This is a genomic window from Cyanobium sp. N5-Cardenillas (assembly GCF_024345515.1).
Taxonomy (GTDB): Bacteria; Cyanobacteriota; Cyanobacteriia; order PCC-6307; family Cyanobiaceae; genus Cyanobium.
In genome coordinates, this window is the sequence record NZ_JAGQBG010000001.1 from 1 (window position 1) to 43849 (window position 43849).

The window sequence follows — 43849 nt, forward strand, 5'->3', positions numbered from 1 at the left end:
GGATGGCGTCGATGGCGTCGATGGCCTCGAACTTCTCAATCTTGGCCACCACCGGGGTGCAGTGGCCCTGGCTGCGGATCAGCTCGCGGATCTCCAGCATGTCGGAGGGATTGCGCACGAAGCTGAGGGCCACCCAGTCGACGCCCTGCTGCAGGCCGAAGGCCAGGTCGCGGCGGTCCTTGGGGGTCAGGGCCCGGATCGACAGCTGCACGTCGGGGAAGTTGACCCCCTTGTTGTTGGAGAGCACCCCTCCCACGGTGACCCGGCACTTCAGGGTCTGTCCGGGGCCGTCGACCTCCACCACCACCATTTCCACCCGGCCGTCGTCGAGGAGGATGCGACTGCCGTTGGTGACCTCGTCCGCCAGCCGGTCGTAGGTGACGGTGGCGATCGTGTTGTCGCAGTTGACGGCGCGGGAGGTGAGCGCGAAGGGATCCCCCTTGGCCAGGGTGATCGGACCAGCCTGGAAGCGACCCAGGCGGATCTTGGGACCCTGCAGATCCTGGAGGATGCCGATGTGCACGCCCAGTTCGTGGGCCACCTGGCGGATGGTGGCGATCCGATCGGCGTGGTCGCTGTGGTCGCCGTGGGAGAAGTTGAGACGGAAGGTGGTGGCACCGGCGGCGATCAGCTGCCGCAGCACCTCCGGCGACTCGGTGGCCGGACCGATCGTGGCCACGATCTTTGTGCGACGCATGAGATCGTGAGGGGCCATTGGACGACCGTGTACAAGGGCGGAAACTACCATCCGGACTTGCCCTGAGCGCGCTTGAAATGGACTTTCAGGACTACCAGCAACGCTCCCGTGAGACGGCGCGGTACCCGGACGTGGGCGCCAACATCCTCGACCCGACGCTGGGATTGTGCGGTGAGGCCGGCGAGGTGGCCGACAAGGTCAAGAAGGTGCTGCGGGATCGGGGCGGCGACTTCGGCCCCGACGTCCGTGACGACCTGCGGCTGGAGCTGGGCGATGTGCTCTGGTACGTGGCCCAGCTGGCCACGGAACTGGGACTGGATCTCGACGACGTGGCCGGGGCCAATCTGGCCAAGCTGGCCAGCCGCGCGGACCGTAACGTGATCGGAGGCAGCGGCGATCGGCGGTGAAGCAAAGAGGAATCGCCGGGACCACCCTGGTCCGACGGGTGGCAGGTCTGCTCCTGGGACTGTTGATGCTCCTCAGTGTCCCCGCCCTGGCGGCCGCCACCGACCTCAAGGTGTCGGAGGTGGTGCTCGAGCCCTGCCCCGCCGATGACCTGGGCACCCAGCCGGAGCTGGCTCGCCCCAGTGGCGCCAGTTGCTGGGCCCTGCGGGGGGTGGTGCTGAACCCCGGTACCAAGCCCGTCATGGACACCGATGTGTTCGGCCTGATCCTGGATGCCAGCGGCGAACCGGTGCTGCCGAACCGCACCCGGGTGGGTTCGATCGGCGATGTGCCGCCCGGCCGCTCCAGCTTCGCCCTGCGCCTGGCCGTTCCGGCCGGCACGCCGGGCCCCCTCGGCACCCGCAGCGTCAAGGCGAGGGGCTTCAGCGCCCCGGTGCGCACCCGGGCCGGGGTGGACGATGAACTCCTGCCCCTGGAGGAGGCCCTGGGCGCCTCCGACGCCCTGTCGGCTCAGTAGGGCAGGCCGCCCGAGAGGGTGGCGATCGAGGCCCCCAGCAGGCTCTGGGCCAGCTGCAGGGCGATGAAGGCGACCAGCGCCGACAGGTCGATGCCGCCCAGCGGGGGAATCAGGCCGCGGAAGGCGTTGAGGTAGGGGTCGGTGATGGCGCTGACGCTGGAGAGCAGTGGGTTGCTCCAGTCGAGGTTGGGGAACCAGCTCAGCAGCACCCGGACCAGCAGCACCAGGAGGTAGATGCTGAGGGTCTGGGCCAGCACCTGGAGCAGGAAGACGAAGATGTTCATGGAAAGGGTCGAGGGGTGGGCTGCAACCGTCAGCCAACTCTATGGATCTGGTTCATCCTCGGGCGTCGGCGGGCTCGCGTCTGTCTCGGCGGCCGCCAGGCGCGAGCCGAGGGCCGCCAGGTCGTCGGCCTTCAGGGAGAAGGTGCGATGGAACTTCTCACTCAGGCTGAGCCAGTAGGAACGGCCGTCACTCTGGCGGCGGCGCTCGATGAAGTCCTGGGCCAGCAGTTCCTTGATGTGCTCGTAGGCCCCCGAGCCGCGCAGCTCCACCAGCTCCGACTGCAGCAGACGCTTCTTGAGGGCGATGGTGGCCAGGGTGCGCAGGGCGGCGATGGACAGATCCACCGGCAGCAGGTTCTGCACCAGATCCCCCAGGCCTGCCCGTAGCTGCAGCGCATAACGCTGCCCCTCCTGATGAATTTCCAGGGCGGTGTCCCGGTGGGCGTAGTCGGCCATCAGGGTGATCAGGGCCAGCTCGGCCGCGTCCCGCTCGATGCCGGCGATGGCGGCCAGTTCGCCCAGCTCCAGCGGCCGGCCCTTGAGGTAAAGGATGGCCTCCAGCCGCGCCGGCAGGGAGAGGCCGGAGAAGGGTTCGGGTTCAGCCATGGGGAGGGTCGGAACGGCGTGGCGGCAGGGTGCACCCCACTTCCCCCAGGAAGAGCCGGTAGGCAGGGTTGTGGGTCTCCTCCCAGTGCTGGTAGGGGAGATCGGCGAGGAAGGCCTGCCAGGCCTCCAGCTCCGCCGGCGGCACCTGCACCCCCACCACGATGCGGCCCACGTCGGCGCCGTGGTTGCGGTAGTGAAAGATGCTGATGTTCCAGTTGGGATGCAGGGCGTTCACGAACGCCATCAGGGCCCCGGGCCGTTCGGGGAACACGAAGCGGTAGAGCCGCTCCTCTCCCTGGTTGAGGGCCGCCCCGGCGCTGGCCGGCAGCCGTCCCCCCACCATGTGGCAGAGGTGGAGCTTGGCCAGCTCGTCGCCGCTCAGGTCGAGGCAGGGAAACCCATGGGCCTCAAGGGCTTCCATCAGCTGGTGGGTGTCCTGGTGGCCGCTGATCTGCACTCCCACGAAGATGTGGGCCAGCTGGGGGTCGGCCAGGCGGTAGCTGAACTCGGTGAGGCTGCGCTGGCCGAGGACGGCGCAGAACCGCGCCAGGCTCCCGGGTTGCTCCGGGATCTCCACCGCCAGCAGGGCTTCCCGTTCCTCGCCCAGCTCGGCCCGTTCCGCCACGAAGGCCAGCCGGTCGAAGTTCATGTTGGCGCCGCAGGCCACCGCCACCAGGGTCCGGTCCCGCAGCTGACGCTGGGCCACGTCCTTCTTCATGCCGGCCACCGAGAGGGCGCCCGCCGGCTCGAGGATCGAGCGGGTGTCCTCGAAGACGTCCTTGATGGCGGCGCAGATCTCGTCGGTGTCCACCGTGACCATGCGATCGACGCAGCGCTGGGCCAGGGCGAACGTGTGCACGCCCACCTGGCGCACGGCCACGCCGTCGGCGAAGAGGCCCACCTGCTCGAGCCGGACCCGCTCACCCGCCGCCAGGGATCGGGTCATGGCATCGGCATCGCTCGGCTCGACGCCCACCACCTCCACCTGGGGCCACAGGCTCTTGACGTAGGCGCCGATGCCGGCGATCAGTCCGCCACCGCCCACCGCCACATAGATGGCGTCGGGGGGGTCGGAGCACTGGCGCAGGATCTCCAGGCCGATCGTGCCCTGGCCGGCGATCACATCCGGATCGTCGAAGGGATGGATGAAGGTGAGTCCCCGCTGCCGTTGCAGGCGGTGGGCTTCCTCGCAGGCCTCGTCGTAGGTGTCGCCATGCAGCACCACGTCGGCGCCGCGGGCCGCCACCGAGCGCACCTTCATCTCCGGGGTGGTGACCGGCATCACGATCACGGCGGTGCAGCCCAGCCGCTGGGCGGCCAGGGCCACCCCCTGGGCATGGTTGCCGGCACTGGCGGCGATCACCCCCCGGTCGAGCTCCGAGCGCTCCAGGCCCACCATTTTGTTGTAGGCGCCGCGCAGCTTGAAGCTGAACACGGGCTGGAGATCCTCCCGCTTGAGCAGCACCTGGTTGAGGCGCCGGCGGGAGAGGTTGGGGGCGGGATCGAGGGGGGATTCGATCGCCACGTCGTACACCCGGGCCCGCAGGATCCGCTGCAGGTAGGCGGTGGCCTCGGGAAAGGCGTCGTCGTGGGCGGCCAAAGTCATGGCCCCAGTGTCGCAACCCGACCCTGGAACGGTGGCGTTCGCCGCCGTGGGTCGGAGCGAACCCCGTAGATTGGCCATCTGGAAGCAAGGAAGGGCATGCATCTGAGCGAGCTGAGCCATCCGAATCAGCTGCACGGCCTGAGCACCGCAGAACTCGAGGCCATGGCTCGCCAGATCCGCGAGAAGCACCTGGAGGTGGTAGCCACCAGTGGCGGGCACCTGGGTCCGGGGCTGGGGGTCGTGGAACTTACCCTCGCCCTCTATCAGACCCTCGACCTCGACCACGACCGGGTGGTCTGGGATGTGGGCCACCAGGCCTATCCCCACAAGCTGGTCACGGGGCGCTACAAGGATTTTCACACCCTGCGCCAGAAGGGCGGCGTGGCGGGCTATCTCAAGCGCAGCGAGAGCCGCTTCGACCACTTCGGCGCCGGCCACGCCTCCACCAGCATCTCGGCGGCCCTGGGCATGGCCCTGGCCCGCGACCGTCGCGGCGATGACTTCAAATGTGTCGCCGTGATCGGCGATGGGGCCCTCACCGGCGGCATGGCCCTGGAGGCCATCAACCATGCGGGCCACCTGCCGCGCACGAAGCTGCTCGTGGTGCTGAACGACAACGACATGTCGATCTCAGCGCCGGTGGGGGCCCTTTCCACCCACCTCAACCGCATGCGGCTGAGCAAGCCGGTCCAGTTCCTTTCCGGCAGCGCCGAGGAGGCGGTCAAGCACCTGCCCTTCCTGCACGGGGAGCTGCCGACGGAGCTCAAGACGCTCAAGGAAAGCATGAAGCGGCTGGCGGTGCCCAAGGTGGGGGCCGTGTTCGAGGAGCTGGGCTTCACCTACGTGGGACCGATCGACGGCCACGACATCCCTGAGATGGTGCGCACCTTCCAGGCGGCCCACCGCTGCGAGGGCCCGGTGCTGGTGCACGTGGCCACCACCAAGGGCAAGGGCTACCCCTACGCCGAGGCCGACCAGGTCGGCTACCACGCCCAGTCAGCCTTCGACCTGGCCACCGGCAAGGCCTACCCGTCCAGCAAGCCGAAGCCGCCCAGCTGGAGCAAGGTCTTCGGCCAGACCCTGGTCAAGATCTGCGAACAGGATCCCCGGGTGGTGGGCATCACCGCCGCCATGGCCACCGGCACCGGGCTCGACCTGCTGGAGAAGGCACTGCCCCAGCAGTACTTCGATGTGGGCATCGCCGAGCAGCACGCCGTGACGATGGCGGCGGGCATGGCCTGCGAAGGCCTGCGCCCGGTGGTGGCCATCTACAGCACCTTCCTGCAGCGCGCCTTCGACCAGCTCATCCATGACGTCGGCATCCAGAAGCTGCCGGTCACCTTCGTTCTCGATCGGGCCGGCATCGTCGGCGCCGACGGCCCCACCCACCAGGGCCAGTACGACATCAGCTACCTGCGGGCCGTGCCGAACTTCACGGTGATGGCCCCGAAGGACGAGGCCGAACTGCAACGCATGCTGGTCACCTCGATCGCCCACGACGGCCCCTGTGCCATCCGCATCCCCCGCGGGGAAGGGGAAGGGGTGCCACTGATGGACGAGGGCTGGCAGCCCCTGGAGATCGGCCGCGGTGAGCTGCTCACCGACGGTGATGACGTGCTGATCGTGGCCTACGGCGCCATGGTGGCGCCGGCCATGGCCACCGCCGGCCTGCTCCAGGAGAAGGGGCTGCGGGCCTCGGTGGTGAATGCCCGGTTCCTCCGTCCCCTTGACGAGGCCCTGATCCTGCCGTTGGCGCGGCGGATCGGCCGGGTGGTGACGATGGAGGAAGGAGCCCTGGCCGGTGGCTTCGGTGCGGCGGTCGTGGAAACCTTCAACGACCACGAACTGGCCGTCCCGGTGCTGCGCATCGGCATCCCGGACCTCCTGGTCGACCACGCCAGCCCCGACCAGAGCAAGGAAAGCCTCGGCCTCACCCCAGCCCAGATGGCCGATCGCATCCACGAGCGTTTCGGCCCTGTGTTCCGCGCCACCGTCCCCACCGCCCTTGCCGTCTGAGTCGTCTGAGTCGTCCCTGTTCTGCCAGGTGCTGGTGGTGGGGGCCGGTCCGGCCGGCGGAGACCTGGCCCGGCGTCTGGCCCTCCAGGGGGTGGATGTCGTCCTGGTGGATCGTCTTCCCGACCTGACCCGTTCCGCCTTCAGCAGCGCCGCCCTGCCAGTCACGTCCATGGAGGCCTTCGGCCTGCCAGCGGAGGTGGTGGGCAGCCGCTGGCGGCAGTGGCAGCTGATCGGGCCCGGCAGCGCCAGCCGCACCTGGGCTTCGCCCCAACCCCTCGGGGTGGTGCTCGACTTCGGCGCCCTGCGCCGCTGGCAGGCCGACCAGTGCCTGCGCTGGGGCGGCAGGGTGCAGCTGGGGCTCCAGGCCTGCTCCAGCCACCAGCAGGGCGAGCGGATGGTCACCGTGCTGCGCCGCTCCGATGGCACCACGCTGCGCGTCAGCAGCGACTGGACCGTGGATGCCACTGGCCAGGCCAGGGCCCTGCTGGGGGATCCGCCGTCGGCACAGCACCCACGGGATGGCTTGGTGCGGGCCGCCGGCCTGGAATGGCTGCTGCGCGTGTCTCCCACCTGCTGGGAGCGCTGGGCCGACCGGCTCAGCTTCTGCCTGGGCAGCGACTGGGTGCCCCAGGGCTACGGCTGGATCTTTCCGATGCAGCTGGGCGTGCTGAAGCTCGGGGTGTGCCGGCTGGTGGATTCCAAGCGCCAGCAGCCACCCCTGGGGGGATTGATCACGGCGGTGGGCCGGCGCCTGCTGGCTGACGGAATGGCTGGAGAGACCTTCAAGGTCCTCGACCGCCATGGCGGTCTGGTGCGCAGCACGATCAGTCGCCTGGAACCCCATCAGCGGGGCCGGCTGGTGGGCCTGGGTGATGCGGTCAGCACCGCCAACCTGCTGGGCGGTGAAGGCATCCGCCATGCCCTCACCAGCAGCGCCGTGCTGGCTCCCCTTTTGCAGGAGGCCCTTGGTGGATCAGGGGGTTCTGTCTCGGCGCCGCAGGCACTGCGGGATTATGCGCCCCAACTGAGGCGAGCCCTGGGCTGGCGCTGGTCCCTCAGCGGCCGGCTGGCGCGACGCACCTGGCTGAGCCTGCACGCACCGAAGGCCGATGGCCGTCTCGACCAGGTGCTCCGGGGGCTGGAGGGTTGCAGGGCGGAGGATCTCTCGGCCCTGCTGTTCGGCTATCGCTTCGAGCGCTACGGCCTCAGGGCCCTGCCGTACCTGCTGGGCTGGCGCTGAGCCGTCAGAGGACGCCGCGGGAAGCGAGACCCAGGATCGCGCCCATGCCGAGGATGTGGCCCAGGCTGGTCGTGCCGAGCATGGCGCCATGGCTGAAGCCGCCGAAGAAGTTGTCGCTGGGCAGCTTGAGGCCGACGTTCTGCTGCTGGATGGTGGCCTTGCCGATGGCGATGGCGATGACATTGCACACGATCATGACCAGGGCCACCTTGGGAGACCAGCTGATCGACGCGGGAGCCATGGCCAGGAGGGGAGCGATCATGATGCACTTGCTGACGCCCCATCTTCCGGGTCAGGACGAACTGTGCCCCGCTCCCTTAAGACTTGTTCACCTGGAAGCGGCCCGTCTTGCCGGGGCCGAAATCCCAGCAGCACCACCAGGTTGCTGAGGGTCAGGAAGGCTTCGGCGCCGCCGTGCAGGGGATCCACGTCTGCCAGCTGACGGCCGTAGGCCAGCTGGGCCACCACGGCGGCGGCGATCGTGACGGCCACGAACAGCAACGTCAGCTGGAAGCCGCGTAACGCCAGGCGCGGAAAGGCCCGCACCTTCTGCGCCCACCACAGGAAGGCCAGATACGGCAGGAGCGAGAGCACGAAGAACGGTGCCGGATCCACGCCGCCGAGGCGCTGAAACCAATCAGCCAGGGACAGGCTCACGGTGTTCCGTCCTCCGGCGCCAGCCGCTGCAGCCGCAGCAGGTTCCAGGCGGCCAGGGCCAGGGCCCCGTTGCCAAGGGCGGTGAGACCGGCCTGCAACACCACCAACCCCTTGAGGGCCTCGCTGTTGTCGAACAGATGCCAGGTGCAGGCCGCCATCGCGCTCACCAGGGCCGGCACCATGGCCAGGGACAGCCAGCGCCAGCCCCCTTCCCGCCGCAGCCGCCCATAGGCCTGCACCGCCAGGATCGCCAGACCCCACTCGAGCACCGAGGTGATGTGGATCCACCAGGTGGGCAGCGATAGCGCGTGCATGGGGAAGGCCTGGTGTGATCCGTAATGTACGGAGCCGGAACCACCGCTGCGTCGGATGCGAGCTCTGATCTGCGGCTACTACGGGGAACACAACCTGGGCGATGACGCCCTGCTGGAGGTGCTGCTCGGCCAGCTCCCCGCTGGCTGCCAGCCGGTGGTGACCGCCCACGATCAGGAGCAGGTGCGCGCCCGCTTCGGCGTGGAGACCACCGACCGTCGCCGGCTGGGGTCGGTGCTGGCGGCGCTGGGCCACTGCCAAGGTCTGGTGCTGGGGGGCGGCAGCCTGCTTCAGGACGCCACGAGTTTCCGCAGCCTGCTCTACTACGGCGCCCTGATGCTGGCCGCCCGTGCCCGCGGCCTGCCCGTGCTGCTCTGGGGGCAAGGCCTGGGACCGCTGCGTCGCCGTCGCAGTCGTCTGTTGGCGCGACTGCTGCTGAGCCAGGCCAACGGCATCAGCTGGCGCGACCAGGCCTCCGCCCGGCTTGCCGCCGGCTGGGGGATCGTCGCCAGACAGGGCAGTGATCCCGTCTGGGCACTGCCGCCGCAGGAGTGGCAAGGCCAGGGCGGCCCGATCATCCTCTGCTGGCGGCCCGTTGCCAGTCTCGACGATCGTGGCTGGCGCTTGCTGCTGGAGGCCATCGACGCCGTGGCCGAGCGCCGCGACCGGCCGCTGCATTGGTTGCCCTTCCACCGGGACCAGGACAGCGATCTGTTTGCAGAACTCGACCGGCGCGGCCTGCTCAGCGCTTCCCTGCGACGCCGCAGCCTGGTGGTGCAGGCCAGCACCCCGGAGCAGGCGACGCAGCAGTTCCAGGCGGCTTCGCTGGTGGTGGCGATGCGCCTGCACGGCCTCATCCTGGCGGCCCTGGCTGGCAGCCCATGCGCTGCCCTCAGCTACGACCCGAAGGTGACCGCCGCCGCTGAGTCCCTCGGCTGCCCCTGTCTCGATCTGGGGTGTCTGCCGAACGGCGAGTCCGGCGCGGATGCTGAGGCGCTTGCGGCCAGCTGGCAGGGGCTGGTCGACCAACCTCCTGATCAGAGTCGCCGCGAGCGGCTCCGCGCCGAGACCCGCGTCCACGCCGAACTGCTGCAGCGGCTGCAGGCGATGGCCTGAGCAGCGCCGGGGCTAGATCAGGACACCGTTTCGGTTGAGCCTGGCCCTGTCAAGACGCTGGCCTTTGCTGCTCCACGCCTCGATCGTCAGGCTCTCGAGGTCGGCATGAAGCGAGGCGAACCCATAGGTGCTCACCGCCTTGGCGCTGTTGGGGCCGGGGACGACCGGTCTGAGGGCGGCCCCCCCATTGCCGACGGTGAGGTAGGTGGTGCCATTGATCGGGACGCTGCGCTCATAGTTGTGATCGTGGCCGTTGATGTAGAGCTGCACGCCATGGCGGCGCAGCAGCGGGGTGAGACGGTCGATCGCCTCCCGATCGTCGCCGTACAGGCCTGATGAATAGATGGGATGGTGGCCTACCAGCACCTTCCAGGGCGCACGGCTGGCAGCAAGGGAGGACTTCAGCCAGGTCATCTGCTCAGGCCAGTCGGCATTGCTGTCGTGCATGAAGAACTCCACAGGTCCCCGCCGCAGGGTGTACCAACGCCCCTTCATGCCGAAGCCCGGGTAGGCGATCTGGCCGGCACCGTTTCTGGTGCGGATGTCGTGGTTGCCGAGCACGGCGTGAAACGGGACACCGGCCTTGAGCAGCTCTCTGTAGGGCCTTTCGAACTTGGCGACCACCTCACGCATGTTGCCGTTGTCATAGATGTTGTCCCCTGCCATGACGACAAGATCCACAGGATCGCGGCGATGCAGGGCCGCCATGGCACTGCCGTTGGCGAGTTGGTGGCGGTCGCCGCTGCCGCTGTCGGCCGTCGCCAGCCAGTGCAGCCGATCTGCACGGGCGTCGTTTCCCGCCAGGACCCGGCGGTTGCCGGCGAGCAAGGCTGTGGCCGAGCCCAGGGCAAGATGCAGCAGGCGGCGGCGGCTGAAGGTCATCGGAGGGGGCAACGGGGGGATTCGGTCGGCGGAAGGTCAGGCAGCGATCGTGGCATCGCTGCTGTTCTGTATCCGTTGCAGTTCTGTCAGCACCTCCTGGGCATGACCGGCGGGCCGTACGGCCGTCCAGAGGCTGCGCAGCACGCCATCCGGGTCGATCAGGAAGGTGTGACGGGCTGAGAAGGGGGGCAGCCAGGATCCGTAGCGACGGCTGACGAGCCCGCCGGGATCCGAGAGCAGCGGATAGGCCAGGCCCTCGCTGCCGCAGAAGGAGAGGTGGGCCTCGGCGTCATCGGCACTGACGCCCACCACCTCGGCATTGAGGGAGTGGAAACTGGCCAGCTCACGCTGAAAGCCCCGGGCCTCCAGGGTGCAGCCGCTGGTGAAATCCTTGGGATAGAAGTAGAGGGTAAGCCAGCGGCCTCGGAACGCTTCGCCGCCCAGGTGGGCCTCCCTCACCCTCCCGTCGGCCCCAGGGGCCACGCCGTCGAGATCGAAGACAGGGGCTGGCTGGCCGATCTCCGGCAGGGTGCCACCCATGGCCCCAGCTCGCTCTGGACGGACCAGAAGGCCGAATCCGGCCAGGACGACGGCGCCCAGAAACTTGCGACGCTCCAAGAGCATGGTCTCAACAGGGGTCGAGCCTAGCGATCCTGCTCACCAGGCCAGGAGCGGCAACGATGGCTCAGATCTTGGCCAGGTTGACGCCCAGCTCCTTGGCGTAGGCACCGAGGCCCTTTTTCTGGATGGTTTTCAGGGCCTTGGTGGACACCCGCAGCTTGATGAAACGCTTGCCCTCGGCCCACCACAGGCGACGCTCCTGCAGGTTCACCTGCTGCAGCTTCTTGGTGCGCACGTGGGAATGGCTGACGGCCATGCCGTTGTTGGCGCGCTTGCCGGTGAGCTGACAGACCCGGGACATGACGTTGTGACGACGGTGAACAATGCAGGCCTGAGCCAGCCTGAGAGTTTAACAAATGGGGCCCGGCGGCAGCGGCCGGCCCATCAAGGGGGGAGCCTGGCGCCGCTGTCTGGATCGAACCAGAGCTCGTGCTGCCGCTGCCAGCTCAGGCGCGGTTCCGGGGGTGGCGGCGCCTCCGGGCCGGTGAGCACCCGCACGGCGCCCCAATGGGTCTGGAGCCAGAGAAGTTGCTGGTGGCCCCACCACTCCCGGCGCAGCAACCGGGCCGCGACGGTACCGTCGCCCCCCAGGTGAATGTGCTCGGGCCGCAGGCCGAGCTGACGCCCGGGCTCGACCGCCAGCAGGTTGATCGCCGGCCGCCCCAGAAAGGAGGCGACGAATCGGTTGGCGGGGTTGGTGTAGAGCTCCCTGGGGCTGCCCACCTGCTGCAGCCGGCCAGCTTCAAGCAGGGCGATGCGGTCGGCCATGCCCACGGCCTCCTGCTGGTCATGGGTGACATAAATCACCGGCTGCTCGCGGCCACACAGGAGCCGGCGCAGTTCCGGCCGCAGGTCCTCCCGCAGCTGGGCATCGAGATTGCTCATCGGCTCATCGAGCAGCACGATCCGCGGATGGCGCAGCAACGCCCGGGCCAGGGCCACCCGCTGGCGCTGGCCGCCGGAGAGCTGGGCGGGTCGGCGCTGGCGCAGCTCGCCCAGCTGGAGCAGCTCGAGGGTGGCGTCGATGCGCTGCTGGCGCTCGCGGGGGGGCAGGCCACGCACCTTCAGACCCAGGTCCAGGTTGCCCTCCACGCTCAGGTGGGGGTACAGGGCGTAGCTCTGAAAGACCATCGCCACCTGCCGTTCACCCGGGCTTCGGCCGGTGAGATCCACGCCATCCAGCAGCACCTGTCCCCCGCTGGCCGGATCGAGCCCCGCCACCAGGCGCAGGGTGGTGGATTTGCCGCAGCCGCTGGGTCCGAGCAGGGCGACACACTCGCCCGGGGCGACCTGCAGATCGAGGCCATCCAGCAGGCGCCGATCCCCCACCTTCCGGCACAGCTGCCGCAGTTCCAGACCGGCAGCGGAGCTGGTGCTCATCCCTTCACCGCCCCGCGGGTCAGTCCAGAAACGATCGACCGCTGGGCCAGCAGCACCAGCAGCAGCAGGGGCAGGCTGCCCAGCACGGTGGCAGCGGCGAAGGCCCCGTAGGGGATGGTGAACACCGAGCCGCCCCCGATCCGGGCGATGGCGATCGGCAGGGTGAGCAGATCGCTGCGGCTGATCCAGGTGAGGGCGATGGCGTACTCGTTCCAGCTGGCCAGGAACACCAGGATGGCCGTGCTGGCCAAGGCCGGCCCCAGCAGGGGCAGAAGCACGAATCGGAGCCGCTGCCCCAACCCCAGCCCCTCGAGTCGCGCCGCATCCTCCAGCTCCCCGGGAAGGTCGGCAAAGGCGGCCCGCAGCAGCAGCACCGCCAGGGGCAGGGAGAGGGCGGCGTACGGCAGGCTGAGGGCGAGCAGGTTGTTGGCCAGGCCGAAGTTTCGGGCGATCTCCAGCAGCGCCAGGAACAGCAGCACGGTGGGGAACATGGCCGCCGCCACCAGGGCCAGTCCCACCCCCCAGCGGATCGGGCCGCGCAGCGTCTGCAGGCCGTAGGCGCAGGGCACCGCCAGCAGCAGGGTGAGCAGGGTGGTGGCCAGACCTACCAGGGTGCTGTTGGCCAGGTACTGCCAGAAGGGGGGATCTCCGGAGAGCACCAGCTGGTAGTTGGCCAGGGTCCAGGGGTTGCCTTCGGGCAGTGGCGCCACCAGGGCCTCCGGGCGCAGCAGGGAGGTGCGCAGCTGCCACAGCAGGGGCCCCAGGCTCCAGAGCAGCGCGAGCAGCCTCATGCCGCCCGCTCCGTGGTGCGCGCCAGGCCGTGGCGCCGCAGCAGCAGCCAGCCGCCGCCCAACGACACCAGCAGCAGCAGGAAGGTGGCCAGCATCACGGTGCTGGCGTAGCCGAAGTCGAGGAACCGCATGGCGTTGAGGTAGGCATAGAGGGCCAGGCTCTCGGTGCTGCCGGCCGGCCCGCCGCCGGTGAGCACCTGGATGAGGTCAAACACGCCCAAGGCCTGGGCGAGCCGGAACAGCACGGCCAGGGAGATGTACGGCACCAGCAGGGGAAGGGTGAGGCGGCGCAGGATCTGGAGGCGGCTGGCCCCCTCCAGGCGCAGGGCCTCCTCCAGGTCCAGCGGAATCGTTTGCAGTCCTGCCAGCAGCAGCAGGGCCACGAACGGCATGGTCTTCCAGACATCCGCCAGCACCACAAAGAACCAGGTGGTGGCCGGGGTGGAGAGGAAGCCGTAGCTGCTGCCGCCCAGGGAGCGGATGGCGGCGTTGAGCGGCCCGTGGGGATCGTTGAGGATCCAGCGCCAGCCCAGGGCCATCACCGTGGTGGGCAGGGCCCAGGGCAGCAGGGTCAGGGCCCGCAGGGGCCCCCGGCCCCGCAGGGGGCGGTGCAGCAGCAGGGCCAGGGCCAGGCCCCCCACCAGTTCCAGGGCCACTGAGCAGAGGGCGAATCGCAGGGTCTGGCCCGCATCCGTCCAGAAACGGGCGTCGTCAAGCAGCCGCCCCCAGTTGGCGCCTCCATTCGGGACGGGCACCAGCCCGGTGAGCACCGAGCTGGCATGCAGGCTCAGCCAGCCGTAGCGCAGCAGGGGGTAGACGAACACCGCCGCCAGCAGCAGCAGGGCCGGCAGCATCAACACCAGGGCGACCGTGCGGCTTTTCATGGGCCTGCCGGTCCGCTCCCCGACGGCCCGGCCAGTGAGCGCAGCACCTGCAGGCTCTGGCGCTGGGCGGTGGCCATCGTCTGCTCGGCTCCCCCCTGGCCGGTGAGCATGCCGTTGACCTGACGGGCCAGCAGGTCGCTGAGCTGGGCGTAGGCCGGCGTGGGCGGCCGCAGCTGGGGATGCTGCAGAGCCTGCCGCTGCACTGCCAGCAACGGGGCGCCGCTCTGCAGGTCCTGGTCGTCGTAGAGCGCGCTCCAGGTGGGGGCGTAGCCCTGCTCAAGGGCGAGCTGGCGCTGCACCACCGGGCCGGTGAGCCAGCGGATCACCGCCACCGCCTCCTCGGGATGGGGGCTGCCCTTGATCAGGGACAGGCCCCAGGTGCCCAGGGTGCCCCCTCCCTGCTCCCCCGGGGCGCCCACCATCGCGGTGACGCCCACCTTGCCCTGCACCGGCCCCTCCCCCTTCTCAATTTCCCGCCAGGCGTAGGGCCAGTTGCGCAGGAAGGCGGCCTCACCGGCGGCAAAGGACTGCAGGGCATCGTTCTCGGCGTAATTGGCCACGGCCCTCGGGCTCACCCCATCGCGCAGCAGGCCATCGAGCCAGGCGGCCGCCGCCACCGCCTGCGGACTGTCCAGCTGTGTGCGTGCGGTGGCGGCATCCCACCAGCGGGCGCCGAAGCCCTGCAGCACCTCCACCATCACGCAGCTCAGCCCCTCGTACTGGCGGCCCTGCCAGAGGTAACCCCAGCGCACTCTGCCGCGGCGCTGCAGGTCGCGGGAGATGGCCACCAGCTCCGAGGTGTCCCTGGGCGGGCGTGGCATCAGATCGGTGCGCCAGTAGAGCAGGCCCGTGTCGCCCGTGAGGGGCAGCCGCCAGAGGTGGTTGCCCAGGCTGTTGCCAAGGCGGGCACCGGGCTCCATGGCCGCCAGCACCTCCGGGCCGAACCAGCGCTCCAACGGCAGGAACCAGCCGGCGGCCACGTACTTCGGCAGCCAGCTGACATCCACCAGCAGCAGATCGAAGGGGGCCTCCCCCAGCAGCAGGCTGCTGATGGCGAGGTCGGAGATGGTCTCGGTGTCCAGGGGGCCGCGGATCACCTCCACCGCCACCCCGGAGCCGCTGGCGTTGAAGCGTGCCACCGGCCCTGCCACCGCATCGGCGAGGGGGGCGGGCATCAGCACCCGGATCGGCACCGGCTCCGCCGCGACCGCCTGCAACGCCTTCTGGCCGCTGGCGGAGAGCAGCACCAGCAGCAGCACCGCCAGCAGACCCACAACGGCGGGCTGCCGCCGCAGGCTGGAGAAGGGGGGGCGGGCCGCCATGGGCCAAGGTTACGCGGCTCTTTGAGGACGGCTTCGTGGTCCCCCCCCCCGGGGTGGCTGGGCTCAGAGGCCCCGCTGCATCAGTTGGCCCATCAGGTCGGAGCTGCGTTGCTGGAAGCCGGCCAGCTGGTTCGGCTCCAGCCCCCCGACGGCCAGGCGGGCCACTTCATAGATGTGGCGGCTGAGGTCCTCCGCCAGCTGGCGGCTGGGGGAAGTGGTGTCGGAGCCGGTGATGACGGCACCGGCCGAGAGCTTGAGCAGACCCTCCACCAGGGGATGGCGGCGGTTCACCAGCAGCACGTGGTGGTCGGGCAGGCCCGGCAGCCGTTGCTCCATCAGGGCTCCCATGTCGTTGATTCGGCGCATCTGCTCCGGCAGCAGGATCAGGGCCGCCGGGGAACCTTCCCCCTTCAGCGACTGCACCTGGATGGTGATCTTGTTGTCGTCGATGGCGGCCCTGAACAGGTCGCGCAGCTTCTCGCCGCTGTCCTTGCCTTCGGCATCGGCCAGCTCGCTCTCGGGCTCCTGCAGGCTGGCGTCGAGCTCGGCGTCAACCCGCTGGAAGCGCAGGTCGCCATGGCGGGCTTCCAGCCAGGGGATGAACTGGGAATCGATCAGGGTGTCGGCCAGCAGCACCTCCGCCCCCTGTCCCGTCCACAGGGCCAGGGCGCCGGCCTGCCCGGCCTCATCGGTGCAGTAGAGGATCCGATCGGCGTTGTCGCCGCTCAGGCGGCCCCGGTAGCCGGCCAGGGTGGTGTAGGTGCGGCCATCGGTGCCGACCGGGTCGAGGCAGGTGGACTCCTCGCCGTCCTCGGCCGGCTGGGCGGCCGCCGCGGTGGTGCCGTACAGGATCAGGTCGGCCACCTGGTCGGCGAACTTCTCGTCCTCCATGGCGCCGATCTTGATGAACGGGGCCAGTGAATCCCAGATCGCCGCATACCGGGCCGGTTCGTCGCGGTGCAGCTCCTTGAGACGGTCGCCCACCTTCTTGGCCACGAAGCCGCCGATCGAGCGCACCCGGCGGTCGGTCTGCAGGGCGCTGCGGCTGACGTTCAGGGGAATATCGGGCGAATCGATCACGCCCCGCAGCGGCAGCAGGTAGCGGGGCACCACCTCCTTGATCGAATCACTGACGAACACCTGGTTGCAGTAGAGGCGGATCTCGCCCTTCTCCCAGTCGGCGCGGCCGGTGATCCTGGGGAAATAGAGAATGCCCTGCAGGTTGTAGGGGTAGTCGGTGTTGAGGTGCACCCAGAGCAGGGGATCGCCCTGGAAGGGGTAGAGATAGTGGTAAAGGTTGATGTAATCCTCATCGCTGAGGTCGCGGGGGCTCTTGCGCCAGGGGGCCTCCCGCTTGTTGACCGTCTCGCCATCGAGCTGCACCGCCACCGGCAGGAAGTCGCAGTAGGTGGTGATCAGGGTGCGGATTCTGGAGGGCTCGATGTACTCCAGCTCCTCCTCCATCAGGTGCAGGATCACGTCGGTGCCGGGTTCGGAGCGCTCGGCCCCCTCGAGGCTGAAGTTGGGGGAGCCGTCACAGCTCCAGCGAACCGCCTCAGACTCCGGCCTGGCGCTGAGGCTGACCAGCTCCACGCGGGAGGCCACCATGAAACTGGAGTAGAAGCCCAGGCCGAAGTGGCCGATGATGGCGTCGCTCTCGCTCTTGTACTTCTCGAGGAAGTCCTCGGCGCTGGAGAAGGCCACCTGGTTGATGTAGCGCTTCACCTCATCGGCGGTCATGCCGATGCCGTTGTCGCTGATGGTGAGGGTCTTCGCCTCCCGGTCGATGCGGATGGAGATCGTTCCTTCATCCCCTTCGCTGCAGTCGCCGGCCATGGCGGCCATGCGCCGCTTGCTGATGGCATCGACGCCGTTGCTGACCAGCTCCCGCAGGAAGACTTCATGGCCGGAATAGACGGCCTTCTTGATGATCGGGAAGATGTTTTCGGTGTGGATCTGAATCTGGCCCTGTTCCAGCACCGTCATGGCGAATGAGAAGAATCGCCCTGAACCTAGGTGGGGCCCCGGCGGCGGCTCAAGACCAGCGAGGGTGGGGTCCCCGAACCAGCGGACCTCAGCCGCCGGGCTTCTGCAGGTCGGGCCGCTCCTCCGGCAGGATCGCCCCCTCCACCGGACACACCTGCAGGCAGATGCCGCAGTCGATGCAGGTGTCGAAATCGATCCAGTAGAACGCCGTTCCCTTGCTGTTCGCCCCCGCTCCGGGGTGGATGCAGGCCACCGGACAGGCGTCGACGCAGTCGGCCACGCCCTCGCAGACGTTGGTGACGATCGAGTGGGCCATCGATGGGGAGACGCAGCGGCGGGATCCTAGGCAGCCAGCCACACCGCCCCACGGCAGCCCCGCTCCGCCGCCATCTGCTCGGCGGACGCCTGGTCGGCGCAGGGGTGGGTGCACAGCTCGGCGGGCTCCCCTTCCCGATGCAGCTCGGCCATGCGGCTGAGGGACTGAGCCAGGCCAGCGGCGGTGGCGCTGGCCACCAGCCAGGGACCCGGGGCCTGGTCCTCGGCAGCAGCAGCACCCTCCGATTCGAGCAGGTCGCGGATGGCTTCCACGTCGAAACCGAAGCCGGTGCCGGCCGCCACGGAGCTGCCGGCGCAGAAGCGTCCCACCAGGGCGTCGTAGCGGCCGCCGCTGGCGATGGCGACCGGAGCCTCCGCCCCCTGGCAGACCAGCTTGAACACCAAGCCGTCGTAGAGATCGAAGTGGGGCTGGAAGGTGGGATCCAGCTGCACCCGCACCCCCAGGGCGCTGGCCGGCTCCTGAACGCTGGCCAGGGTGGCGGCGAAGGACTCCAGCAACGGCACCGGTCCGAGCCACTGCTCCAGGTGATAGAGCACCTGGACCGGCTGCCCCCGCAGCCCGATCAGGGCCATCAGCCGCTGGCGCTGGCTGTCGGGCAGGGCCAGGGCCGCGAGGGCCAGGGGGTCGAAGTCGGTGAGGGCATGGCGCGCCGCTGAGCGCTGCTCCTCCGGGACCTGGCTCAGCAGGGCGCTGAGCAGGCCGTGGTGGCCCACCAGCAGGGTGGGCTGGTGCCGGGGCGGCAGCCCCAGGCTGGCCACGGCCGCCAGCAGCAGATGCAGCAGCTCCGTGTCGGCGGCGGGGGAGGGTTCACCGAGCAGTTCGACTCCGCTTTGCAGCTGCTCGCTGATGCGCTGACCGCCACCATCGCCGCTGAAGCTGCGGAAGGTGGTGCCGCTGGCCCAGAGCCGCAGGGGCCGGGGTCGGCTGAGCATCCGGGTGCTGGCGGCCCGGGCGATCGGAGCGGTGAGTTCCGGCCGCAGCCCGAGGGGCTCATCGGCCACCAGCCGCACCAGCTCCCGTTCGGCGATGGCACCGCCGGCCTCGAGGCTGTCGAGCCGCTCGATGGTGGGGGGCGCCACCTCCTGGTAGCCCCAGAGGCGGTACACGTTGGCCAGCAGGTCGCACAGGCGCCGGTTGCTGTCCACCTGACCCGGGTTCAGGTCCCGCGCGCCGGCGGCAGGTTGGAGGGCCATGGAGGGGAGTGTTCGGGCGGTGAGGTGGGGAGGGGCGGATCCTATGGAGCGTCGGCCGGGCCGCCGGCGAGGGCATCAAGCTCCGGGGCGCCGAAGCTGGCACCGCTGAGCGGCCGGCAGAGTGCCAGCCCTTCGATCAGGGGCTGGCGCAGGGCGGGGGTGCAGGCGATCACCCGGCCGTCGGCCAGGTCGAGACGGTTGCCGTCGTAGGCGCAGACCTGCCCGCCGGCCTCTTCCACCAGCACGACGCCGGCCACGAGGTCCCAGGGCGAAAGGCCCCGCTCCCAGTAGCCGTCGACCCTGCCGGCGGCGACGAAGGCCAGATCCACGGCCGCAGCCCCGGCACGGCGCACGCCGTGGCTGCGGTGGGTGAACCAGGCGAACTCGGCGTAGTTGTTGTCGAGGCGCCGCACCCGGTCGTAGGAAAAGCCTGTGACGAGCAGGGAATCCGCCAGCGCGCCGCAGTCGCTCACCTGCAGCCGGCGTTCGTTGCACCAGGCGCCCCGGCCCGGGGCGGCCCAGTAATGCTCCTCCAGCACCGGCACCTCCAGGGCACCGAGCAGCGGCAGCCCCTGCCAGCTGAGACCCACGGAGGTGCCAAAGAACGGATAGCCATGGGCATAGTTGGTGGTGCCGTCGAGGGGGTCGACGCACCAGAGCAGGTCGCCCTGGCCGGCGAGCTGGCCGCTTTCCTCGGCCAGCACGGCGACGCCGGGGGTGGCTGCCGCCAGCACCGCCAGCACGGCGGCTTCGGCCGCCAGGTCGGCCTCGGTGACCAGATTGCCCGCCATGCCCTTCTCCTTGACCTGCTCGAGGCGGCCAAAATGGTGCCGAAGCTCACGGCCCCCGGCCTCGGCCGCCTCGCGGGCCACCTGCAGCAGACGCTCCAGTTCAGCGGCGTCAAGGCCGGAGCCCGCCAGGGCCTGTTGACAGAGGGAGGTCATTCGTCGTCCAGGGGCAGGCCGGGACGCACCAGACCGCGGCCGAAGAAGCGGCCGAACTGGCGGTCGTAGACCTCGTCCTCGTCCTGGGTCTCCACCTCCAGCGGACCCGTGGCCCGGGCGACGCACAGGAGCCCGTAACCCTGCTGGCGCAGGTCCTTCGACAGGCCGAGGGCCTCCCGCTGATCGATGCTTCCGTCCAGCACCCGCACCGCGCAGGCGGTGCAACAGCCGTTACGGCAGCTGAAGGGGAGCGGCTCGCCCTGGGCTTCGAAGCTGCGCAGGATGTACTCCCCCTCCGGCACATCGAGTCGGATGACGCGGTTGGCCTGTCGCCAGTGGACCGTGATCGGGTGAGTGCGGGTCATGGGGACGTGGGCGGAGGGGATGGTGCCGTTGGGGCGCGGAGGCCAGGAGCAGCCCCTGCTACATTGCCATCTGCCCCATTTCGCCGCTGGAGAGGTGGCCGAGTGGTCGAAGGCGCAGCACTGGAAATGCTGTATAGGGGCAACTCTATCGAGGGTTCGAATCCCTCCCTCTCCGCTTTTGAAGTCGGTCCTCCGGGCCGACTTTTTTTTGGCTTGCAGACGCCTGAAAACCCTCCCAGTGCAGGCACCGAAAGGGTTCTGGTCGCCGCATTTCGTTTGACGACCCCAAAGCCAGGGGTCAGCCGAAGCGTCCGCTGACGTAGTCGAGCGTTGATTGCTGACTGGGGGAGTTGAAGATGTTTTCGGTCTCGTTGAATTCCACCAGATAGCCCACTTTCCCTGAACCCCCTTCGACGGCCTCGGCGTTGAAGAAGGCTGTCATGTCGGCCACGCGCACAGCCTGCTGCATGTTGTGAGTCACGATCATGATCGTGTAGCTGCGCTTCAGTTCGTGCATGGTCTCCTCGATCTTGAGGGTCGAGATCGGATCGAGGGCCGAGCAGGGTTCGTCCATCAGGATCACCTCGGGTTCCGTGGCGATGGCACGGGCGATGCAGAGGCGTTGCTGCTGGCCGCCCGAGAGGGAGAAGCCGCTTTCCTTGAGCTTGTCCTTGCACTCATCCCAGACGGCCGCCTTGCGCAGGGAGCGTTCCACCAACTCGTCCATGTCGCCCTTGTAGCCGTTGATCCGGGCACCGAAGGCGATGTTTTCGTAGATCGATTTGGGGAAGGGATTGGGCTTCTGGAACACCATGCCGATGCGACGCCGCACCTCCACGGGATCGACGCGCTTGTCGTAGAGATCGTGCTGATCAAAGATCACCCGGCCCTTGAGGCTGCAACCGGGGATCAGGTCGTTCATGCGGTTGAGCGCCCGCAGCACCGTGCTCTTGCCACAGCCCGAGGGGCCGATGAAGGCGGTCACCTTGCCCTTCGGCAGATCCATGTAGACGTTCTTGACCGCTTCGAAGCTGCCGTAGGAGATGGTGACATCCTGCAGGGACATGCAGACGTCGCTGGCCACGGTGGAGGAGGAAGAGGAGGAGGAAGTCATGTCAGGAACGAAGGGAAACGGAGCCGTTAGGAATGGACGGGGAGAGGGGTCAGGCGCGAGTGGCGTGGCTGATCCAGCGGGCCAGCAGGTTGGCTCCAAGAATCATGATCACCAGCACGAACGAAGCGGCCCAGGCCAGTTCGTTCTGCGCTTCGTAGGGCATGATCGCGAAGTTGAAGATCAGCACCGACATGGTGGCGATCGGGTTGAACAGTCCTTCCGGCCAGAAGGGGGAGAACAGGGCCGTAAAGATCAGTGGCGCCGTTTCACCGGCGGCCCTGGCAATCCCCAGCACCACGCCGGTGGCGATGGGCGTGAAGGCGGCGGGCAGGGTGATCTGGGTGATGGTGACGAACCGGGAGGCCCCGACCCCGTAGGCCCCCATGCGCATCTCCTGGGGAACGAGCAGCAGACCCTCGTAGGTGGTCTTGATGACGGTGGGCAGCATCAGCACCGAAAGGGCGATGCCGCCGGCCATGGCGCTGAAGCTCTGGTCGAAGAAGATCCGCGTGGCGACGATCAGGGAATAGATGAAGACGCCGCAGATGATCGATGGAACCCCGGCGAGCACGTCGTTGCCGAAGCGGACGAACTTGGAAAACCAGCCGTCCTGGGCGTATTCCGAGAGGTAGACGCCACCGCCCACGCCTACGGGGATGGCGATCAGGGAGGCAATCAGGGTCACCACGATCGTGCCGAGGATGGCGTTGCCGATGCCCCCGCCTTCCAGGCCAGGTGCCGGCGGCAGTTCGGTGAGCAGCTGCAGGCTGATCAGCCGACCCCCCTGGATCAGCACATAGATCAGCACCAGGAAGAGGGGAATCACTGCGAATGCGGAGAACGCGCCCGCAACGGCATTGGCGATCTGGTTCTAGCGATTGCGCTTCAGACCTGGGTCGTAATGCAGGGTGAGCCGCTCGGTGAACTGGCTGGTCGTTGGCGGGGACGTGACGGACATGGCCTGGGGACGTCGTTGGCGAGGTGGGGGGAATGGAAAGGAAGAACGGGCGTCAGTAACGCAGGCTGAGACGCCGCACGATCCACTGGGCCAGGACGTTGACGATGAAGGTGAGGATCATCAGGACGACGGCCGCGTACATCAGGGCCGAAACCTGAATCCCATCCGCTTCACCGAACTGGTTGGCGAGCATCGAGGCGATGGTGTTGCCCGGGGCCAGGAGGGACAGGCTGAAATTGAGGGAGTTGCCGATGATCATCGTGACGGCCATGGTTTCACCCATGGCCCGTCCGAGGGAGAGCATCACCCCGCCCATGATCGAGGAAACGGCCGCGGGCAGGATCACGTTGAAAATCGCACCCCAGCGGGTCGTGCCGACCCCGTAGGCCCCCTGGCGCAGCTCGACCGGCACCTGGTTGAGGGCATCACGGGAGATGGCAGTGATGATCGGCAGCACCATCACCACCAGGATCAGGATCGCCGGAGCCGTGCCGGGGCCCTGTGGCTCGGTGGAAAAGAACGGCGTCCAGCCCAGGGTGGAGTGCAGCAGGGAAAGGAACGGCCGGATGGCCGGTTCCATCACGAAAATCGCCCACAGGCCGAGAACCACGGAGGGGATGGCGGCGAGGAGCTCGACCAGCAGGCCGATCACATCTCTGACACTGCGGGGCAGCAGATCCTCGGTGATGAAGATTGCTGTTCCCAGGCCGATGGGCACGGCGATCAGCAGGGAGAGAATGGCGGTGACGAGGGTGCCGTAGATGGCGATCAGGGCGCCGTACTGCTCGTTGACCGGATCCCAGGCGGAGGTGGTCAGGAAGCGCAGGCCAAAGGTGGCCATGGCCTCCCTGGCGCCGGTGAAGACCGTGACGAAGATGGCCAGCAGGACGATTCCCACCGAGGCCGCCAGCACGAGGGTGAGCTGGCGGAAGCCGATGTCGGTGAGCTTTTCCTGGGGGGGACGCCGTCGAAGGGTGAACGCGTCGATGGGTGGAGCGCTCCTCATGCAGGGATGGTGCCGGTCGGCATGGACGTTCCACCTGATCTGAGCACGAGTTTCGGCCCCCGCGTTTAAGCTCGGTTTAACGGCCGTCAGGCTCCGGTAGCGTTGGGGCGCCATCAGGACATCCATGGGGCGCATCGTCGGCATCGATCTGGGCACCACCAACTCGGTGGTGGCCGTGCTCGAAGGCGGCAGGCCCCAGGTCATCGCCAATGCCGAAGGGGGTCGCACCACCCCTTCGGTGGTGGGGTTCAGCCGTGATCAGGAACTGCTGGTGGGCCAGCTGGCCCGGCGCCAGCTGGTGCTCAACCCCCGCAACACCTTCGCCAACCTGAAGCGGTTCGTCGGACGCAGCTGGGACGAGCTGGACGAGGGCAGCCTGGGGGTGCCCTACAGCGTGCGCGCCAACGACCAGGGCAACGTGCGCGTGATCGCGCCGGCCACCGAGCGGGAGTACGCCCCGGAGGAACTGGTGGCCTCCATCCTGCGCAAGCTGGTGGATGACGCCACCACCTACCTCGGCGAGGAGGTCGAGGCCGCCGTGATCACGGTGCCGGCCTATTTCAACGACGCCCAGCGCCAGGCCACCCGCGATGCGGGACGGTTGGCGGGGATCGCCGTGGAGCGGATCCTCAACGAGCCCACCGCAGCGGCCCTGGCCTACGGCTTCGATCGCAGCACGGTCAAGCGGGTGCTGGTGTTCGACCTCGGCGGCGGCACCTTCGACGTCTCGGTGCTGCGCATCGCCAACGGCGTCTTCGACGTGATGGCCACCAGCGGCGACACCCAGCTGGGTGGCAACGACTGGGACAGGCGCATCGTCGACTGGGTGGCCGAATCCTTCCTGCAGCAGAACGGCCTCGACCTGCGCCGCGACCGCCAGGCCCTGCAGCGACTCACCGAGGCCGCCGAGAAGGCCAAGGAGGAGCTGTCGGGGGTCCAGAGCACCCCGCTGTCGCTTCCCTTCATCGCCACGGGGCCCGATGGCCCCCTCCACATCGAGACGACCCTGGAGCGGAGCACCTTCGAAGGCCTCTGCCCCGATCTGCTCGACCGGCTGCTGCGCCCGGTCCAGAGGGCCCTGAGGGATTCGGGCCTGACGGCCGACGCTATCGATGACCTGGTGCTGGTGGGGGGCTCCACCCGCATGCCCATGGTGCAGGAGATGGTGCGCACCCTGATTCCCCGCGAGCCCTGCCAGTCGGTCAACCCCGACGAGGTGGTGGCGATCGGCGCGGCCGTGCAGGCCGGCATCCTCACCGGCGAGTTGCGCGATCTGATGCTCAATGACGTCACCCCCCTCTCCCTCGGCCTGGAGACGATCGGTGGGGTGATGAAGGTGCTGATCCCGCGCAACACCTCCATTCCGGTGCGCAAGTCGGATCTGTTCAGCACCTCGGAGGCGAACCAGTCGTCGGTCGAGATCCACGTGCTGCAGGGCGAGCGCCAGATGGCCGCCGACAACAAGTCCCTCGGCCGCTTCCGCCTCTCCGGCATTCCACCGGCCCCCCGCGGGGTGCCCCAGGTGCAGGTGTCCTTCGACATCGATGCCAACGGCCTGCTGCAGGTGTCCGCCACCGACCGCACCACCGGACGCCAGCAGAGCGTCTCGATCCAGGGGGGGTCGAACCTCAGCGAGGAGGAGATCAACCGCTTGCTGGAGGAGGCGGAGCGCAAGTCGGTCGAAGATCGCCGCAAGCGGGCCGTCATCGACCGCCGCAACCGCGCCCTGACCCTGGTGGCCCAGGCCGAACGGCGCCTGCGGGATGCCGCCCTCGAGCTGGGGCCCGCCGGGGCCGAACGCCAGCAGCGCGCCGTGGAGCTGGCCCTGCGGGATGTGCAGGATGTGCTGGCCCAGGACGACCCTGCCGACCTCGACCTGACCGTCAGCCAGCTTCAGGAGGCCCTGTTCGGGCTCAACAGGCGCCTGTTGGGGGAACGGCGTTCGGAGAGCGGCCCGCTCAAGGGACTCAAGAACACCCTGGGCTCCCTCAAGGACGAACTCTTCTCCGACGACGACTGGGATGACTGGGGCGGATCGGGCCGCTCCGATCCATGGTCCAGCCCGCCACGGTTGCCCCAGCGGGATCCCTACCCCCTCGGCCGCTACGCCGAGCGGGAGGGGGGGTACGACGACGACCTTCCCTCCCGCCGCTGGGAGAACGGCCGTTCCTGGGATCGGCAGGAGCCCCTGGATCGGGATCTGGCCGGCGAGCGGCACCGCCCCCGCCGTGGCGGCCGGGCCGATCAGGATGATCCCTGGGCCGACGGCTGAGGGTCGTGAGCCAATCCACCCGCTCGGATTCGGTGGCGACGGCCGCCCGCGACCACTGGGAGGTGCTCGGTCTGGCGGCGGGTGCCGACGCGGCGAGCATCAAGCGGGCCTTCCGCCAGCAGGCCCGCCGCTGGCATCCCGACCTCAACGGCAACGATCCGGTGGCCGAAGCCCGCTTCAAGCGGGTCAACGAGGCCTATGCGGTGCTCTCGGATCCGATCCGGCGCCGCGCCTGGGAGGCCGGCGAGGGCCAGGACAGCGCCGGCCTCGACAACGATCCCTTTGCCAGCGGCTTTCCCCATTTCGAGGACTACCTTGCGCAGCTCTTCGGCCAGGAGCGCCGCAGCGCCCGGAGCTGGGACGATGAACCCGAGCAGGAGCACCCCCCGGAGGCCGGCAGTGTCGCCACCGCGCCGGCATCGCCGCCACCGGTGATGGCCGCCACCGACGAGGAAACCCTGGTGAGCCTCACCCCGGAACAGGCGCTCAGCGGCCAGCGGCTGGAGCTGGAGTTGCGTGACGGCACCGTGGTGGAGGTCTGGTCGCCCCCCCTGGCGGGGGATGGCTGGCGCCTGAGGCTGGCCGGTGTGGCGGCCGGCGGCGCCGACCACTTCCTGCAGCTGCGGGTGCGCACCGAGGAGGGCCTGCGCATCGATGGCCTGCGGGTGCTTTACCAACTCGAACTCCACCCCGCCGATGCGGCCCTGGGCTGCCAGGTGGTGGTGCCCACCCTCGAAGGACCCGTGCGGCTGCGGGTGCCCCCCGGGTCCTCCAGCGGCCGGCTGCTGCGGCTGCGACAGCGGGGCCTCAGCCAGGGGGAGCAGCGGGGCGATCAGCTGGTGGAGGTGAGGATCGTGGTCCCGGCCACGCCCACGGACGCCGAGGAGGCCCTGTTCCGGCGCCTGCGGGAGCTCGACCGGGAGCAGAACGGTGCCAGCTCCGAGGCCTGAACGGCCCAGCGGCAGCCAACGGATGAGACACTGGCCTGCGCCCCATCCATGACGATGTGACTGCCAGCGGTTCCCCCCACAAGCCGGTGCATGTCCTGCTGTTCGATCCGGGCAGTGAACAGGAGGGCATCCATTCCCTCGAACTCGGGGGCCGCACGGTGGTGCTGCTGTTCGAGGACCCCGACGATGCCGAGCGCTATGCCGGCCTGCTGGAGGCCCAGGATTTTCCGGTGCCCTGTGTCGAGGCCCTGGATCGGGAGGAGCTGGAGAATTTCTGCGCCGAAGCGGGCTACGAGGCCCGTTTCGTTCCGGCCGGCTTTCTGCCCAAGAGCGAGGAGGAGCGGCTGCTGATCGCGCCGCCCGAACGCAACATGGATGTGACCACCTGGAAGGAGGAGCAGGCGGCGGCTGGTCAGTCCGGCGCTGGGGATCCCGACGGCGGCGGCAGCGATCCGGAACTGGAGGCCTTCCGTCGCCGCCTCGAAGGGCTGCTTTGAGCGATTCCGGCGGCGACAGGGGCCATCTGCTCACCGAGCGGCCCAACCCGGCCAGCGAAGAGCTCGACCGGCTGCCGACGGCGTCTTTGGTGGCGCTGTTCTGCGCCAACGACCTGCTGCCCCAGCAGGCGGTGGCGGCCGCTGCGCCGGCCCTGACGGCCGCCATCGACGCGATCGCCGCACGCCTGGCGCGGGGCGGCCGCCTCTTCTACCTGGGGGCCGGCACCTCCGGCCGGCTCGGGGTTCTGGATGCGGCGGAGTGTCCCCCGACGTTCTGCAGTCCGCCTGAGTTGGTGCAGGGGGTGCTGGCGGGCGGAGCGGCGGCCCTGCTGCGCAGCTCCGAGGGCCTGGAGGACCTGCGGGAGGCTGGCCGTGACGACCTCGTCCAGCGGGGCTTCGGCCCGGCGGATGCCCTGGTGGGCATCGCCGCCGGCGGCACCACCCCCTATGTGCTCGGTGGGCTGGCCCACGGCCGCGCCATCGGCGCCCTCACCGTGGCCATGGCCTGCGTGCCCGCCGAGCAGGTGCCGATGCCCTGCGACATCGACATTCGGCTTCTGACCGGCCCCGAGCTGCTGACCGGCTCCACCCGGCTGAAGGCGGGCACCGCCACCAAGATGGCCCTCAACATCCTCTCCACCGGCGTGATGGTCCGCCTCGGGAAGGTCTTCGGCAACCGCATGGTGGATGTGGCGGTCACCAACAGCAAGCTGGAGGACCGGGCCCTGCGCATCCTGCGGGACCTGGCCGGGGTTCCCCGGGAGGGGGCCCTCGACCTGCTGCAGCAGACCGGGGGATCGGTGCGGCTGGCCCTGCTGATGGCGGCCTCCGACCTGGGGGTCGAGGAGGCACGCTCGGCCCTGGATCGCCACGGGCCCGGCCTGCGCCAATGCCTCCAGGCCCTGGGGATCAGCCTGCCCCCGTCGATGCCGCCGTCGTCGTCGTCTCCGATGGCGTGAACGGTCCCCAGTAGGGGGCGGTGAACAGCTCGGTGCGGCGGCGGGTGGCCGGCGGCACCTGGGCGGCCGGGGTCATCAGGGCGTCCTTCAGGGCCTGGTGGGCCGGGCTGGGGGGCCGCAGGGCCTGCACCCGCTCGGCGGCGAGGCGCACGATCTGCTGGGCCAGGGCCGCATTGGCGCGCAGGTTGTCGATCACCAGTTCAACCGTCACCGCGTCGTGCATCGCATGCCAGCAGTCGTAGTCGGTGACCATCGCCAGGGTGGCGTAGGCCATCTCCGCCTCGCGGGCCAGCCGCGCTTCGGTGTGGTTGGTCATGCCGATCACCGCGCAGCCCCAGGAGCGGTAGAGCTCGGATTCGGCCCGGGTGGAAAAGGCCGGTCCCTCCATGCAGAGGTAGGTGCCGCCCCGGTGCAGCTGGCGACCCTCGGGCATCAGGCTGTCGCCCACGTCGCCGAGCAACCGGGAGAGCACGGAACAGTAGGGATCGGCGTTGCCCACGTGGGCCACCAGCCCTTCCCCGAAGAAGGTGAGCGGCCGCTGCATGGTGCGATCGATGAACTGATCGGGCACGAGCATGTCCAGGGGCCGCACGCTCTCCTGAAGCGAGCCGACGGCCGACACTGACAGGATCCAGCGCACGCCGAGGGAGCGCAGGGCCCAGAGGTTGGCCCGGTAGGGAACCTCACTGGGGGTGAAGCTGTGGTGCCGGCCGTGGCGGGCCAGGAACACCACCTCGAGATCGCCCATGCGTCCAATCCGCAGGCTGTCGGAAGGGGGCCCGTAGGGGGTGTCGACGGTCAGTTCCCGGACGTCCTCCAGCCCTTCCATGGCATAGAGACCGCTGCCACCGAGCACGCCGAGACGGGCACGGGCAAGGTCGGGGCTCGCCAGGCCGCCGGCCTGGGGGGAGGGAGACGTGGACTCAAGGGTGGCCATGGAAGCAGGGTGCCCTGGACGGATACAGTCGAAGTTTGCCTCCTCGACCGTGACCAAGGCCCTGATGGACACCGACGCCGGGCTGATCACCATTGATCTGTTCGACACCGAGGCCCCCGGCACCGTCGCGAACTTCGTCAAGCTCTCCAAGGACGGCTTCTACGACGGCCTCGCCTTTCACCGGGTGATCAATGGCTTCATGGCCCAGGGGGGCTGTCCCAACAGCCGCGAAGGCGCCCGCGGCACGGCCGGCACCGGCGGCCCCGGCTACACGATCCCCTGCGAGATCAACGCCCAGAAGCACAAGGCCGGCAGCCTGTCGATGGCCCATGCAGGCCGCAACACCGGCGGCAGCCAGTTCTTCCTGTGCCACGGCCCCCAGCCCCACCTCGATGGTCAGCACACGGTGTTCGGGCACACCGAAAACATCGATGTGGTGCTGGCGCTCAAGAACGGCAGCCGCATCCGCACGGTGACGATCGAAGACTAGGACCAGACGATGAAGGCGCCGGGGGTGAGGTTGAGCAGGGGGCAGGTGAGCGTCCTGGCCGGCTCCTCCCCCCCGGTATCGGCCCCTGGCGGCACGAGGTCGGCCAGCTGGCGACGCTCCGGCTCCAAGTCGATGCTGGGGTGACCCTTGCGCCGGGCATCCGGTGCCAGCAGCAGTTTCACCCCGGAGGTGCCCTGCCAGCGGGCCATTTCCATCAGCGGGCCCGCCAGGTCGGCGGCGGTGAGCTGGCGCCCCTGCTGGGCCGCCAGCAGCAGGGCCAGACCAGGGCGATGCAGCAGGGCCAGCAGGCGGGGATCCTCCTCACGCTCCAGCAGCAGGCCCTTGCTCCGGGCCCACTCCCGCAGGAGCTCAAGCCGGCTGGCCCCAAGGAGCAGATCCTCGGGGCCTTGCCAGCCCAGCACCGCAGTGAGTCCGTGGGACTCCACATCCATCAGGTGACCCATCTTGGTGCGCTTCACCCGCAGGTAGGCGGCGTTGTGGAGGCCCGGGTCCATCACCAGGGGGACCCGGTCGACCACCTGCAGGCCGTAGCCGCCCAGCCCGGCGATCTTGCGGGGGTTGTTGGTGATCAGCCGCAGCCGACGCACCCCCAGGTCGCTGAGGATCTGGGCGCCGACGCCGTAGTTGCGCAGGTCGGCGGCGAAGCCGAGCCGCTCGTTGGCTTCCACCGTGTCAAGGCCGCCATCCTGGAGGCTGTAGGCCTTGAGCTTGTTAACAAGGCCGATGCCGCGGCCCTCCTGGCGCAGGTAGACCACCACCCCTTCGCCGGCCGACTCGATCATGCGCAGGGCCGCCTCCAGCTGGGGGCGGCAGTCACAGCGGAGGGAACCGAAGGCATCTCCGGTGAGGCACTCGGAGTGCACCCGCACCAGCACCGGGCCGGTGCCGCGTTCCGGGTAGCCCTTCACGATCGCCACATGCTCGCTGCCGTCGAGCTCGTTGCGGTAGCCGATGGCCCGGAACTGGCCGAAGCTGCTGGGCAGGCTGGCCTCCGCCTGGCGGGCCACGAAGCGCTCGGTGTCGAGGCGATAGCGGATCAGATCGGCGATGCTGATCAGCCGCAGGCCGTGGTGCCGGGCGTAATCGGCCAGCTGGGCCAGGCGGGCCATGGAGCCATCGGCGTTCTGGATCTCGCAGATCACGCCGGCGGGATAGAGCCCGGCCAGTCGGGCTAGGTCGACGGCCGCCTCGGTGTGGCCGGCCCGTTGCAGCACGCCTCCCTGGCGCGCCCGCAGGGGGAAGACGTGGCCGGGCCGGCGCAGGTCGGCGGGGCGCGAGTCCGGGTGGATCGCCACCTGGATCGTCCGGGCCCGGTCCTCCGCCGAGATGCCCGTGCTTACCCCCCGCTCCGGCCCCGCATCCACGCTCACGGTGAAGGCGGTCTGGTTGCTGTCGGTGTTGCGATCCACCATCAGGGGCAGATCCAGGGCATCGAGCCGTTCCCCTTCCATGGCCAGGCAGATCAGCCCCCTGGCATCGGTGGCCATGAAGTTGATCTGCTGGGGTGTGGCGAACTGGGCCGCACAGATCAGATCACCTTCGTTTTCGCGGTTCTCGTCATCGACCACCACGATCGATTCACCGTTGCGGATCGCCGCCAGGGCATCGGCGATGGCATCGAAGTGAAGGCCCGTGGACTGACGTGGGCCGGACAGGACGGTCAAGGGAGCGTGATGGATCGGGGAAGGTTCGAACCTTATTTATAGGCTGCCGGTACGATCCAGCGTTCTTCTGCGTTCCGCATGGCTGGACAGCGCGTTGCGGTGATCGGTGCCAGCGGCTACGGGGGACTGCAGACCCTCCGGCTGCTGCATGGCCACCCCCATCTCGCGGTGAGCTTTCTGGGCGGGGAGCGCAGCACGGGCAAGCGCTGGAGCGAACTGGTGCCCTTCCTGCCCCTGGAGGACGACCTGGTGGTGCGCTCGCCGGACCCGGACGCCATCGCCGCCGCCGCCGATCTGGCCGTGCTGAGCCTGCCGAATGGCCTGGCGGCCGGCCTGGTGCCGGACCTGCTGCAGCGGGGCGTGAAAGTGGTGGATCTCTCGGCCGATTACCGCTACCGCTCCCTGGCCCGCTGGGAGGAGGTGTATGCCGCCGAAGCCCGTCAGGCATCCCGCCAGGACAGCGACCTTTGCCAGGAGGCGGTCTACGGGCTGGTGGAGGTGGCCGAAGCGCGCATCCGTGAGGCCCGCCTGGTGGCGGCCCCCGGCTGTTTCCCCACGGCCAGCCTGCTGGCCCTGTTGCCGTTCCTCGAGCAGGGTCTGATCGAGACGGGTGGCATCGTCATCGATGCCAAGACGGGCACCTCCGGCGGCGGGCGGGCCGCCAAGGAAAACCTGCTGCTGGCCGAGGCCGCCGAAGCCGTCGCCCCCTATGGAGTGGTCGGCCACCGTCACACCAGTGAGATCGAGCAGGTGGCGGGCCAGGCGGCGGGCCAGCCGATCCAGCTGCAGTTCACCCCCCACTTGATGCCGATGGTGCGCGGTCTGCTGGCCACGGTCTACGGACGGCTCCGCGACCCCGGACTCACCGCCGAGGACTGCACGACCCTGCTCAAGGCGTCCTATCGCCACAGCCCCACCGTGCAGGTGCTGCCGGTGGGGACCTACCCCTCCACCAAGTGGGTGCGCAACACCAACCGCTGCCTGCTGTCGGTGCAGGTCGACCCCCGCACCGGCCAGCTGATCGTGATGAGCGCCATCGACAACCTGGTCAAGGGCCAGGCCGGCCAGGGGGTGCAGTGCCTCAACCTGCTCTGCGGCCTCGACGCGGGAACCGGACTGCCCTTGCTGCCGTTCTATCCCTGATCCAGCCGCAGGGCGGCCAGTCTGACGGCCAGTGGCAGGATCCGATGCTCATGCTGCTGGATGCGGGCGTGGAGCCGCTGCCGGTCGTCCCCCGCCAGCACCGGCACGGCCGCCTGCACCAGGATCGTGCCCGCATCCACTTCCGCACTCACCAGATGGGCCGTGCAGCCCGCCAGGGTGACTCCGGCGGCCAGGGCCTCCCCCACCCCATCGGCGCCGCGGAAGCTGGGCAGCAGGGAGGGGTGGATGTTCACCAGTCGACCCGGGAAAGCATCGATCAGCACGGGCGTGACGATCCGCATCCAGCCCGCCATCACCACCAGATCGACCCGATGCGCCCGGAACAGGGCGATCAGGGCTTCGTCGAGGGCCTGTCGCGACGGCTGGCGGCGGTGGTCGATCACCTGGCAGGGGATGTCGAGCCGTTCGGCCCGGCGGTGGGCGCCGCAGCCCTCCCGGTTCACCGCCAGAACGACCACCTGGCCCTGCAGGTGCCCCTGCGCGCAGGCCTCCACCAGGGCCTCGAAGTTGCTTCCTTCACCCGACGCCATCACCGCCAGTCGCAGTGGGGCCTCCCTGGCCGCAAGCGGCTGTGGCAATGGCCACTGGAGAGACCCGCTGGGATCGCTATGGTCAGCGGAATCGGGCATTGCGTCCATGTCCCATCTCTCCATCCTGCCCACCGTGCTGCGGGATGCCGATGTCCTGGCGGACACCCTTTCCTCCCTCCACATCCCCTGGCGCCGTGGTGGTGACCTTGTCGGCTTCGGCGGCGAACGCCTGGCGGTGACACTGCAGCTGCAACTGAAGGATGGACAGGGCCTGGGATGGTGCCGGCAGTCGGATGGGTCGCTGGCCGTTGTGGGCGATCTTCAGCGCCTCAGCCGCAACACCGGCCTGCAACGGCTGCTGGGCCGGATCACCCGGGCCTATGCCGCCAGAGCGGCCCTCCAGGACGCCAGCCTGGCCCTCCCAACGGCGTCGATCGAGCTCCGTGTCTGACGACCCACCCCTTCGAGATCCGGCCGCCGGGCCGACCATTCAGCTCGACCTGCGTGAACCCCACCGCCACCTGGTCGGGGTCACACTCCATGTCACGCCCCGTTGCCTGCAGCCGGAGCTGCGCCTGCCCGCCTGGACGCCGGGCTCCTACCTGATCCGCGACTACGTCCGCCATCTGGAGGCCCTTGAGGTGCTCCAGGGGGGGATCCCGGTGGCCAGCATGCGAGCGACGGAGGCCTGCTGGCGCCTGGAGCTCACCAGCCTGGCGCCGCTGGTGATTCGCTACCGCCTCCAGGCCACGGAGCTGAGCGTGCGCACCTGCCACCTCAGCGCCGACCACGGCTTTCTGGCCCTGGCCGGAGTGGTCCTGCAGGTGAGCGGCGAACGCTGGCACCCCCATCGACTCGAGCTGCGGCTGCCCGAGGGATGGCAGGCCTTTGTTCCCCTCCCCAGTGATGGCGAGTACGCCTGGATCGCCGCCGACTTCGACCAGCTGATTGATAGTCCCGTCGAGGCCGGCCCCCATCCGTGCCATCACTTCAGTGTCGCTGGAGTCCCGCACCGCTGGGTCACCTGGGGCGCGGACCTGCCCGCCCTTGATCCCCTCTGGCTCGCGGATGTGGAGCGGGTCGCCCTGGCCTGCTGCCGACTGGTCGGGGAGCCGGCCCCCGCCAGCGACAACTATCTGTTCGTGCTGTACCTGCTGGCCGAGGCCTATGGCGGCCTCGAGCACGACCACAGCTGCGTGCTGCAGTTCGGACCCAAGGCCCTGGCTGCTCCAGGCGGTCGCCGCAAGCTGCTGCAACTGGTGGCCCACGAATACCTGCACCAGTGGAATGTGCGCCGGCTCAGGCCCGCCGAGCTCACCCCGGTCGACTACGACCGCGCCACGATCGTGCCCGGTCTCTGGTTCGCCGAAGGTGTCACCTCCTACCTCGACCTGCTGTTGCCCCTGGCGGCCGGCATCGGCACGGAAGCCGAACTGCTGGAGGACCTGGGGGCCGACCTCAGCCGTTACCTGCTCACCCCCGGCCGCCGGGTGCAGGGGCTGCGGCAGAGCGCCGAAGAGGCCTGGGTGAAGCTGTACCGGCAGGACGCCTCCTCCGCCGACAGCCAGATCAGCTACTACCTCAAGGGGGCCGTGGTGGCGCTGATCCTCGACCTGCATCTGCGGCGACAGGGTTCGTGCCTGGCTGTGGTGCTGCGGGCGCTGTGGAGCAGCCATGGGTCCTGGGGCCGGGGCTACCACAACGACGACCTGGTGGCGGCCTTCGCCGAGCAGGCCGCCGACCTGGCCGAACTCCTGCCCCACTGGCTGGAGAGCACCGACGACCCCGACCTCAGCGGCTACCTGGCAGATGTGGGCCTGACCCTGGAGCCGAAGCTGTCGGCGGAGCCTTTTCTCGGCTGGCTGCTGGAGGACGCCGCTGACAGGCCGATGCAGCTGAAGCGGGTGCACAGGGACGGCCCGGCCGAACGGGCCTGCCTGCAGCCCGGCGACGAATTGCTTGCCCTCGATGGTGCCAGGCTGCGGCGGCCGGACGACCTCACCCTGGCCTTCGGCCCCACCACGAACCCGGCAGAGCGGGAGTTGCTCTATTGCCGTGACGGCCGGGTGCGCAGCACCGTGCTCCTGCCCGAGTCCCCTGCGGTGGCAAGCTGGCAGCTCGTGATCGATCCCCTGCTGGTCAGTGACCAGACGGGGCTGAACCGACGGCGCTGGCTGTCGCTGCAGCCATGAGTGCCCCCTTGCGACCCCTGGTACTGGCGGTGGCCGGCGCTGGTGTGCTGAGCATCGGTGGACTGACCTGGCTGGGCCGCGACCTGTTCGGCGCCCCGGGCAATGCCGGGGGGCGCGCCTCCCTGCTCGATCTGCTGGAGGAGGTGCGCCAGTCCCCGGGCGCCGGCGGCCAGCCACAGCCGTCCGCACCGGTCACGGCCGAGCCACCGCCCCACGCCGCCTGGCGAGCTCCCCTGGGGGGGGCCTGCCAGGCGGATCCCCAGCTGCGCAGTCGCCTGCTTGCCCTGGCGGAACGCCTCCGGTACCAGACCATCCGGCTGCGCATCGATCCGAGCAACTATGGCGAGCGCTTTCGTCAGGATGTCTTCGGTCAGCCGCTGGATCCCACCCCCCAGGTCGTCGTCCTGCACGAGACCGTCTACGGCATCAACTCGGCGATCAACACGTTCATGACGCCCCACCCCCGCGACGAGGACCAGGTGAGTTACCACACCCTCATCGGCCTGGACGGCCGGGTGGTGGAGGTGCTCGATCCTTCCAAGCGGGCCTTCGGGTCTGGCAATTCCGCCTTCAACGGCCGCTGGGTGGTCACCAATCCGGAGGTGGGGGGGTCGATCAACAACTTCTCCCTGCACCTGAGCCTGGAGACCCCCATCGACGGGGAGGACCAGGAGGCGGCGCACAGCGGTTACACCGCCGCCCAGTACGACGCCCTGGCCATCGTTCTGGGCCGCTGGATGCGTCGCTTCAGCATTCCGCCCAACAACATCACCACCCACCAGCACGTGGATCTGGGCGGGGAACGCATGGATCCCCGCAGTTTCGACTGGCGCGAGCTGCAGGTGCGCCTGGCCGCGATCGGCGTTCTCTGCTGATGGCTTCTGCGCTGGACGCTCCCGGGCGGGGGGGGGGTCAGATCAGCGGGCTGGTGATGGGCTTGCGACTGCCGTAGAGGAGGGCATGCAGTTCGGGGTCCTGCATGTAGCGGAGCACCCGGGCGGGGTAATCGAGTTTGCCGTTGTGCAGGTAGGCCAGCGTGGCCATCGCCTTGGCATCGGCCGGGGAGGTGCTGGCCATCAGCAGGGCCCGATCCGAAAGCCCCAGGGCCTGTTTCAGCCGTACGAACTTGCCCACCAGCAGCCGCACGTTGCGATCGGGATCGAGCAGCTCCATGCGCGCCTCCTCGATCTGCTCCTGGGTGGCGCTCGCCGGCAGGAGGCCCTGCTTGACCAGTTCACCGAGGCTGAGCTGGGCAGGTCCATGGGTGCTGAACAGGCCGCTGCGGGCTGCCAGGGGATGGTCCTCGCCGGGCTTGGCGTGCTGCAGTTCATCGAACAGCACGGCGGTCACCAGCATCGGGTTGATGCGGTGGCGGCGGCTTTCGCTGAGGATCACCGGCCGGAGCTCCTCGAGCCGGCCGAGGGTGTGGGTGCGCAGGGGCTGGAGCTGGTCGATGCCCTCGGTGAACAGCTGGGCCAGTCGGGGCTGGGGGCCGTGGACACCGAAGCGGCGGTTGAGCTCGCGAAGTTCTTCGGGGCTGAAATCGAGCGGGTCCGGCCGCAGGCCTTCGCTGGTGGAGGGGCTGATCAGGGGGAAGGTCTCGATGCCGCGTTCCCCATCAAGGCGAAGGAAGGGGCTGCGGCCCTGGAGCTGGGGTTCGCGGAGCCAGGGAACTAGGCACAGTCCGAGCGCACCGAGCAACGACGCCCCTTGCAGGACACGTAGAAGAGGCCTGCACTGGTGGGCGGAGCGAGGCTCGCTAGTTCCTGCGGGGCGGGGCAGCAAGCAAAAAATCTGTTCTGTAGACCAACTGTAACGAACACATCCAGGTTTATCTCCCTTCAGGGGCGCTCTCTCCGCTGGACGCTTTGGCGGAAGACCCGCATCCGCCGATCCGCTTGCCGAACGTGGAGGCTGATGGATACGGTTCGGGGGCCCGTCAAGGCGTCCCAGGAGCCATGTCCCCGCTGCCGCCGTTGAACGGCCACGATTCCGTCGCCCTCTGGGAGCGCTTCCGCCAGTTGCTCTGGCACGATCCCGACCTCTGCCTCTGGCTCGACGTCAGCCGCATGGCTCTCGAGGAAGGGGATCTGGAGGCCTTTGAGGCCCCCTTCGCCCGCGCCTTCGCTGCCATGGAGGCCCTGGAGGCCGGTGCCATGGCGAACGCCGACGAGGGGCGCCAGGTGGGGCATTACTGGTTGCGGGCCCCGGAGCTGGCTCCCGATCCGGCGGTGGCGGCCGCCATCGCCGCTGAGGTGGATCGCCTCGAAGCCTTCGGCAAGGATGTGCTGACGGGCACGGTCACGGCGCCCGGTGGTGGGCCCTTCACCGATGTCCTCTGGATCGGCATCGGTGGCTCGGGGCTCGGGCCCCTGCTGATGCTCAGGGCTCTGCAGTGCCATGGCAAAGGGCTGCCGTTCCACTTCTTCGACAACGTTGACCCCGACGGCATGGCCCGCACCCTGGCCGCCCTGGGCGAGCGGCTCACCAGCACCCTGGTGATTGTGGTCAGCAAGTCGGGGGGCACCCCCGAACCCCACCTCGGCATGGTGCAGGCCCGGGCCCGGGTGCTGGCGGCCGGTGGCGACTGGAGCGCCCAGGCCGTGGCCATCACCATGGCCGGCAGCCACCTGGATCAGGAGGCCAAGGCCGCCGGCTGGCTGCGGCGCTTCGACATGTTCGATTGGGTGGGGGGCCGGACCAGCATCACCAGTGCCGTCGGACTGCTGCCCGCCGCCCTGATCGGCGCCGACCTGCGTGGCTTCCTGGAGGGGGCCGCCGCGATGGATCGGCTGACCCGCGTGCCCGATCTGCGCGCCAATCCGGCGGCCCTGCTGGCGGCCTCCTGGCATGTGGCCGGTGGCGGCCGCGGTCGCCGCGACATGGTGGTGCTGCCCTACCGCGACCGGTTGGAGGTGTTCAGCCGTTACCTGCAGCAACTGGTGATGGAGTCCCTGGGCAAGCGGCTCGACCGGGACGGTGAGGTGGTCCACCAGGGCCTCGCCGTCTACGGCAACAAGGGTTCCACCGATCAGCACGCCTACGTTCAGCAGCTGCGCGATGGACTCGACAACTTCTTCGTGACCTTCATCGAGGTGCTGGAGGACCCGGCGGAGATCCCCACGATCGATGGTGAGTGCCCGGCCGATTTCCTCGAAGGCTTCCTGCAGGGCACCCGGGCGGCGCTGGCCGAGCAGGACCGCCAGAGCATCACCATCACCCTGGCTCGCTTCGATGAGCGGGGTCTCGGGGCCCTGATCGGCCTGTTCGAGCGGGCGGTGGGGCTGTACGGAGAGCTGGTCAACGTCAACGCCTACCACCAGCCGGGGGTGGAAGCCGGCAAGCTGGCGGCCGCCGGGATTCTGTCCGTGCAGGGCCGGGTGGAAGGGCTGCTCTCCGATGGCCAGCCCCGCAGCCTGGCCGCCATCCAGGCCGAACTGGAGCTGGAGGCGGTGGAGCCGGTGTTCTGGCTGCTGCGTCACCTCTGCGCCAACGATCGGGGCTATGGCGCGAAAGGCGACTGGGGACAGCCCGACGGGCTGATCTTCCAGCACACTTGAGGGGCCTTCCCCCATAGCCATGGTCCGATCCCGCGCCGCGGTCGCCTGGGCCGCCGGTCAGCCGCTGGAGGTCACCGAGATTGACGTGGAGGGCCCCCGCGCCGGCGAAGTGCTGCTGCGGCTGGTGGCCACGGGCGTTTGCCACACCGATGCCTTCACCCTCTCCGGCGCCGACCCCGAGGGGATCTTCCCGGCGGTGCTGGGCCACGAGGGCGGTGCCGTGGTGGAGGAGATCGGCGCGGGCGTGACCTCGGTGGCGGTGGGTGACCACGTGATCCCGCTGTATACGCCCGAATGCCGCGCCTGCCGCTTCTGCCTCTCCGGCAAGACCAACCTCTGCCAGGCGATCCGCGCCACCCAGGGCCGGGGCCTGATGCCCGACGGCAGTAGCCGCTTCTCCCGGAACGGCGAGCGGATCTTCCACTACATGGGCACCTCCACCTTCTCGGAGTACACGGTGGTGCCCGAGATCGCCGTGGCCAGGATCGCCCCTGAGGCGCCCCTGGAGAAGGTTTGCCTGCTGGGCTGCGGCGTCACCACCGGCATCGGCGCCGTGCTCAACACCGCCAAGGTGGAACCGGGCAGCAGCGTGGCCGTGTTCGGCCTCGGCGGCATCGGCCTGGCGGTGATCATCGGGGCGGTGATGGCCGGGGCGGAGCGGATCATCGGCATCGACACCAACCCCGACAAGTTCGCCATCGCCGGCCAGCTTGGTGCCACCGAGTGCCTCGATCCGAAGGCCTTCGACGCCCCCATCCAGGAGGTGGTGATCGACCGCACCGATGGCGGCGTGGATTACTCCTTCGAGTGCATCGGCAACGTCCAGGTGATGCGCGCCGCCCTGGAGTGCTGCCACAAGGGCTGGGGCGAATCCACGATCATCGGCGTGGCCGGAGCGGGCCAGGAGATCGCCACCCGGCCGTTCCAGCTGGTGACGGGCCGCGTCTGGCGGGGCTCGGCCTTCGGTGGGGTGCGGGGCCGCAGCGAGCTGCCCGGCTACGTCGAGCGCTTCCAGCAGGGAGAAATCCCCCTTGACACCTTCATCACCCACACCATGGGCCTGGAGGACATCAACCGGGCCTTCGACCTGATGCACGCCGGCCAGAGCATCCGCTCCGTGATCCACTTCTGATCCCCGCAGACGGCACCCCCACCCATGCTCGAGCTGCTCAGCGAGAACCGCAGCTTCGGCGGTCTGCACCGCCGTTACCGCCACCTGTCGTCCGAGCTGAACGGACCGGCGACGCTGGCGGTCTACCTGCCCCCCCAGGCCCTCGGCGGGGAGCGGGTGCCGGCCCTCTACTGGCTGTCCGGCCTCACCTGCACCGATGAGAACGTGATGCAGAAGGGCGGGGCCCACCGGCTCGCCGCCGAGCTCGGTCTGGCCCTGGTGGCGCCGGACACCAGCCCCAGGGGAGCGGATGTGCCGACGGACCCCGATGGGGGCTGGGATCTGGGCCAGGGGGCCGGCTTCTACCTGGATGCCACCGAGGCCCCCTGGGACCGGCACTACCGCATGCACAGCTACGTGGTGGAGGAGCTGCCCCCCCTGCTGGAGGCCGAGCTGCCCCTGAGCCAGGCGCGAAGCATCAGCGGCCACTCGATGGGGGGCCACGGCGCCCTGGTTGCGGCCCTGCGGCACCCCGGCCACTACCGCTCCGTGTCCGCCTTCGCTCCGATTTGCCATCCATCGGCCTGTCCGTGGGGCCAGAAGGCCTTTGGGGCCTACCTGGGCGCCGATCAACGGGCCTGGGCTGCCTGGGATGCCACGCTCCTGCTCGCTTCAGCGACGGAACGGCTGCCCCTGCTGGTGGATCAGGGCAGTGCCGACCCCTTCCTGGACACCCAGCTGCGGCCCGCCGACCTGGCGGCGGCGGCCGAGGCGGCTGGGCACCCCCTGCAGCTGCGTCACCAGGAGGGCTACGACCACAGCTACTTCTTCATCGCCAGCCTCATCGACGACCACCTGCGCCACCACGCGGCCGCCCTCAGCCCTCAGGGCACCAGGTTGACCAGCTTGCCGGGCACCACGATCACCCGGCGGGGGGGCTGACCCTCCAGCCAGCGCTGGGCCACCTCGCTCTCCAGGGCCAGGCGCTCCAGGGTGGCCGCATCGGCGTCGGCGGGCACCTCCAGGCTGCCACGCATCTTGCCCTTCACCTGGATCACCAGGGGGATGGTGTCGCGCACCAGGGCGGCCGGATCCACGGCGGGCCAGCGCTGGCGATGGACACTCGCCGCCGCCGCCACACTCGCCCCTTCGCCGTGGCTGCTGAGTTTCTGCCAGAGCTCCTCGGCCAGGTGGGGGGCGAACGGCGCCAGCAGGATCAGCAGGGTGGCGAGGGCTTCGGCGCTCACTGCCGGGCCGGCCCCCTCGAGGTGGGCGGCCAGGGCATTGCTGAGCTTCATCAGCTCCGAAACGGCGGTGTTGAGCTGGAGCTCCCCCTCCAGGTCTTCACTGATGGCGGCGATGGCCGTGTGCACGGCCCGGCGCAGCTGCCGTTCCCCGTCGCTGAAGCTGGCGGGATCGAGCTCCTCGGTCGACGGCACCCCAGACCCAGTCAGGCGCAGGCCCCGGCCGTGGGCCCCCTCCACCAGGCGCCAGAGGCGCTGAAGGAAGCGGTACTGGCCTTCGACATCGGCGTCGTCCCACTCCAGATCCTTCTCGGGCGGCGCCTTGAACAGGATGAACATGCGGGCCGTGTCGGCCCCGTAGCGGTCGATGACCACCGCCGGATCGACGCCGTTGTACTTCGACTTGGACATCCTTTCGTAGAACACCTCCAGCACCTCGCCGCTGGTCGGATCGCGGGGGTCGCTGGGGTCGGCCACCTGGGCCGGCGCCACGTACTGGCCGGTGTGGGCGTTGCGGTAGGTGATGCCCTGCACCATGCCCTGGGTCAGCAGGCGGGCGAAGGGTTCGGAAAAGCCCAGCAGGCCCCGGTCCCGCAGCACCTTGGTGAAGAAGCGGGAATAGAGCAGGTGCAGGATGGCGTGCTCGATGCCGCCCACGTACTGGTCCACGGGCAACCAGCGGTCGACGGCCTCGCGCCCGAACGGTCGCTGCTCGTTGTGGGGGTCGCTGTAGCGCAGGTAGTACCAGGACGAGCACATGAAGGTGTCCATGGTGTCGGTCTCCCGCTGGGCGGGGGCGCCGCAGCGGGGGCAGGGCACGTTCACCCACGATTCCAACTTGGCCAGGGGGGTGCCCCCCTTGCCGCTCAGGGGAATGTCCCGGGGCAGTTCCACCGGCAGCTGCTCCTCGGGGACCGGCACCGCGCCGCAGCTGTCGCAGTGGATCACGGGGATGGGGCAGCCCCAGTAGCGCTGCCGCGAGATCAGCCAGTCGCGCAGGCGGTACTGCACCCGTCCCTGGCCCCAGCCCTGGGCTTCGGCACTGGTGACGATGCTCGCCTTTGCCTCGGCGGTGGTCAGGCCGTCGAAGGGACCGGAGGCGATCAGCACGCCGGCCTCGGTCCAGGCCTGGCCCTCGCAGGCGTGGGGGTCGGACCCTTCTGGGATCACCACCCGCCGCACCGGCAGTTCGTACTGGCGGGCGAAGATGAAGTCGCGCTGATCGTGGGCCGGAACCCCCATCACGGCGCCGGTGCCGTAGTCGGCCAGCACGTAGTCGGCGATCCAGACGGGAATCCTTTCGCCGCTGGCGGGGTTGCGCACCCAGGCGCCGATCGGCACCCCCCGCTTGGGCCGGTCCTCGGCTGTCCGTTCCTGCTCGCTCTGGCGGCTGACCAGATCGCAGAAGGCGGTCACCGAGAGTCGGCAGTCGTCCGTAGTCAGCGTGGCCACCAGCGGGTGCTCCGGCGCCAGCACCACGTAGGAGGCCCCGTAGACCGTGTCGGGCCTGGTGGTGAAGACGGTGATGCCCTCCCCTGATTCGGCTGTGAACGTCAGCTCGGCCCCAAGCGAGCGGCCGATCCAGTTGGCCTGCATCGTGCGGACCCGCTCCGGCCAACCCTCCAGAGAGGGGAGATCATCGAGCAGGGCATCGGCGTAGGCGGTGATCTTCAGGAACCACTGGCGCAGCCGGCGCTTCTCCACCTGGGCGCCGGAGCGCCAGGACCGCCCCTCGGCGTCCACCTGTTCATTGGCGAGCACCGTCTGGTCGATCGGGTCCCAGTTGACCGTCGCCTCCTTGCGGTAGGCCAGGCCGGCATCAAAGAACTGCAGGAACAGCCACTGGGTCCAGCGGTAGTAAGCGGCGTGGCAGGTGGCCACTTCCCGGTCCCAGTCGATCGACAGACCCAGGCGCCTGAGCTGCTCGCGCATCTGGGCGATGTTCCGGTCGGTCCAGTCCCCAGGGTCGACCCCCCGCTCGATGGCGGCGTTCTCCGCCGGCAGCCCGAAGGCGTCCCAGCCCATGGGGTGGAGCACCTGCCGGCCCCGCAGCCGGGCCGCCCGGGCGATCACGTCGGTGATCACGTAGTTGCGCACATGTCCCATGTGCAGGCTCCCCGAGGGATAGGGGAACATCGACAGGGCGTAGTAGGGCTCGCCGCTGTCGCCGCTGAGGTCAGGGGTGGTGTGCAGTCCCAGCTGCTCCCACTGCAGCTGCCAGCGCTGCTCGATCGTCTCGGGACGGTAGCGGGAGGGTTCTGTCACGGGCCCTATGGGGTGGATGTGATCGTGTCACAGCCCATGGGCGGCTCAGCTGAGGGCGCGCAGCGACGCAATGGCCGCCAGGCTGATCAGCAGCAACGGGGTCCCGGGTTCGGTGCTCATGGCCAGAAAATGGCTGTCCTGCCAGCGGATCACACCGTCACACTCCTGGCCGGACAGCAACACGACATTGACTGGGGTTCGGATGCGGATCAACTCCTGAACGTGGCGCACGCTGGGCAGGGTCGTGTCGAGCCTGGGGCCTCGTCGCTCAAAGAAACTCTGCATAGGATCGACCCCAACCTCCAGGACTTACGGAACGGTGCGCCACGTGCTCCAATTCAGCAAATACCAGGGTCTTGGGAATGACTTCTTGCTGCTGGACGGCCGCAGCTTAGAGGATCCTGAGGACGTGTTCGGATTGACCCCTGAGCGGGTGAGGAGGCTCTGCGACCGTCGCTTCGGGGTCGGCGGTGATGGGGTGATCCTGGCGCTGCCACCGCGGGAGGGTGGCGAACTGCGGATGCGGATCTTCAATGCCGATGGCACCGAGCCGGAGATGTGCGGCAACGGCATCCGCTGCCTGGCCCGGTTCCTGGCCGACAGCGACGGCGACGTCGCCCCCCGTCGCTGGGAGGTCGAGACCCTGGCCGGTCGCATCGTGCCGGCCCTGGCCGAAGACGGCCGCATCCGCGTCGACATGGGTGCCCCGTTCCTGACCCCGGACACCATCCCCACCGCCCTCAGCGTCGGGGAG

46 protein-coding genes and 1 tRNA gene are annotated in these 43849 nt (G+C 69.2%); 19 read left to right on the top strand and 28 right to left on the bottom strand.

Annotated elements, in window-relative coordinates; genetic code table 11:
• Positions 1 to 715 (bottom strand): pyruvate kinase (locus KBZ04_RS00005; RefSeq protein WP_254989867.1); only part of this gene is annotated, 715 nt, incomplete at its 3' end.
• Between the two features lie 59 nt (positions 716 to 774).
• On the opposite strand from KBZ04_RS00005, the gene KBZ04_RS00010 reads away from it, so the two are divergent.
• Together KBZ04_RS00010 and KBZ04_RS00015 are read left to right on the top strand one after the other, a co-directional pair.
• Entirely contained in the window at positions 775 to 1104 is a 330-nt protein-coding gene (locus KBZ04_RS00010; RefSeq protein WP_254989868.1) for a nucleoside triphosphate pyrophosphohydrolase family protein, read from the top strand.
• A 65-nt stretch (positions 1105 to 1169) separates the two neighbouring features.
• Entirely contained in the window at positions 1170 to 1619 is a 450-nt protein-coding gene (locus tag KBZ04_RS00015; protein WP_254989905.1) for a hypothetical protein, read from the top strand.
• Here the strand turns inward: KBZ04_RS00015 and KBZ04_RS00020 are convergent.
• Genes KBZ04_RS00020 through ilvA form a run of 3 tightly spaced genes read right to left on the bottom strand, consistent with a single transcriptional unit; the run spans position 1613 to position 4115 of the window.
• Positions 1613 to 1903: a YggT family protein gene (locus tag KBZ04_RS00020; RefSeq protein WP_254989869.1), complete on the bottom strand. Its 291-nt coding sequence runs from the start codon at positions 1901 to 1903 to the stop codon at positions 1613 to 1615. The genes KBZ04_RS00015 and KBZ04_RS00020 overlap by 7 nt on opposite strands.
• 39 nt (positions 1904 to 1942) lie before the next feature.
• Complete coding sequence (gene scpB / locus KBZ04_RS00025) at positions 1943 to 2509, bottom strand: SMC-Scp complex subunit ScpB (protein WP_254989870.1); 567 nt, start codon at positions 2507 to 2509, stop codon at positions 1943 to 1945.
• Positions 2502 to 4115 (bottom strand): threonine ammonia-lyase, biosynthetic, encoded by a 1614-nt coding sequence (gene ilvA / locus KBZ04_RS00030; protein ID WP_254989871.1) that lies wholly within the window; start codon positions 4113 to 4115, stop codon positions 2502 to 2504. The genes scpB and ilvA overlap by 8 nt, the downstream gene beginning before the upstream one ends.
• Positions 4116 to 4211: 96 nt before the next feature.
• On the opposite strand from ilvA, the gene dxs reads away from it, so the two are divergent.
• Both dxs and KBZ04_RS00040 read left to right on the top strand, forming a co-directional pair.
• Positions 4212 to 6131, top strand: a complete 1920-nt coding sequence (gene dxs / locus KBZ04_RS00035) for a 1-deoxy-D-xylulose-5-phosphate synthase (protein ID WP_254989872.1) — start codon at positions 4212 to 4214, stop codon at positions 6129 to 6131.
• A complete protein-coding gene (locus KBZ04_RS00040) occupies positions 6121 to 7371 on the top strand; it encodes an NAD(P)/FAD-dependent oxidoreductase (RefSeq protein WP_254989873.1) in 1251 nt (416 codons plus the stop codon). Before dxs ends, KBZ04_RS00040 begins: the two co-directional genes overlap by 11 nt.
• Before the next feature lie 4 nt (positions 7372 to 7375).
• On the opposite strand, the gene psaK is transcribed toward KBZ04_RS00040, so the two are convergent.
• The 3 genes from psaK to KBZ04_RS00055 are packed head-to-tail and all read right to left on the bottom strand — an operon-like array spanning position 7376 to position 8342.
• Positions 7376 to 7633 (bottom strand): photosystem I reaction center subunit PsaK, encoded by a 258-nt coding sequence (psaK, locus tag KBZ04_RS00045; RefSeq protein ID WP_015108267.1) that lies wholly within the window; start codon positions 7631 to 7633, stop codon positions 7376 to 7378.
• Positions 7630 to 8028 carry a DUF3593 domain-containing protein gene (locus KBZ04_RS00050; RefSeq protein ID WP_254989874.1) on the bottom strand — a complete coding sequence of 133 codons (399 nt, stop codon included), beginning with the start codon at positions 8026 to 8028 and terminating at the stop codon, positions 7630 to 7632. The genes psaK and KBZ04_RS00050 overlap by 4 nt, the downstream gene beginning before the upstream one ends.
• Positions 8025 to 8342, bottom strand: a complete 318-nt coding sequence (locus tag KBZ04_RS00055; protein ID WP_254989875.1) for a DUF2499 domain-containing protein — start codon at positions 8340 to 8342, stop codon at positions 8025 to 8027. The genes KBZ04_RS00050 and KBZ04_RS00055 overlap by 4 nt, the downstream gene beginning before the upstream one ends.
• Before the next feature lie 55 nt (positions 8343 to 8397).
• Between KBZ04_RS00055 and csaB the strand changes: the two genes are divergently transcribed.
• Positions 8398 to 9456: a polysaccharide pyruvyl transferase CsaB gene (gene csaB, locus KBZ04_RS00060; protein ID WP_254989876.1), complete on the top strand. Its 1059-nt coding sequence runs from the start codon at positions 8398 to 8400 to the stop codon at positions 9454 to 9456.
• Between the two features lie 12 nt (positions 9457 to 9468).
• Here csaB and KBZ04_RS00065 read toward each other — a convergent pair whose 3' ends face one another.
• From KBZ04_RS00065 to KBZ04_RS00120, 12 genes are all read right to left on the bottom strand, one after another.
• A complete protein-coding gene (locus KBZ04_RS00065; RefSeq protein ID WP_254989877.1) occupies positions 9469 to 10338 on the bottom strand; it encodes a metallophosphoesterase in 870 nt (289 codons plus the stop codon).
• A 36-nt stretch (positions 10339 to 10374) separates the two neighbouring features.
• A complete protein-coding gene (locus tag KBZ04_RS00070; protein WP_254989878.1) occupies positions 10375 to 10962 on the bottom strand; it encodes a peroxiredoxin in 588 nt (195 codons plus the stop codon).
• Positions 10963 to 11023: 61 nt separating this feature from the next.
• Positions 11024 to 11260, bottom strand: coding sequence for a 50S ribosomal protein L28 (gene rpmB / locus KBZ04_RS00075; protein WP_216903196.1), 237 nt, complete (start codon positions 11258 to 11260; stop codon positions 11024 to 11026).
• Positions 11261 to 11343: 83 nt separating this feature from the next.
• Positions 11344 to 12339 (bottom strand): ABC transporter ATP-binding protein, encoded by a 996-nt coding sequence (locus KBZ04_RS00080; protein WP_254989879.1) that lies wholly within the window; start codon positions 12337 to 12339, stop codon positions 11344 to 11346.
• Complete coding sequence (locus KBZ04_RS00085) at positions 12336 to 13130, bottom strand: carbohydrate ABC transporter permease (protein WP_254989880.1); 795 nt, start codon at positions 13128 to 13130, stop codon at positions 12336 to 12338. Before KBZ04_RS00085 ends, KBZ04_RS00080 begins: the two co-directional genes overlap by 4 nt.
• Entirely contained in the window at positions 13127 to 14014 is an 888-nt protein-coding gene (locus KBZ04_RS00090; protein ID WP_254989881.1) for a carbohydrate ABC transporter permease, read from the bottom strand. The genes KBZ04_RS00085 and KBZ04_RS00090 overlap by 4 nt, the downstream gene beginning before the upstream one ends.
• On the bottom strand, positions 14011 to 15336 hold the full coding sequence (locus KBZ04_RS00095) for an extracellular solute-binding protein (RefSeq protein ID WP_254989882.1): 1326 nt from the start codon (positions 15334 to 15336) through the stop codon (positions 14011 to 14013). Before KBZ04_RS00095 ends, KBZ04_RS00090 begins: the two co-directional genes overlap by 4 nt.
• A gap of 63 nt (positions 15337 to 15399) precedes the next feature.
• Positions 15400 to 17322, bottom strand: a complete 1923-nt coding sequence (gene htpG / locus KBZ04_RS00100) for a molecular chaperone HtpG (protein WP_254989883.1) — start codon at positions 17320 to 17322, stop codon at positions 15400 to 15402.
• Between the two features lie 88 nt (positions 17323 to 17410).
• The gene (locus KBZ04_RS00105; protein WP_254989884.1) at positions 17411 to 17638 is read right to left on the bottom strand and encodes an indolepyruvate ferredoxin oxidoreductase subunit alpha; all 228 of its coding nucleotides are present in this window, start codon (positions 17636 to 17638) and stop codon (positions 17411 to 17413) included.
• 26 nt (positions 17639 to 17664) lie between these two features.
• Positions 17665 to 18852, bottom strand: coding sequence for an ATP phosphoribosyltransferase regulatory subunit (locus KBZ04_RS00110; RefSeq protein ID WP_254989885.1), 1188 nt, complete (start codon positions 18850 to 18852; stop codon positions 17665 to 17667).
• A gap of 41 nt (positions 18853 to 18893) precedes the next feature.
• Positions 18894 to 19796 carry an inositol monophosphatase family protein gene (locus tag KBZ04_RS00115; RefSeq protein WP_254989886.1) on the bottom strand — a complete coding sequence of 301 codons (903 nt, stop codon included), beginning with the start codon at positions 19794 to 19796 and terminating at the stop codon, positions 18894 to 18896.
• Positions 19793 to 20161, bottom strand: coding sequence for a 2Fe-2S iron-sulfur cluster-binding protein (locus tag KBZ04_RS00120; protein WP_254989887.1), 369 nt, complete (start codon positions 20159 to 20161; stop codon positions 19793 to 19795). The genes KBZ04_RS00115 and KBZ04_RS00120 overlap by 4 nt, the downstream gene beginning before the upstream one ends.
• A gap of 88 nt (positions 20162 to 20249) precedes the next feature.
• Here KBZ04_RS00120 and KBZ04_RS00125 point away from each other — a divergent pair.
• Positions 20250 to 20336 (top strand) — tRNA-Ser (locus KBZ04_RS00125).
• Positions 20337 to 20459: 123 nt separating this feature from the next.
• On the opposite strand, the gene pstB is transcribed toward KBZ04_RS00125, so the two are convergent.
• The 3 genes from pstB to pstC all read right to left on the bottom strand — a co-directional run bounded on the left by pstB (position 20460) and on the right by pstC (position 23239).
• Positions 20460 to 21275, bottom strand: a complete 816-nt coding sequence (gene pstB / locus KBZ04_RS00130; protein WP_254963087.1) for a phosphate ABC transporter ATP-binding protein PstB — start codon at positions 21273 to 21275, stop codon at positions 20460 to 20462.
• Between the two features lie 49 nt (positions 21276 to 21324).
• The gene (gene pstA, locus KBZ04_RS00135) at positions 21325 to 22140 is read right to left on the bottom strand and encodes a phosphate ABC transporter permease PstA (RefSeq protein ID WP_254989906.1); all 816 of its coding nucleotides are present in this window, start codon (positions 22138 to 22140) and stop codon (positions 21325 to 21327) included.
• A 145-nt stretch (positions 22141 to 22285) separates the two neighbouring features.
• The gene (pstC, locus tag KBZ04_RS00140; RefSeq protein WP_254989888.1) at positions 22286 to 23239 is read right to left on the bottom strand and encodes a phosphate ABC transporter permease subunit PstC; all 954 of its coding nucleotides are present in this window, start codon (positions 23237 to 23239) and stop codon (positions 22286 to 22288) included.
• Between the two features lie 124 nt (positions 23240 to 23363).
• Here pstC and dnaK point away from each other — a divergent pair, with 124 nt between their 5' ends.
• The 4 genes from dnaK to murQ are packed head-to-tail and all read left to right on the top strand — an operon-like array spanning position 23364 to position 27917.
• On the top strand, positions 23364 to 25511 hold the full coding sequence (gene dnaK / locus KBZ04_RS00145; RefSeq protein WP_254989889.1) for a molecular chaperone DnaK: 2148 nt from the start codon (positions 23364 to 23366) through the stop codon (positions 25509 to 25511).
• 5 nt (positions 25512 to 25516) lie between these two features.
• Complete coding sequence (locus KBZ04_RS00150; RefSeq protein WP_254989890.1) at positions 25517 to 26461, top strand: DnaJ domain-containing protein; 945 nt, start codon at positions 25517 to 25519, stop codon at positions 26459 to 26461.
• Positions 26462 to 26517: 56 nt separating this feature from the next.
• The gene (locus KBZ04_RS00155) at positions 26518 to 26958 is read left to right on the top strand and encodes a DUF3110 domain-containing protein (protein WP_254989891.1); all 441 of its coding nucleotides are present in this window, start codon (positions 26518 to 26520) and stop codon (positions 26956 to 26958) included.
• Entirely contained in the window at positions 26955 to 27917 is a 963-nt protein-coding gene (gene murQ / locus KBZ04_RS00160; RefSeq protein ID WP_254989892.1) for an N-acetylmuramic acid 6-phosphate etherase, read from the top strand. Before KBZ04_RS00155 ends, murQ begins: the two co-directional genes overlap by 4 nt.
• Here the strand turns inward: murQ and mtnP are convergent.
• The gene (gene mtnP, locus KBZ04_RS00165; RefSeq protein ID WP_254989893.1) at positions 27868 to 28854 is read right to left on the bottom strand and encodes an S-methyl-5'-thioadenosine phosphorylase; all 987 of its coding nucleotides are present in this window, start codon (positions 28852 to 28854) and stop codon (positions 27868 to 27870) included. The two genes, murQ and mtnP, sit on opposite strands and share 50 nt — an antisense overlap.
• A gap of 49 nt (positions 28855 to 28903) precedes the next feature.
• On the opposite strand from mtnP, the gene KBZ04_RS00170 reads away from it, so the two are divergent.
• Entirely contained in the window at positions 28904 to 29344 is a 441-nt protein-coding gene (locus KBZ04_RS00170; protein WP_254989894.1) for a peptidylprolyl isomerase, read from the top strand.
• On the opposite strand, the gene ribBA is transcribed toward KBZ04_RS00170, so the two are convergent.
• A complete protein-coding gene (gene ribBA, locus KBZ04_RS00175; RefSeq protein WP_254989895.1) occupies positions 29341 to 31029 on the bottom strand; it encodes a bifunctional 3,4-dihydroxy-2-butanone-4-phosphate synthase/GTP cyclohydrolase II in 1689 nt (562 codons plus the stop codon). The two genes, KBZ04_RS00170 and ribBA, sit on opposite strands and share 4 nt — an antisense overlap.
• Positions 31030 to 31107: 78 nt before the next feature.
• Here ribBA and argC point away from each other — a divergent pair, with 78 nt between their 5' ends.
• A complete protein-coding gene (gene argC / locus KBZ04_RS00180) occupies positions 31108 to 32172 on the top strand; it encodes an N-acetyl-gamma-glutamyl-phosphate reductase (RefSeq protein WP_254989896.1) in 1065 nt (354 codons plus the stop codon).
• Here argC and purN read toward each other — a convergent pair.
• Positions 32163 to 32822 carry a phosphoribosylglycinamide formyltransferase gene (gene purN, locus KBZ04_RS00185; protein WP_254989897.1) on the bottom strand — a complete coding sequence of 220 codons (660 nt, stop codon included), beginning with the start codon at positions 32820 to 32822 and terminating at the stop codon, positions 32163 to 32165. The genes argC and purN overlap by 10 nt on opposite strands.
• A gap of 7 nt (positions 32823 to 32829) precedes the next feature.
• Here purN and KBZ04_RS00190 point away from each other — a divergent pair, with 7 nt between their 5' ends.
• The 3 genes from KBZ04_RS00190 to KBZ04_RS00200 are packed head-to-tail and all read left to right on the top strand — an operon-like array spanning position 32830 to position 35790.
• The gene (locus KBZ04_RS00190) at positions 32830 to 33174 is read left to right on the top strand and encodes a DUF1257 domain-containing protein (RefSeq protein WP_254989898.1); all 345 of its coding nucleotides are present in this window, start codon (positions 32830 to 32832) and stop codon (positions 33172 to 33174) included.
• Complete coding sequence (locus KBZ04_RS00195) at positions 33167 to 34915, top strand: M61 family metallopeptidase (RefSeq protein WP_254989899.1); 1749 nt, start codon at positions 33167 to 33169, stop codon at positions 34913 to 34915. The genes KBZ04_RS00190 and KBZ04_RS00195 overlap by 8 nt, the downstream gene beginning before the upstream one ends.
• Positions 34912 to 35790 (top strand): N-acetylmuramoyl-L-alanine amidase, encoded by an 879-nt coding sequence (locus KBZ04_RS00200; RefSeq protein ID WP_254989900.1) that lies wholly within the window; start codon positions 34912 to 34914, stop codon positions 35788 to 35790. Before KBZ04_RS00195 ends, KBZ04_RS00200 begins: the two co-directional genes overlap by 4 nt.
• Positions 35791 to 35827: 37 nt before the next feature.
• Here the strand turns inward: KBZ04_RS00200 and KBZ04_RS00205 are convergent, their stop codons facing one another.
• Positions 35828 to 36520 (bottom strand): helicase DnaB, encoded by a 693-nt coding sequence (locus tag KBZ04_RS00205; RefSeq protein ID WP_254989907.1) that lies wholly within the window; start codon positions 36518 to 36520, stop codon positions 35828 to 35830.
• Between the two features lie 353 nt (positions 36521 to 36873).
• Between KBZ04_RS00205 and KBZ04_RS00210 the strand changes: the two genes are divergently transcribed.
• From KBZ04_RS00210 to fghA, 3 genes are read left to right on the top strand one after another with little or no spacing between them, the layout of a single operon-like run.
• On the top strand, positions 36874 to 38475 hold the full coding sequence (locus KBZ04_RS00210) for a glucose-6-phosphate isomerase (protein ID WP_254989901.1): 1602 nt from the start codon (positions 36874 to 36876) through the stop codon (positions 38473 to 38475).
• A 19-nt stretch (positions 38476 to 38494) separates the two neighbouring features.
• On the top strand, positions 38495 to 39607 hold the full coding sequence (locus KBZ04_RS00215) for an S-(hydroxymethyl)glutathione dehydrogenase/class III alcohol dehydrogenase (RefSeq protein ID WP_254989902.1): 1113 nt from the start codon (positions 38495 to 38497) through the stop codon (positions 39605 to 39607).
• Positions 39608 to 39631: 24 nt separating this feature from the next.
• Positions 39632 to 40528: an S-formylglutathione hydrolase gene (fghA, locus tag KBZ04_RS00220; protein ID WP_254989903.1), complete on the top strand. Its 897-nt coding sequence runs from the start codon at positions 39632 to 39634 to the stop codon at positions 40526 to 40528.
• Here fghA and leuS read toward each other — a convergent pair.
• Together leuS and KBZ04_RS00230 are read right to left on the bottom strand one after the other, a co-directional pair.
• A complete protein-coding gene (leuS, locus tag KBZ04_RS00225) occupies positions 40471 to 43095 on the bottom strand; it encodes a leucine--tRNA ligase (RefSeq protein WP_254989904.1) in 2625 nt (874 codons plus the stop codon). The two genes, fghA and leuS, sit on opposite strands and share 58 nt — an antisense overlap.
• A 45-nt stretch (positions 43096 to 43140) precedes the next feature.
• Positions 43141 to 43380: an Hfq-related RNA-binding protein gene (locus KBZ04_RS00230; protein ID WP_216908687.1), complete on the bottom strand. Its 240-nt coding sequence runs from the start codon at positions 43378 to 43380 to the stop codon at positions 43141 to 43143.
• A 43-nt stretch (positions 43381 to 43423) separates the two neighbouring features.
• Between KBZ04_RS00230 and dapF the strand changes: the two genes are divergently transcribed.
• Positions 43424 to 43849, top strand: a 426-nt coding sequence (dapF, locus tag KBZ04_RS00235; protein WP_254989908.1) for a diaminopimelate epimerase, incomplete at its 3' end; no start/stop codon positions are given.

Excerpts from the sequence above, each read along its gene's own strand:
- KBZ04_RS00010 (WP_254989868.1), top strand. The coding sequence starts at position 775 with ATGGACTTTCAGGACTACCAGCAACGCTCCCGTGAGACGGCGCGGTAC.
- KBZ04_RS00015 (WP_254989905.1), top strand. The coding sequence starts at position 1,170 with ATGCTCCTCAGTGTCCCCGCCCTGGCGGCCGCCACCGACCTCAAGGTG.
- KBZ04_RS00020 (WP_254989869.1), bottom strand. The coding sequence starts at position 1,903 with ATGAACATCTTCGTCTTCCTGCTCCAGGTGCTGGCCCAGACCCTCAGC.
- scpB (WP_254989870.1), bottom strand. The coding sequence starts at position 2,509 with ATGGCTGAACCCGAACCCTTCTCCGGCCTCTCCCTGCCGGCGCGGCTG.
- ilvA (WP_254989871.1), bottom strand. The coding sequence starts at position 4,115 with ATGACTTTGGCCGCCCACGACGACGCCTTTCCCGAGGCCACCGCCTAC.
- dxs (WP_254989872.1), top strand. The coding sequence starts at position 4,212 with ATGCATCTGAGCGAGCTGAGCCATCCGAATCAGCTGCACGGCCTGAGC.
- psaK (WP_015108267.1), bottom strand. The coding sequence starts at position 7,633 with ATGATCGCTCCCCTCCTGGCCATGGCTCCCGCGTCGATCAGCTGGTCT.
- KBZ04_RS00055 (WP_254989875.1), bottom strand. The coding sequence starts at position 8,342 with ATGCACGCGCTATCGCTGCCCACCTGGTGGATCCACATCACCTCGGTG.
- csaB (WP_254989876.1), top strand. The coding sequence starts at position 8,398 with ATGCGAGCTCTGATCTGCGGCTACTACGGGGAACACAACCTGGGCGAT.
- KBZ04_RS00065 (WP_254989877.1), bottom strand. The coding sequence starts at position 10,338 with ATGACCTTCAGCCGCCGCCGCCTGCTGCATCTTGCCCTGGGCTCGGCC.
- KBZ04_RS00070 (WP_254989878.1), bottom strand. The coding sequence starts at position 10,962 with ATGCTCTTGGAGCGTCGCAAGTTTCTGGGCGCCGTCGTCCTGGCCGGA.
- rpmB (WP_216903196.1), bottom strand. The coding sequence starts at position 11,260 with ATGTCCCGGGTCTGTCAGCTCACCGGCAAGCGCGCCAACAACGGCATG.
- KBZ04_RS00080 (WP_254989879.1), bottom strand. The coding sequence starts at position 12,339 with ATGAGCACCAGCTCCGCTGCCGGTCTGGAACTGCGGCAGCTGTGCCGG.
- KBZ04_RS00085 (WP_254989880.1), bottom strand. The coding sequence starts at position 13,130 with ATGAGGCTGCTCGCGCTGCTCTGGAGCCTGGGGCCCCTGCTGTGGCAG.
- KBZ04_RS00090 (WP_254989881.1), bottom strand. The coding sequence starts at position 14,014 with ATGAAAAGCCGCACGGTCGCCCTGGTGTTGATGCTGCCGGCCCTGCTG.
- KBZ04_RS00095 (WP_254989882.1), bottom strand. The coding sequence starts at position 15,336 with ATGGCGGCCCGCCCCCCCTTCTCCAGCCTGCGGCGGCAGCCCGCCGTT.
- htpG (WP_254989883.1), bottom strand. The coding sequence starts at position 17,322 with ATGACGGTGCTGGAACAGGGCCAGATTCAGATCCACACCGAAAACATC.
- KBZ04_RS00105 (WP_254989884.1), bottom strand. The coding sequence starts at position 17,638 with ATGGCCCACTCGATCGTCACCAACGTCTGCGAGGGCGTGGCCGACTGC.
- KBZ04_RS00110 (WP_254989885.1), bottom strand. The coding sequence starts at position 18,852 with ATGGCCCTCCAACCTGCCGCCGGCGCGCGGGACCTGAACCCGGGTCAG.
- KBZ04_RS00115 (WP_254989886.1), bottom strand. The coding sequence starts at position 19,796 with ATGACCTCCCTCTGTCAACAGGCCCTGGCGGGCTCCGGCCTTGACGCC.
- KBZ04_RS00120 (WP_254989887.1), bottom strand. The coding sequence starts at position 20,161 with ATGACCCGCACTCACCCGATCACGGTCCACTGGCGACAGGCCAACCGC.
- pstB (WP_254963087.1), bottom strand. The coding sequence starts at position 21,275 with ATGACTTCCTCCTCCTCTTCCTCCTCCACCGTGGCCAGCGACGTCTGC.
- pstC (WP_254989888.1), bottom strand. The coding sequence starts at position 23,239 with ATGAGGAGCGCTCCACCCATCGACGCGTTCACCCTTCGACGGCGTCCC.
- dnaK (WP_254989889.1), top strand. The coding sequence starts at position 23,364 with ATGGGGCGCATCGTCGGCATCGATCTGGGCACCACCAACTCGGTGGTG.
- mtnP (WP_254989893.1), bottom strand. The coding sequence starts at position 28,854 with ATGGCCACCCTTGAGTCCACGTCTCCCTCCCCCCAGGCCGGCGGCCTG.
- argC (WP_254989896.1), top strand. The coding sequence starts at position 31,108 with ATGGCTGGACAGCGCGTTGCGGTGATCGGTGCCAGCGGCTACGGGGGA.
- purN (WP_254989897.1), bottom strand. The coding sequence starts at position 32,822 with ATGCCCGATTCCGCTGACCATAGCGATCCCAGCGGGTCTCTCCAGTGG.
- KBZ04_RS00190 (WP_254989898.1), top strand. The coding sequence starts at position 32,830 with ATGTCCCATCTCTCCATCCTGCCCACCGTGCTGCGGGATGCCGATGTC.
- KBZ04_RS00200 (WP_254989900.1), top strand. The coding sequence starts at position 34,912 with ATGAGTGCCCCCTTGCGACCCCTGGTACTGGCGGTGGCCGGCGCTGGT.
- KBZ04_RS00210 (WP_254989901.1), top strand. The coding sequence starts at position 36,874 with ATGTCCCCGCTGCCGCCGTTGAACGGCCACGATTCCGTCGCCCTCTGG.
- KBZ04_RS00215 (WP_254989902.1), top strand. The coding sequence starts at position 38,495 with ATGGTCCGATCCCGCGCCGCGGTCGCCTGGGCCGCCGGTCAGCCGCTG.
- fghA (WP_254989903.1), top strand. The coding sequence starts at position 39,632 with ATGCTCGAGCTGCTCAGCGAGAACCGCAGCTTCGGCGGTCTGCACCGC.
- KBZ04_RS00230 (WP_216908687.1), bottom strand. The coding sequence starts at position 43,380 with ATGCAGAGTTTCTTTGAGCGACGAGGCCCCAGGCTCGACACGACCCTG.